The sequence below is a fragment of the Pseudomonas sp. P5_109 genome, from assembly GCF_034009455.1.
Classification (GTDB): domain Bacteria; phylum Pseudomonadota; class Gammaproteobacteria; order Pseudomonadales; family Pseudomonadaceae; genus Aquipseudomonas.
Genome location: NZ_CP125380.1, coordinates 6,816,348 through 6,872,625, shown reverse-complemented (window position 1 = coordinate 6,872,625; position 56,278 = coordinate 6,816,348). Strand labels below are relative to the sequence as shown.

General features: G+C 59.9%; 51 protein-coding genes (2 of these 51 only partly in view). 21 read left to right on the top strand and 30 right to left on the bottom strand.

What is annotated here, in order from left to right; all coding sequences use genetic code 11:
• The 7 genes from QMK54_RS30750 to QMK54_RS30720 form a co-directional block, all read right to left on the bottom strand.
• Positions 1–3,868: the 5' portion of a dermonecrotic toxin domain-containing protein gene (locus QMK54_RS30750; protein WP_320401811.1), read on the bottom strand. Its footprint begins 737 nt before the window's first position; 3,868 of the gene's 4,605 nt are visible here — the first part of the coding sequence; its start codon is at positions 3,866–3,868; its stop codon lies beyond the left edge, outside the window.
• A 162-nt stretch (positions 3,869–4,030) separates the two neighbouring features.
• A complete protein-coding gene (locus tag QMK54_RS30745) occupies positions 4,031–5,131 on the bottom strand; it encodes a polyamine ABC transporter substrate-binding protein (RefSeq protein WP_110658594.1) in 1,101 nt (366 codons plus the stop codon).
• A gap of 15 nt (positions 5,132–5,146) precedes the next feature.
• The gene (locus tag QMK54_RS30740) at positions 5,147–6,175 is read right to left on the bottom strand and encodes a histone deacetylase family protein (RefSeq protein ID WP_320401810.1); all 1,029 of its coding nucleotides are present in this window, start codon (positions 6,173–6,175) and stop codon (positions 5,147–5,149) included.
• Between the two features lie 240 nt (positions 6,176–6,415).
• Positions 6,416–7,414 (bottom strand): AraC family transcriptional regulator, encoded by a 999-nt coding sequence (locus tag QMK54_RS30735; protein ID WP_110658591.1) that lies wholly within the window; start codon positions 7,412–7,414, stop codon positions 6,416–6,418.
• Positions 7,415–7,577: 163 nt separating this feature from the next.
• Positions 7,578–8,582 carry an asparaginase gene (locus QMK54_RS30730; protein WP_110658590.1) on the bottom strand — a complete coding sequence of 335 codons (1,005 nt, stop codon included), beginning with the start codon at positions 8,580–8,582 and terminating at the stop codon, positions 7,578–7,580.
• Positions 8,583–8,682: 100 nt separating this feature from the next.
• Complete coding sequence (locus tag QMK54_RS30725; protein ID WP_110658589.1) at positions 8,683–10,134, bottom strand: alanine/glycine:cation symporter family protein; 1,452 nt, start codon at positions 10,132–10,134, stop codon at positions 8,683–8,685.
• A 531-nt stretch (positions 10,135–10,665) separates the two neighbouring features.
• Positions 10,666–12,090: an aspartate ammonia-lyase gene (locus QMK54_RS30720; protein WP_034152112.1), complete on the bottom strand. Its 1,425-nt coding sequence runs from the start codon at positions 12,088–12,090 to the stop codon at positions 10,666–10,668.
• Between the two features lie 180 nt (positions 12,091–12,270).
• Between QMK54_RS30720 and QMK54_RS30715 the strand changes: the two genes are divergently transcribed.
• The 5 genes from QMK54_RS30715 (at position 12,271) to QMK54_RS30695 (ending at position 16,057) form a co-directional block, all read left to right on the top strand.
• Positions 12,271–13,188 carry a LysR substrate-binding domain-containing protein gene (locus tag QMK54_RS30715; protein ID WP_103395970.1) on the top strand — a complete coding sequence of 306 codons (918 nt, stop codon included), beginning with the start codon at positions 12,271–12,273 and terminating at the stop codon, positions 13,186–13,188.
• Between the two features lie 307 nt (positions 13,189–13,495).
• Entirely contained in the window at positions 13,496–13,987 is a 492-nt protein-coding gene (purE, locus tag QMK54_RS30710) for a 5-(carboxyamino)imidazole ribonucleotide mutase (RefSeq protein ID WP_008030713.1), read from the top strand.
• A gap of 11 nt (positions 13,988–13,998) precedes the next feature.
• Positions 13,999–15,081 carry a 5-(carboxyamino)imidazole ribonucleotide synthase gene (locus tag QMK54_RS30705; RefSeq protein ID WP_223590382.1) on the top strand — a complete coding sequence of 361 codons (1,083 nt, stop codon included), beginning with the start codon at positions 13,999–14,001 and terminating at the stop codon, positions 15,079–15,081.
• A gap of 106 nt (positions 15,082–15,187) precedes the next feature.
• Positions 15,188–15,433: a GlsB/YeaQ/YmgE family stress response membrane protein gene (locus tag QMK54_RS30700; protein ID WP_007928514.1), complete on the top strand. Its 246-nt coding sequence runs from the start codon at positions 15,188–15,190 to the stop codon at positions 15,431–15,433.
• A gap of 87 nt (positions 15,434–15,520) precedes the next feature.
• Positions 15,521–16,057 carry a DUF3299 domain-containing protein gene (locus QMK54_RS30695; RefSeq protein WP_110656996.1) on the top strand — a complete coding sequence of 179 codons (537 nt, stop codon included), beginning with the start codon at positions 15,521–15,523 and terminating at the stop codon, positions 16,055–16,057.
• 117 nt (positions 16,058–16,174) lie between these two features.
• Here QMK54_RS30695 and QMK54_RS30690 read toward each other — a convergent pair whose 3' ends face one another.
• Together QMK54_RS30690 and QMK54_RS30685 are read right to left on the bottom strand one after the other, a co-directional pair.
• Positions 16,175–17,074 carry a D-hexose-6-phosphate mutarotase gene (locus QMK54_RS30690; protein ID WP_110656994.1) on the bottom strand — a complete coding sequence of 300 codons (900 nt, stop codon included), beginning with the start codon at positions 17,072–17,074 and terminating at the stop codon, positions 16,175–16,177.
• A gap of 68 nt (positions 17,075–17,142) precedes the next feature.
• Positions 17,143–17,547 (bottom strand): acyl-CoA thioesterase, encoded by a 405-nt coding sequence (locus QMK54_RS30685; protein ID WP_007942704.1) that lies wholly within the window; start codon positions 17,545–17,547, stop codon positions 17,143–17,145.
• A gap of 363 nt (positions 17,548–17,910) precedes the next feature.
• On the opposite strand from QMK54_RS30685, the gene QMK54_RS30680 reads away from it, so the two are divergent.
• From QMK54_RS30680 to QMK54_RS30645, 8 genes are all read left to right on the top strand, one after another.
• The gene (locus QMK54_RS30680; protein ID WP_223590387.1) at positions 17,911–19,209 is read left to right on the top strand and encodes an MFS transporter; all 1,299 of its coding nucleotides are present in this window, start codon (positions 17,911–17,913) and stop codon (positions 19,207–19,209) included.
• Between the two features lie 234 nt (positions 19,210–19,443).
• Positions 19,444–20,445 (top strand): phosphate ABC transporter substrate-binding protein PstS, encoded by a 1,002-nt coding sequence (locus QMK54_RS30675; protein WP_007992839.1) that lies wholly within the window; start codon positions 19,444–19,446, stop codon positions 20,443–20,445.
• A gap of 217 nt (positions 20,446–20,662) precedes the next feature.
• A complete protein-coding gene (locus QMK54_RS30670; protein ID WP_110656988.1) occupies positions 20,663–22,945 on the top strand; it encodes an ABC transporter permease subunit in 2,283 nt (760 codons plus the stop codon).
• A gap of 15 nt (positions 22,946–22,960) precedes the next feature.
• On the top strand, positions 22,961–24,631 hold the full coding sequence (gene pstA, locus QMK54_RS30665) for a phosphate ABC transporter permease PstA (protein WP_223590391.1): 1,671 nt from the start codon (positions 22,961–22,963) through the stop codon (positions 24,629–24,631).
• 172 nt (positions 24,632–24,803) lie between these two features.
• The gene (gene pstB / locus QMK54_RS30660) at positions 24,804–25,637 is read left to right on the top strand and encodes a phosphate ABC transporter ATP-binding protein PstB (protein WP_007971742.1); all 834 of its coding nucleotides are present in this window, start codon (positions 24,804–24,806) and stop codon (positions 25,635–25,637) included.
• Between the two features lie 71 nt (positions 25,638–25,708).
• Positions 25,709–26,470, top strand: coding sequence for a phosphate signaling complex protein PhoU (phoU, locus tag QMK54_RS30655; protein ID WP_085723630.1), 762 nt, complete (start codon positions 25,709–25,711; stop codon positions 26,468–26,470).
• A gap of 167 nt (positions 26,471–26,637) precedes the next feature.
• Positions 26,638–27,540, top strand: coding sequence for a response regulator (locus tag QMK54_RS30650; RefSeq protein ID WP_223590394.1), 903 nt, complete (start codon positions 26,638–26,640; stop codon positions 27,538–27,540).
• Positions 27,541–27,748: 208 nt separating this feature from the next.
• On the top strand, positions 27,749–28,672 hold the full coding sequence (locus tag QMK54_RS30645) for a peptidoglycan DD-metalloendopeptidase family protein (RefSeq protein ID WP_320401809.1): 924 nt from the start codon (positions 27,749–27,751) through the stop codon (positions 28,670–28,672).
• A gap of 116 nt (positions 28,673–28,788) precedes the next feature.
• On the opposite strand, the gene QMK54_RS30640 is transcribed toward QMK54_RS30645, so the two are convergent.
• The 3 genes from QMK54_RS30640 to phoB form a co-directional block, all read right to left on the bottom strand.
• Positions 28,789–30,129, bottom strand: coding sequence for a hemolysin family protein (locus QMK54_RS30640; RefSeq protein WP_104450297.1), 1,341 nt, complete (start codon positions 30,127–30,129; stop codon positions 28,789–28,791).
• A gap of 124 nt (positions 30,130–30,253) precedes the next feature.
• The gene (phoR, locus tag QMK54_RS30635) at positions 30,254–31,540 is read right to left on the bottom strand and encodes a phosphate regulon sensor histidine kinase PhoR (RefSeq protein WP_320402958.1); all 1,287 of its coding nucleotides are present in this window, start codon (positions 31,538–31,540) and stop codon (positions 30,254–30,256) included.
• Between the two features lie 75 nt (positions 31,541–31,615).
• Positions 31,616–32,305, bottom strand: a complete 690-nt coding sequence (gene phoB / locus QMK54_RS30630; protein ID WP_003229608.1) for a phosphate regulon transcriptional regulator PhoB — start codon at positions 32,303–32,305, stop codon at positions 31,616–31,618.
• Between the two features lie 154 nt (positions 32,306–32,459).
• On the opposite strand from phoB, the gene QMK54_RS30625 reads away from it, so the two are divergent.
• A complete protein-coding gene (locus QMK54_RS30625; RefSeq protein WP_110656978.1) occupies positions 32,460–32,843 on the top strand; it encodes a hypothetical protein in 384 nt (127 codons plus the stop codon).
• A gap of 78 nt (positions 32,844–32,921) precedes the next feature.
• Here the strand turns inward: QMK54_RS30625 and ubiA are convergent, their stop codons facing one another.
• On the bottom strand, positions 32,922–33,812 hold the full coding sequence (ubiA, locus tag QMK54_RS30620; RefSeq protein ID WP_110656976.1) for a 4-hydroxybenzoate octaprenyltransferase: 891 nt from the start codon (positions 33,810–33,812) through the stop codon (positions 32,922–32,924).
• The gene (locus tag QMK54_RS30615; protein ID WP_413787354.1) at positions 33,812–34,351 is read right to left on the bottom strand and encodes a chorismate--pyruvate lyase family protein; all 540 of its coding nucleotides are present in this window, start codon (positions 34,349–34,351) and stop codon (positions 33,812–33,814) included. The genes ubiA and QMK54_RS30615 overlap by 1 nt, the downstream gene beginning before the upstream one ends.
• A gap of 225 nt (positions 34,352–34,576) precedes the next feature.
• On the opposite strand from QMK54_RS30615, the gene QMK54_RS30610 reads away from it, so the two are divergent.
• The 3 genes from QMK54_RS30610 (at position 34,577) to QMK54_RS30600 (ending at position 36,385) form a co-directional block, all read left to right on the top strand.
• A complete protein-coding gene (locus tag QMK54_RS30610; RefSeq protein WP_003177199.1) occupies positions 34,577–34,744 on the top strand; it encodes a rubredoxin in 168 nt (55 codons plus the stop codon).
• A 22-nt stretch (positions 34,745–34,766) separates the two neighbouring features.
• Positions 34,767–35,915, top strand: a complete 1,149-nt coding sequence (locus tag QMK54_RS30605) for an NAD(P)/FAD-dependent oxidoreductase (RefSeq protein ID WP_110656972.1) — start codon at positions 34,767–34,769, stop codon at positions 35,913–35,915.
• 194 nt (positions 35,916–36,109) lie between these two features.
• Positions 36,110–36,385 (top strand): HU family DNA-binding protein, encoded by a 276-nt coding sequence (locus tag QMK54_RS30600; RefSeq protein WP_003195589.1) that lies wholly within the window; start codon positions 36,110–36,112, stop codon positions 36,383–36,385.
• Between the two features lie 123 nt (positions 36,386–36,508).
• On the opposite strand, the gene QMK54_RS30595 is transcribed toward QMK54_RS30600, so the two are convergent.
• The 4 genes from QMK54_RS30595 to QMK54_RS30580 all read right to left on the bottom strand — a co-directional run bounded on the left by QMK54_RS30595 (position 36,509) and on the right by QMK54_RS30580 (position 39,866).
• The gene (locus QMK54_RS30595; RefSeq protein ID WP_110657000.1) at positions 36,509–37,126 is read right to left on the bottom strand and encodes a GAD-like domain-containing protein; all 618 of its coding nucleotides are present in this window, start codon (positions 37,124–37,126) and stop codon (positions 36,509–36,511) included.
• 73 nt (positions 37,127–37,199) lie between these two features.
• Positions 37,200–37,817 carry a GAD-like domain-containing protein gene (locus QMK54_RS30590; protein WP_110656970.1) on the bottom strand — a complete coding sequence of 206 codons (618 nt, stop codon included), beginning with the start codon at positions 37,815–37,817 and terminating at the stop codon, positions 37,200–37,202.
• A gap of 11 nt (positions 37,818–37,828) precedes the next feature.
• Entirely contained in the window at positions 37,829–39,178 is a 1,350-nt protein-coding gene (locus QMK54_RS30585; RefSeq protein ID WP_320401808.1) for a DUF6861 domain-containing protein, read from the bottom strand.
• A gap of 292 nt (positions 39,179–39,470) precedes the next feature.
• Complete coding sequence (locus tag QMK54_RS30580; RefSeq protein ID WP_223590404.1) at positions 39,471–39,866, bottom strand: DUF6124 family protein; 396 nt, start codon at positions 39,864–39,866, stop codon at positions 39,471–39,473.
• A 637-nt stretch (positions 39,867–40,503) separates the two neighbouring features.
• On the opposite strand from QMK54_RS30580, the gene QMK54_RS30575 reads away from it, so the two are divergent.
• Positions 40,504–41,454, top strand: coding sequence for a leucine-rich repeat domain-containing protein (locus QMK54_RS30575; RefSeq protein WP_223590407.1), 951 nt, complete (start codon positions 40,504–40,506; stop codon positions 41,452–41,454).
• Between the two features lie 348 nt (positions 41,455–41,802).
• Positions 41,803–42,174 (top strand): helicase, encoded by a 372-nt coding sequence (locus QMK54_RS30570; protein WP_223590410.1) that lies wholly within the window; start codon positions 41,803–41,805, stop codon positions 42,172–42,174.
• Positions 42,175–42,315: 141 nt separating this feature from the next.
• Here the strand turns inward: QMK54_RS30570 and QMK54_RS30565 are convergent, their stop codons facing one another.
• The 6 genes from QMK54_RS30565 to exbB form a co-directional block, all read right to left on the bottom strand.
• Positions 42,316–43,719, bottom strand: coding sequence for an aminoacyl-tRNA deacylase and HDOD domain-containing protein (locus QMK54_RS30565; RefSeq protein WP_110656960.1), 1,404 nt, complete (start codon positions 43,717–43,719; stop codon positions 42,316–42,318).
• Positions 43,720–43,797: 78 nt separating this feature from the next.
• Positions 43,798–45,873, bottom strand: a complete 2,076-nt coding sequence (recG, locus tag QMK54_RS30560) for an ATP-dependent DNA helicase RecG (RefSeq protein ID WP_320401807.1) — start codon at positions 45,871–45,873, stop codon at positions 43,798–43,800.
• A 9-nt stretch (positions 45,874–45,882) separates the two neighbouring features.
• Entirely contained in the window at positions 45,883–46,812 is a 930-nt protein-coding gene (locus QMK54_RS30555) for a hydrogen peroxide-inducible genes activator (RefSeq protein WP_008047093.1), read from the bottom strand.
• A gap of 253 nt (positions 46,813–47,065) precedes the next feature.
• Positions 47,066–47,815: a TonB family protein gene (locus QMK54_RS30550; RefSeq protein ID WP_110656956.1), complete on the bottom strand. Its 750-nt coding sequence runs from the start codon at positions 47,813–47,815 to the stop codon at positions 47,066–47,068.
• Complete coding sequence (gene exbD / locus QMK54_RS30545; RefSeq protein ID WP_057395886.1) at positions 47,812–48,240, bottom strand: TonB system transport protein ExbD; 429 nt, start codon at positions 48,238–48,240, stop codon at positions 47,812–47,814. Before exbD ends, QMK54_RS30550 begins: the two co-directional genes overlap by 4 nt.
• A gap of 6 nt (positions 48,241–48,246) precedes the next feature.
• The gene (gene exbB, locus QMK54_RS30540) at positions 48,247–49,218 is read right to left on the bottom strand and encodes a tonB-system energizer ExbB (protein WP_223590415.1); all 972 of its coding nucleotides are present in this window, start codon (positions 49,216–49,218) and stop codon (positions 48,247–48,249) included.
• A gap of 188 nt (positions 49,219–49,406) precedes the next feature.
• Here exbB and QMK54_RS30535 point away from each other — a divergent pair, with 188 nt between their 5' ends.
• Positions 49,407–50,264: an SDR family oxidoreductase gene (locus QMK54_RS30535; protein WP_320401806.1), complete on the top strand. Its 858-nt coding sequence runs from the start codon at positions 49,407–49,409 to the stop codon at positions 50,262–50,264.
• A 128-nt stretch (positions 50,265–50,392) separates the two neighbouring features.
• On the opposite strand, the gene QMK54_RS30530 is transcribed toward QMK54_RS30535, so the two are convergent.
• The 6 genes from QMK54_RS30530 to QMK54_RS30505 form a co-directional block, all read right to left on the bottom strand.
• Positions 50,393–51,133: a hypothetical protein gene (locus QMK54_RS30530; protein WP_320401805.1), complete on the bottom strand. Its 741-nt coding sequence runs from the start codon at positions 51,131–51,133 to the stop codon at positions 50,393–50,395.
• Between the two features lie 66 nt (positions 51,134–51,199).
• Entirely contained in the window at positions 51,200–51,580 is a 381-nt protein-coding gene (locus tag QMK54_RS30525) for a RidA family protein (RefSeq protein WP_003229509.1), read from the bottom strand.
• A 24-nt stretch (positions 51,581–51,604) separates the two neighbouring features.
• The gene (gene spoT / locus QMK54_RS30520) at positions 51,605–53,710 is read right to left on the bottom strand and encodes a bifunctional GTP diphosphokinase/guanosine-3',5'-bis pyrophosphate 3'-pyrophosphohydrolase (RefSeq protein WP_110661908.1); all 2,106 of its coding nucleotides are present in this window, start codon (positions 53,708–53,710) and stop codon (positions 51,605–51,607) included.
• A gap of 57 nt (positions 53,711–53,767) precedes the next feature.
• Entirely contained in the window at positions 53,768–54,031 is a 264-nt protein-coding gene (rpoZ, locus tag QMK54_RS30515) for a DNA-directed RNA polymerase subunit omega (RefSeq protein WP_007921129.1), read from the bottom strand.
• Between the two features lie 167 nt (positions 54,032–54,198).
• Positions 54,199–54,819, bottom strand: coding sequence for a guanylate kinase (gene gmk, locus QMK54_RS30510; RefSeq protein ID WP_046038947.1), 621 nt, complete (start codon positions 54,817–54,819; stop codon positions 54,199–54,201).
• A 12-nt stretch (positions 54,820–54,831) separates the two neighbouring features.
• On the bottom strand, positions 54,832–55,695 hold the full coding sequence (locus QMK54_RS30505) for a YicC/YloC family endoribonuclease (RefSeq protein WP_223590421.1): 864 nt from the start codon (positions 55,693–55,695) through the stop codon (positions 54,832–54,834).
• Between the two features lie 268 nt (positions 55,696–55,963).
• Between QMK54_RS30505 and rph the strand changes: the two genes are divergently transcribed.
• Positions 55,964–56,278 carry the beginning of a ribonuclease PH gene (rph, locus tag QMK54_RS30500; RefSeq protein ID WP_056726850.1) on the top strand. The gene runs 408 nt beyond the window's last position, so only the first 315 of its 723 coding nucleotides appear in the window; its start codon is at positions 55,964–55,966; its stop codon lies off the right edge, out of view.

The window sequence follows — 56,278 nt, the reverse complement described above, 5'->3', positions numbered from 1 at the left end:
CCTTGCCGGTCATGGGTGCGCGCACTTCCAGCAGCACGGGCTCTCCTGGCGCTGAAGGACGAACTTCGCCAACGACCGTGCCATTGAATCGCGTCTTGACTACCCGTTTGCGCGACGCTGGCGTTGGCCTCGAAGGCCCGGGGCGAGGCTCTTGGGGCAGTTGCTCGCGCAGCAACTGAGCAAGGTAGGCCTCGGTATCCTGCTGGAACTCGCCGACTCGCGAGCGCAGATGCTTGAACGGTTGCTCCAGCACCGCGTCGTTGTGGTTGACCGTGAAGTCTTCGAAGGACTGATCGATCGTGGCAAATTGTTCGAGCATGCCATTGAGCGCGTCGATACGTTCCTTTGCGATCCACGTGCTGCCTTCCAGCATCAGCTCCTGGGAGGTCTGGATTACCAGGTTGGTTGTATCGAGCAGGCGTGTCAGTTCGTTTCGGGCTTCTGTCAGCGGCAGACTGTCACCTTCCTTGAGGCAGACCTCGCGGGCCAGTGAGATCTGCAGTGCCTTGAGATCGTTGAGGGTAAAGGCAGGCAGTCTTGCCTTGTAGGTGCTGGTCATTTCGGCAGCACCTCTACCCAGTCGGCTCAGCAACTGGAAACGCGATTGTGCAAACTCGATTTTGCCGATTACGCCCTCGGTCAGGTCGACCATTTTTTGATAAGTCGCACGGTCACCGGCCGCACCAGCCGTTTCTTCAGCCTCAAGCAGGGTCAAGGTCTCTTGTAGGGTTTGTCTGAAAGCCGGATTTTTTTCATCGAGCCATACCTGGTTGAAAAACAGCTGAGTGCCCAGCATATCGGCCATTTCGCTGCGGTAATTGGAAACCGTGTCGAGCAGGTTCAACGAATTCAGCTGCTCGATTGGGGCGGCATAGTCGCTGGTGCGCTGGTCGAGTTTTTCGAGAAATGTCTGCTGTAGCCCAGCCTTCGTCTTGTCTGTGGCCGTTTTCAACTGGTTGAAAGCGTCCGTCAGCTCTTTGCCTGCGCTTTCGCTTTGGTCGTTGAAGTCCTTCAACTGCTTCTTGAGCTCGGTGATGCGCTGACGGTTTTGCTTTTTCAGCGCCATGCGCCGACTCGACAAACCACCGCCACGCAAGCGCAAGCGAGTATCGACAAACCACTCGCCGCGCTTATTGCGGATCAGTGAGGGGCCTTTAACGGGGGGGTGAGGTGTTGAATCGATGATCGACACTTCACCGGTTTCCTCGACGGACACTTCAAACCAACGCTCACCGACTTTCGTGTAGGAGCGGTTCTCAAGGCGATAGAGGTATTGATGGGGGCCACCCTCTTTACTGGGGGGAATGAGATTTTCGGGTTGGGTGATCTTGAAGCGATCCAGGGTTTTGGTGAGGCTCAGGGCGGCATCCGTCACCACTGAAAGGTGATGCTCAGCGGAAAGAGGTTCGCCGACGACATCGGGCAATTGGACAAAGGTTACAGGGGGCGCAGCCGGTTTTTTCTCGGGCTCGATCGCGACCGTTGACGTGGGTTTTTCCTCGATTGTGCGGGCGGTCGGATGGCGTGTGGCTGCGTGATGGGCGAGCACCATGGCCAGGGTCAGCAGCAGGTCGGTCATCGCTGTTTTCTGTTGCTGACGGTCGCCGCTTTCACTGGCGTCCACGGTTTGTTGCAGGTCATCCAGTACTTGCCAGATCCAGGCGGAAGTGCCGACGGTGCGACCGAGAAAGGGCAGCGCTGCGTTGAGGATCATCCAGGCGGCATGCTTGAACGTCGCCCAGCGATTTTGTGCATTGGACACCGATTGCCGTTGCGCCAGTTCGACCAGTGCATTGACGTTGGTCTTGTACAAAGTGGCCATGGCTTCGGTGGCCATGGTTGCGGAGCCGAGTAAAACCGGCCCGATCATTTGCGCAGAAGTCAGCGGGTCGGCCAGCAGTTGCGGGAGGGACCAGACCGAAGGCAGGTCGCCGGTGAACACATAGTTGGCGTAATTGGCGCGCTCTGTGTCCGGCAGCCAGGCGAGCACGGACTCGCGCAATGCCGCCGATTGCTTGATGGCGTAAATCAGGTTGGCCGGTGTCGGGTATTGGCTCAAGGGGCGGTCGAGCATTGGCCGGTAGAGCAGGCAAGGCCCCTTGTCCATTTGTTTGGGGCCAATCACGAACATGTTGGTTACTTCGTCCGTAGACGCAATGAGGCGCCGAGCGGGAGTAAAGCCCAACGGGCGAATGACAATCTCCTGCCCATCCACCCAGCGATTGGCATCGAGCAACTGGACGACGGCAGCGACATAGCGGTAACCCAACCCGTCGACCCCGCCCTGTTGACGAATCTTTTGTTGCAAGGCCAGCAGCGGCAGCTCAACCCGCAACTGACGGGTGAACAGGTTCTGCCGGCGCAGGCTTTCAACAGGGTCGTCGAGCAGTTTGCTTTTGATCAGCGTGGGGTAGGTCTGACCGATATTGACACTGACAATCAATGCCTCCAGGTAATCTACCGTCATCCAGTCCGGCAGCGCTGTGGCCTTGGTGCTGCGCACGGACTTGTTGCCCAGCGGCAGGGCAATCAGGTTTTGCAGCGCCAGATCGACCAGGCTCAGGGTGGTGCGCTCGGCCCCGACCGGGGGCAAGAAGCTGCCCCAGACCACGACACTGTCGATGACGATCTCGATGTCCGCCAGATCCAGTTTGTCGGCGTCGGCATGCTCTTTGAGCATGGCATCGCGCAGCTGATCCAGGGCGAACTCGCGGATAGGCTTGATCCCGTCCTGGAAGGACTGTCCGGCGTTCTGATCCTGAACTGTCGCCAGATCCATCAGGTGGCGGCTGTAAGCGGTGAGGTCACTGGGTGAGGCACTGCTCATCCAGTCCGGCAGCGCTTGTTCGACTTGATTGAATCTTGAAGAAGACTGCTTGTTCGTCGGATCGAGTTCGTTGGTTGTGCGACTGATGTGGGGCGCCAGGTCGGGGTTTGGCGCCGAGCTATCGTTCGCCAGGGCGGCAATCGAGTCCGCTTGCAGGGCAATCAGGTTGCACGCCAGATGGTCGAAATAATTGCCTTCGGGCTCGATCAGCCGCCATTGCAGCGTGTTGTCGGGGAGCTGTCCATCGGTGTACGTCAGCAACGATTCGCCCAGTTGCTGGAACGAGTCGTATGTCTGGAAACCACGGGTGATGCTATGGCTGATGATCAGGTTGCGGGTGCCTTGGGTGCCGATCAGCACGGCCATGTCGAGTATGTTGAGGTGGGTCGAGACACCCTTGCTCACGTAGTCGAGGTCGATCAGGCAGGCGCGTGAATGATATCGGTCGTGAGCCTTGCGCGTGCTTTTGTCCGGATACGCAAACAGGTTGCGGGCCATGGCGTAACGGTCATTGTCCCAGTTCGAACTGGTTTCGATGTTCCACAGTTCGCGCAGTGATTTGGACAACCCCTGCCAGCGCGGTGTGGAGGCATGAGTGAACTGGTTCCAGTAGTCGACCTGTTGCTCTTGGAACGCGATAAACAGCAACGGCGCCAGTTCATTGAGCAAGCGTGCGATGGCGTCGATGCGCACGGGCAGTTGCGCCGGTGTCTGCTCCCAGGGTTGCAATGTGAGGTAGTGCTCGCCATCGAGATAGACCACGGGAGTGGCCGCTACGCCGTGGCGTACCAGTGCATCGGTCAGTGATTCAAAGTGGCGCGGCCCGGGCACTATGCGCTGGTTGTGAAGAGTCCAGGCAGGTGTCACCACCATCGCCAGGCGCGGGTCGATGTGCAGGTTTGGGTACAGCGCTTTCAATGCGGGTTGCAGTGCATGTGTAGCGACTTCCCGGATCGAGGGCCCGGCCACCAATTGGGTGAGCAGGGCGTCTTGATCGTCGGAGAGGCCGGAGGCAGAAGCGGGGCTGGAAGTATCTGGCATGGTCACATCCTGTGTGGGCGAAGCCGGCACCGTTGAACGTTCGGTGCGCGAACCACTGCAAGGTAGTGACGGGGAGGTCGGCATTGGCGGTAAATAAATATTGCGGGCAAAAAAAGACCTGCGTAAACGCAGGTCCTGATGACGACGGGAGCGGGGCGGGTGTCAGGTACCGGACTTGATTTTGGTCCAGGCCCGGGTCCGTGCACGCTCGGCATCGCGAGGCAGCGGTTGCAGGGTGTAGAGCGTACTCATCGCCGTGTCGGTCGGGTACAGGTTGGGGTTGTTGCGGATCGCCGGGTCGACCAGTTCCGTGGCGTCCTTGTTCGGGTTCGGGTAACCGACGAAGTCGCTGACCGGCGCAATCACCTGCGGTTGCAGCAGATAGTTGATGAAGGTGTAGGCGTCTTCGGTGTTTTTCGCACCCTTCGGAATCGCCAGCATGTCGAACCAGATCGGCGCGCCTTCTTTCGGCAAACGCATGTCGACGATCACACCGTTCTTGGCTTCCTTGGCGCGGTTGGCGGCTTGCGAGAAGCTGCCGGAATAACCGACCGCGACGCAGATGTCACCGTTGGCGATGTCGGCCATGTACTTCGACGAATGGAAATAGGTCACGTACGGGCGGATCTTCATCAACAACGCTTCAGCCTTGTCGTAGTCCGCAGGCTTCTTGCTGTTGGGGTCCAGGCCGAGGTGTTGCAGGGCCAGCGGCAGGATCTCCGACGGCGAGTCGAGCAGGGCGACGCCGCACTGCTTGAGCTTGCTGATGTTCTCTTCCTTGAAGATCAAGTCCCAACTGTCTACCGGCGCATCGGCACCCAGGGCAGCCTTGACCTTGTCCGGGTTGAAGCCGATCAGGATGGTGCCGTACATGTAGGGCACGGCGAATTTGTTGCCCGGGTCGTTGGCCTCGATCAGCTTCATCAGCTTGGGGTCGAGGTGATTCCAGTTCGGCAACTTGCTGCGATCCAGGGGCTGGAACACCCCGGCTTCGATCTGCTTGGCGAGGAACACGTTGGACGGCACCACGACGTCGTAGCCGGAGTTGCCGGTCAGCAGCTTGGCTTCAAGGGCTTCGTTGGTGTCGAAGATGTCGTAGACCAGTTTGGTCTGGGTGTTCTGCGCCTTGAAGTCTTCCAGGGCTTTGGGGGTGATGTAGTCGAACCAGTTGTAGACGCGCAACGTGCGTTCTTCGGCGTGCACGGCACTGCTGAGCACCGTGGCGCACAGCGCAGGTACGACTAAACGCTTAAGACTTTTCATGTTTCTACTTCCTCGTTAAGCGCTTTCGAAACCTTCGAGAACGTTCACGGCATTGATGCCGATTTCTTCGACTGCGTAGCCGCCTTCCATGACGAACAGTGTCGGCTTGCCAAGACCGGCGATGCGCTTGCCCATGGCCAGGTAATCAGGACTGTCGAGTTTGAATTGCGAGATCGGATCGTCCTTGAAGGTGTCGACGCCCAGGGACACGACGACGATGTCGGCGCCGTAGCTTTCGATCTCTTTGCAGGCCTGTTCCAGCGCTGCACTCCAAGTCTCCCAGCCTGAACCTGCGGCCAAAGGATAGTTGAAATTGAAGCCTTCACCGGCGCCGTCGCCCAGCTCATCTTCGTAGCCGAGGAAGAACGGGAACTCGGCTTCGGGATGACCGTGGATCGAGGTGAACAGCACGTCGCTGCGCTCGTAGAAAATCGATTGGGTACCGTTGCCGTGGTGGTAGTCGACGTCGAGGATCGCGACCTTCTTGTGACCCTGATCGAGGAAGGCCTGGGCGGCGATGGCGGCGTTGTTGAGGTAGCAATAACCGCCCATCAAGTCGCCGGCGGCATGGTGTCCCGGTGGGCGGCACAGGGCAAAGGCACTGCGGGCGCCGCGCTGGATTTCCGCTTGCGCGGTCAACGCCACTTGCGCCGCGCTGTACGCCGCTTGCCAGGTGCCGGCGGTGATCGGCGCGCCGCCGTCGAAACTGTAATAGCCGAGCTGGCCATGCAGGCTGGTGGGTTTGATGCGGCGCAGGGTGCGGGCCGGCCAGGTGTAGGGTAGCAAATCACCATCGGTGTTGAACTCGGTCCAACGGGCCCAGGCGCCTTTGAAGAAGTCGAGATAGTCGCGGCTGTGGATACGCTCGATTGGCCCGAGGCCGAAATCCTTCGGCGCTTCGACGGGACCGAGGTTCTGTTTTTGCACCCGTGAAAGCACGTGGTCGGCACGCGAAGGCATTTCGAAGCAGGGCTTGAGTTGCCCGTCTATCAATTCGCAACGGCCGTGGTGCAGGTGGTGATCGTCAGAGTAGATCGTCAGCATTTGTTGTTCTCCGCAGGGCTGATTCGGTTGCCTCCAGTGTTGCGGTGCACGGCGAATCGGAGAACGGCAGGAAAGGCCAAAAGGGGATCGATATGGCCAAAACATCTGACCGAAATTCGCCCCTTGTTAACGCTGAACAGCCCCTTGTAGGAGCCGGCTTGCTGGCGAAAGCGGTATTTCGACCGAAACAGGTGCATCGGATGTACCGGCCTCATCGCTGGCAAGCCAGCTCCTACAAGGTTATCCGTGGGGCCGGAATTGGCTGGGCGCCACACCACTCCAGCGCACAAACGCATGCCGAAAACTCGCGGTCTCGCTGAAGCCCAACGCTTCGGCAATCTGATAGATCGGCAGTTGATCTTCGCAGAGCATTTGCTTGGCCTGCTCGAAGCGCAGTTCGTCGAGCAGTTCCTGGTAGCTGCAGCCCATGTCCTTGAGATGCCGGCGCAAGGTCCGCGCCGAGCAATTCATCTGTTCGGCCAGGCCCTCCAGCCCAGGCGCGGCATTCAATTGCGCACTGAGCAATTGCCGGATTCGTCCCAGCCAGGCCTGGCGCCCGGTGAACTCAAGGTTCTGCTTGCGGCAACGCTCGGCCATGGCTTGATGGGTAATCGCGTCAGCGAGCGGCAACGGTTGATCGAGCCAGCGCCTGTCGAAGGCGAAGGCATTGTTCGGTGCGCCGAAGTGCAGCGGACAGTCGAAGTGCTGGGCGTAGCTCGCTTCGTAGTCGGGCGCGGCATGTTCGAAGCGTGCGGCAACCAGGGGCAAGGGATGGCCGAGCAGATCGTCACAGGTGACTTTCAGCGACACCAGGCAGAACTCGGCATTGAACACCGCCATGGCCGGGCTCTCGCGGTAGTCGGCGGCAGCGAACCAGACGCGCTCGCCGTCGTCCTCCAGGCTCAGCTCGAAAAGTGTTCCCAGCAGCGCCGGATAACGCATCGCCAGCCGCAAAGCGTCACCGAAGGTGGCACTGGTGAGCAGTGCGTAACCGAGGATGCCGTAGCAGGAAACGTGCATCCGCCGACCCAGCTCCAGGCCGATGTCGCGCTTGAGCGCAACGGCATTGGCGCAGACCTGCATTTCCTGGTTGGTGGTGATGCGCGTGTCGGCGCGGTTCAAATCTGCCGTACTGATGCCGCTGCCAGCCAGGAGCGCTTCGCTCGACAGGCCTTCATCCTTGAAGGCGTTGAGCACCAGGGAGACAGCGTTGAGGGTGGTGAGGTGGGAGTGGAGCATGAGGACTTCCAGCCTTGGGATGGCTGGAGCGCAGCAAGTTACATGCCGGGCGAGGGACCTGTAGGAGCGGGCTTGCCCGCGATAGCGGTTGTTCATTCAACATTTGCGTCGACTGACCTGACGCCTTCGCGAGCAAGCCCGCTCCCACAGGAGGTGTGTGGTGTCAGATGAGTTCGCCGCAGAGATCGAGTTCGATCAGGCGTCGAACCTCCGCGACATCAAGTCCTGCACCCAGCAACCCATGCAATTTGCCGAAAGCCGCTTCACGGGTCATGCCGCCACCGGACAACACGCCCTCACGGCGCAAGCGACTGCCAGCTTCGTAAACGTCCAGTTCAACGCCGCCTTCATGGCATTGCGTGACTGCCACCACCACAACGCCCTTGTCCCGCGCACGCCCGAGGCTGGCGAGAAACGCAGGGTTGTCGCTCGGGCCGGTGCCGCTGCCGTAACACTCCAACACCAGGCCCTGAATGCCACTGTCGAGCAGGCCATCGAGGATCCCGGCGCTGATGCCTGGAAATAGCGGCAGCACGGCGACATTCGCCAGTTGTCTAGGTTGGTTGTAATTCAGTTGCGTTGGAATCGAAGTCGCTTTCACGCCACCGCCCTGACGCTCCAGGCGCTTGAACGGATGCCGACCAAAACTGCGTACCTTCGCGCAACGAGTCGGGTCGAGCAATTCGCCGTGGAAGTACAAATGCACACCCGGCGCCAGTCCTTGTCCCAAGGCAACCAGCGCGCCGCCAAGGTTTTCCCAGGCATCGCTGTCGGTCACGCCGGCCGGCAGCATCGAACCGGTAAAACACACGCGGGCATGCAGCCCCAACAGTTGAAAACTCATGGCCGCGGCGCTGTAGGCCAGGGTGTCGGTGCCGTGCAGGATCAGCACGCTGTCGCAACCTTGCACTTCAATCGCATCAACGACGGCTTCACGCAGCTGCTGCCAGTACGCCGGGGTCATGTTGGCGCTGTCGATCAGCGGCGACATCTCGCGAAAGCGCCACTGCGGCACCACCAGTTCGGGTTGGCTGTGCAGGTATTCGCGCATCCGCGCTTCGAAACCGGATGCCGGGGCCAGGCCATTGGCGCTGGCCTGCATGCCGATGGTGCCGCCGGTGTAGAGCACCATGACGTGCTGGGCGGCAGGGTAGGTCGGGGCATTCATGGGCGGTTCTCCAAAAAACTATGACGGCTTGTGTCCGAGCATGACGCCGGTTGCAAGTTGTGTCACGCCGGGCGCAGGGGATGCGCCCGGTTTTTACCGATCAGCGTTGCGCTGCGGTCACGCCTGCCGGGGCAGCTTCAGCCTTGGCGGCTGGTGCTGGCGGGTTCGCCGGCCAGGCTTTCAGGTCCAGATCAAGATCCGGGAATTTGCTCGAATCGAATACCGGTGTGGTGATGCCAGCGGCACGCTGGTCATCGTAGTCACGCAGGATGCGCATGCCGACCTTGAACAGCAGGAACAGCGCGATCAGGTTGACGAATGCGAGCATGGTCATGGTGATGTCGGCGAAGGCGAACACGGTGCCGAGGTTCTCGATGGCGCCCCAGAAAATCAGCACCAGTACCAGTGCGCGATAGCCCATCAGGGCCTTGCGGTTTTCACCGATCAGAAAGCGCAGGTTGCTCTCGCCCAGGTAGTAGTTGTAGAGGATCGAGGTGAACACGAACAACGCCAGGGCCACGGAGATGAACATCCGCCCCCAGTCACCGACCACGGCGGCCAGCGAGTTCTGGGTCAGGGCAATGCCGTCGCCTTCGAAGCCAGGGGTGTAAAAGCCGGAGAGCAGGATCAGCAACGCGGTGCAGGTGCAGATCACGAAGGTGTCGAGGAACACGCTGAACGCCTGGACCACGCCTTGCGCCACCGGGTGTTCGACCGACGCTACCGCTGCCACGTTCGGCGCACTGCCCAGGCCCGCTTCGTTGGCAAACACGCCACGCTTCACGCCCATGACAATGGCGCTGCCGATCAGGCCACCGAAGGCCTGGTCCAGACCGAAGGCACTCTTGACGATGGTCATCAGCATGCCCGGCACATGGTCGAACTGCAGCACGATCACGTAGAGGGTCACGCCGATGTACACCAGAGTTTTCACCGGCACCAGCAGGTCAGCGACCTTGGCGATGCGCTTGATCCCGCCGATGAATACCAGGCCCAGCAACACGGCCAGACCGATGCCGGTGTAAGTGGTGTCGAGGCCGAACGCGTTGTTCAACGAGTGCGTCACAGCATGGGCTTGCAGGCCGTTGAAGGCGAAGCCGAATGTCACCAACAGAAGGAACGCCATCAGCATGCCCAGCCAGCGTTTTTGCAGGCCGTGCTGGATGTAATAGGACGGGCCGCCACGGAAGGTGCCGTCGGAATCGCAGCGCTTGTAAAGCTGGCCGAGGGAACATTCGAAGAAGCTGCTGGACATGCCGACCAGTGCGGTCACCCACATCCAGAACACTGCACCGGGGCCACCGAGGGTTACGGCAATACCAACGCCGGCAATGTTGCCTGCACCGACGCGGCCAGCGAGGCTGAGCATCAAGGCCTGGAACGAGCTCAGTTGCCCGGCACTGCTTTTGAGGCTGTCGCGGAACACCGCGAACATGTGGAAGAAGTGACGCAGTTGAACGAAACGCGAGCGGATCGTGAAGTAGCTACCGAGCCCGACAATGAGCACGATCAGTACTTTCCCTGAGAGGAAGTCGTTAATGACTTCGAGCATGGATTATTCCTCGCTGTTTTTTTATGTAGGCAAATGCTCGCCGGACAGACACATCGAGTTACACCCGCTGGCGCACGGCACAACAGGCGGATCGAAGTTCGTCCCGGTTTCATATCGCGGGTTTGTTATTAGTTCGGGTTTCGCATGGGTTGTGGTCTCGCTACCGACGACCGCTCACGCGAAGAGGGGCGGCACTATACCGATGACAGTACCGTCCGTCTGCACGATTGTGGTGCGTGCGGTGAAGCGAAGCCTTTGAAACACCTGACATTTTTGCTGTCAGGCTATGTGGGAACTGCTCTTGGTGGGAGCGGGCTTGCTCGCGAAAGCGGTGTATCAGACACATCATTGTTGAATGTGCCGCCGCCTTCGCGAGCAAGCCCGCTCCCACATTGGTCAGTCCCCAGACATACGGTTCTCAGGATCAAACAGTTAAAAAAAAGGGCCTGGAGAGTGATCTCCAAGCCCTCAAAAGGTGAGAGGTGTCTAGTCCCTCGACCTGGTGAGCGGTGCTACAAGTAACGCGTCGGGTTATGCCTTCAGAGGCACCAGGCGCGGAGCAATCATGTTTTCCGGGCGCAGGATGTCGGCGAGCATGGCTTCGTCGAGCAGACCTTCTTCGCGCACCAGTTCCAGCACACCGCGGCCGCTTTCAAGAGCGAGGCCGGCGATGCGGGTGGCGTTTTTGTAGCCGATGTACGGGTTCAGCGCGGTGACCAGGCCGATCGAGTGCTCGACCAGTTCACGGCAGCGTGCTTCGTTGGCAGTGATGCCGACGATGCAGTGCTCGCGCAGCATGTCCATGGCGCGTTGCAGCAGGCGGATCGAGTCGAAGATCTTGAAAGCGATCAGCGGCTCCATCACGTTCAACTGCAGTTGGCCGCCTTCGGCTGCCATGGTCAGCGCCAGGTCGTTACCGATGACCTGGAATGCAACCTGGTTAACAGCTTCCGGGATCACCGGGTTGACCTTGCCTGGCATGATCGAGCTGCCTGGCTGACGCGCCGGCAGGTTGATTTCGTTGATGCCGGTGCGTGGGCCGCTGGACAGCAGGCGCAGGTCGTTGCAGATCTTCGACAGCTTGACCGCGGTGCGCTTGAGCATGCCGGAGAACAGCACGAAGGCGCCCATGTCGGAAGTCGCTTCGATCAGGTCGGCCGCCGGTACCAGCGGTTGACCGCTGATCAGTGCCAGACGCTGTACCGCCAGCGCTTGATAACGCGGGTCGGCGTTGATGCCGGTACCGATCGCGGTGCCACCCAGGTTCACTTCAGTCAGCAGTTCCGGGGCCAGCGTCTTCAGGCGAGCCAGGTCTTCGCCCATGGTGGTGGCGAAGGCACGAAATTCCTGGCCGAGGGTCATCGGCACGGCGTCTTGAAGTTGGGTACGGCCCATTTTCAGGACGTGATCGAATTCTTTGCCCTTGGCCGCGAACGCTTGAATCAGGCTGTCGAGGCTGGCCAGCAGGGTGTCGTGACCGAGCAACAGACCCAGGCGGATCGCCGTCGGGTAGGCGTCGTTGGTCGACTGCGCCATGTTCACGTCGTCGTTCGGGTGCAGGTACTGGTACTCGCCTTTCTGGTGACCCATTGCTTCCAGAGCAACGTTGGCGATCACTTCGTTGGCGTTCATGTTGGTGGAGGTACCGGCGCCGCCTTGAATCATGTCGACCACGAACTCTTCGTGGAAGTCGCCGCGGATCAAACGCGCACAGGCTTCGCTGATGGCAGCGTGCTTGGCTTCGCTCAGGTGACCCAACTCACGGTTGGCGTCAGCGGCGGCCTGTTTAACCATGGCCAGGCCGACAACCAGTTTCGGGTAATGCGAAATCGGAACGCCCGAGAGGCGGAAGTTATTCACCGCTCGCAGGGTCTGGATACCGTAATACGCTTGAGCCGGTACTTCGAGGGCGCCAAGCAGGTCATTTTCTGTGCGGAATGATGCAGCGGAGGACATGATAGAAATCATCTCAATATGGACCCGGTCTGTGCCGGAACGTTGTGAATGCTAGGCTTGTGCGGAATTTTGGGCCAATGCTGTTAAACACTAGGCTATGCACATTCGGCATAATGCCCGTGTGACGCCGGCCTGACGGCGAGCGTGTGACCTAAATTGGTGCGTGTCCGGGAGGACGTGATGAATCTGGAAAGCAAATGGCTCGAGGACTTCAGTGCCCTGGCCGCCACCCGCAGCTTCTCCCAGGCAGCGGAACGACGCTTTGTGACGCAACCGGCGTTCAGCCGGCGAATCCGCAGCCTGGAGGCGGCGCTGGGGCTGACCCTGGTCAATCGCTCGCGCACGCCGATCGAACTGACGGCGGCGGGACAATTGTTTCTGGTCACCGCACGCACCGTGGTCGAGCAGCTCGGCGAAGTGTTACGCCATCTGCATCACCTGGAAGGCGGCCAGGGCGAAGTGATGCAGGTCGCTGCGGCGCACTCCCTGGCGCTGGGTTTCTTTCCGCGCTGGATCGCGCAGTTGCGCAACGAAGGCTTGAACATCGCCACGCGACTGGTGGCGACCAACGTTGGCGACGCCGTGCATGCCTTGCGTGAAGGCGGCTGTGATTTGATGCTCGCGTTCTACGACCCGGACGCGGCGATGCAAATGGACCCGGAAATCTTCCCGTCGCTGCACTTGGGTCACACCGAAATGCTTCCGGTGTGTGCCGCCGATGCCGACGGCAAGCCGTTGTTCGACCTGGAAGGCGAGGCCAGCGTGCCGCTGCTGGCCTACAGTGCCGGCGCGTTTCTCGGCCGTTCGGTGAACATGCTGTTGCGCCAACGGGCACTGCGCTTCACCACCATCTACGAAACCGCCATGGCCGACAGCCTGAAAAGCATGGCCCTGGAGGGGTTGGGCATCGCCTGGGTGCCGCAATTGAGCGTGCGTGCCGAACTGGCGCGTGGTGAGTTGGTGGTCTGCGGCGGCCCGCAATGGCATGTGCCGCTGGAGATTCGCCTGTATCGCTGTGCGTTGGTGCGCAAGGCGAACGTGCGGTTGTTGTGGCGCAAGCTCGAAGGGGGCGCAGCCCAAACGCCTACAGGACTGTAGGCGCCGGCTTGCTGGCTATCCAGACGCCGCCGGTCTGCCTGACACGGCACGTCGCCTGGTTCGCCAGCAAGCCGGCTCCTACGGGGATTTTGGGTGGATTTGATTGACCTTGCGGTCAATAAAACCGGCGCTTTGCGCCGTATGACAGATGGTCGCCACAGGGGCTGTTTATCTGCTTCTTTGAGGTATACTGCGCGGCCTTCGGCCGGTTACGACTGGCCATAATTCGTACAATCAAGCCACGCATCCTGCGTGGCTTGTTGTTTTTTGATGCGCCTGCGGGCGCCCAGAGAGAAGAGGCACGACGATGAGTGCACTGGTTGGCGTGATCATGGGCTCCAAGTCCGATTGGTCCACCCTTAGCCACACCGCCGATATGCTGGAAAAGCTCGGCATCCCCTACGAGGTGAAAGTGGTTTCTGCCCACCGCACCCCGGACCTGCTGTTCCAGTACGCCGAAGAGGCCGAGGCACGAGGCATCGAGGTGATCATCGCCGGTGCCGGTGGCGCGGCTCACCTGCCAGGCATGTGTGCAGCCAAGACCCACCTGCCGGTGCTGGGCGTACCGGTACAGTCGGCAATGCTTTCGGGCGTCGACTCGCTACTGTCTATTGTGCAGATGCCAGCAGGCATTCCGGTCGCCACCCTGGCCATCGGCAAGGCCGGCGCGATCAACGCAGCGCTGCTGTCGGCAAGTATCCTTGGCGCCAAGCACCCGCAGTTCCACGAGGTGCTGAAAACCTTCCGTGCCGAGCAGACAGACAGCGTCCTGGACAATCCAGACCCACGCATCGCCTGAGGTTGTTGACGATGAAAATCGGTGTAATCGGTGGCGGCCAACTGGGTCGCATGTTGGCGCTGGCGGGCACTCCGCTGGGCATGAACTTCGCTTTCCTGGACCCGGCACCGGATGCTTGCGCAGCCGCGTTGGGCGAACACCTGCGCGCCGATTACGGCGATCAGGATCACCTGCGTCAACTGGCCGATGAAGTCGATCTGGTGACCTTCGAGTTCGAAAGCGTTCCGGCGGAAACCGTCGCGTTCCTGTCGCAATTCGTTCCGGTCTACCCGAGCGCCGAAGCGCTGCGCATCGCCCGCGATCGCTGGTTCGAGAAGAGCATGTTCAAGGACCTGGGGATTCCTACCCCGGCGTTCGCGGATATCCAGTCCCAGGCTGACCTGGACGCCGCCGTGGCTTCCATCGGCCTGCCGGCAGTGCTCAAGACCCGTACCCTGGGTTACGACGGCAAGGGCCAGAAAGTCCTGCGCACCCCTGAAGATGTAGTCGGCACCTTCGCCGAGCTGGGCAGCGTGGCTTGCCTGCTGGAAGGCTTCGTGCCGTTCACCGGTGAAGTCTCGCTGATCGCCGTGCGTGCCCGCGACGGTGAAACCCGCTTCTATCCGTTGGTGCACAACACCCACGACAGCGGCATCCTCAAGCTGTCGGTGGCAAGCACCGATCACCCGTTGCAAGCCCTGGCTGAAGACTACTCCAGCCGTGTGCTCAAGCAGCTGGATTACGTCGGTGTGATGGCGTTCGAGTTCTTTGAAGTCGACGGTGGCCTGAAGGCCAACGAAATTGCCCCGCGCGTGCACAACTCCGGTCACTGGACCACTGAAGGCGCCGAGTGCAGCCAGTTCGAAAACCACCTGCGGGCGGTTGCCGGTCTGCCGTTGGGTTCGACGGCCAAGGTTGGTGAAAGCGCGATGCTCAACTTCATCGGCAAAGTGCCAGAGACCGAGAAGGTCCTGAACATCGCCGATTGCCATCTGCATCACTATGGCAAGGCGTTCAAGGTCGGCCGCAAGGTCGGTCACGCCAACCTTCGTTGTGCAGACCGCGAGACCCTGGCGGCCCAGATTCTCAAGGTTGAAGCACTGATCGCCGAATAGTTTTATCCGGCAACGGCGGAACCTTCGGGTTGCGCCGTTCTCTCATGGCAGGTTGCGAAAGTCTGACTAGGCTTTCAAATAGCTATTTCATTGAGAGGGGAATGCCATGGGAATTATCGGAACCATCTTTATTGGCTTGATCGTCGGCCTGCTGGCGCGGTTCCTGAAACCGGGCGATGACAGCATGGGCTGGATCATGACGATCCTGCTCGGTATCGGCGGTTCGCTGGCGGCCACTTACGGCGGTCAAGCCCTGGGCATCTACCAGGCTGGTCAAGGTGCTGGCTTCATCGGTGCGCTGGTAGGCGCGGTGGTGCTGCTGGTGATCTACGGCCTCGTCAAAAAGAACTGATTGAAGCGACAAAACCCTCTCTGCGCGGCGCGCGGGGAGGGCTAGAATGCTCGGCGTTTCCTGTTCTTCCCTTTACCGAGCACCTTCATGCGCCGTCTTTTGTTGACTCTTGTTTTACTGGGTACAGGCTTTGCCCATGCCGGCGAACTGCCGGAAACCGACTGGCTCGAATTGATGCCCAAGTCGGACCAGAAGGCCCTTGAGGCCATGCCTGAAATCGACCACAACTCCCCTGAGGCCAATGGCACTTTCACCGACAAAGGTGGGATGAAGCAGGCCAAAGGCTTGCCGGCGGTGATGTATTCGACCAAGACCGTTGCGTCGATGAACGACAGGAACATCCGCATTGGCGGTTACCCGGTGCCGCTGGAGTCCGACGCCAAGGGCCGCAGTACCTTGTTCTTCCTGGTGCCGTACCCGGGTGCCTGCATCCATGTGCCACCGCCGCCGCCTAACCAGCTGGTTCTGGTGCGCTATCCAAAGGGCCTGAAACTGAACGATATCTACACGCCGCTGTGGGTCACCGGCACGCTGAAAGTCGAGAAGGTCAGCAACGACCTGGCCGATGCGGCGTATGCACTGGATGCGCAGCAGGTGCGGGTGGTGAAAGAGTCAGACTTGTAGAGATGCAAATGTGGGAGCGGGCTTGCTCGCGAAGGCGGTGTAACAGCCAACGATGATGTTGAATGTTATGGCCCCTTCGCGAGCAAGCCCGCTCCCACATTGGTTTTGTGGCATTGATTAGAGCGGTTTGCTACCGACGCTCACGCTCAACGTATGGTTGGCACCTGGTTTCAGGTTCACCACATCGCCCATCACGTTCGCCGTCTCGATGCACAGCATGCGCTGCCAACCGTCGTCCGCCATGTCGCTGAACGCGGCGGCGCGGTCGGTCCATGGGTTCCAGATAACCGCCGTACGCGAACCACTGCTGGTCAGTACGATGCGCCGTTCCCAAGCCGGATCGACGATGCTCAGTTGCGACGGGGCATCGAGGTAGATGCGGTCGGTCTCGCCGGTAAAACGCAGGTCACCGGTCTGGGTGACGGTTTTCCAGTTGTCCAGGGTTTCGATGTAGTTGAGACCGTCCACGCCTTCGACGTGCACATCGCGCACATCGCTGACGGCAAAATAACTGTGCAGCGCCTGGCTGATGCTGACGGCTTCAGCGCCCCGGTTGTGGCTGGTCAGGTGGATATGCAATTGCTCGTCGAGGCGAATGCTCAGCTTCAAATCCACCTGGTGCGGCCAGCCGGGAAAGCCGCCTTCGGGGTAGGGCAGGAGGAATTCGACCTTCAGGCTTTCGCCCTCGGCTTCGATGCCGCCCAGTTCCCAATCCATCGCTCGCACAAAACCGTGGGCCGACGGCGCTTCATTGCTGACGCGCATCGCCTGAACGCTTTGCGGATTGCGCTCAAACACGCCGAACCACGGCCAGCACACCGGCACGCCGGCACGGATGCTCTTGCCGGTCTTGAATACAGCCTCGTCGTTGAGCCAGATCAGCGGCGGCTGGCCTGCCAATTGATAGCTGAGGATGTGCGCACCTTGCTGGGCCACCAGTAATTCGGCCTGACCGTGGCGGATACGCCAGCAGTTCAGTTCATCCAGTTTTACGGCTTCAACATTGGGCGTGCTCATGGGACAGCTCTCGATCAGTAACGTGGACGACTATCGACCACAAAACGGCTACCAGGTTTAAAAGCTCTTTATCGAGCCCGGGGCGGAACCGAGCGGGTGCGGCCACTGCCGTCGATGGCAACGAACACAAAGACCGCTTCGGTTACTTTACGCCACTCGCTGGACAGTGGATCGTCGCTCCAGACCTCGACCATCATCTTGATCGAGCTGCGGCCGATTTCCAGGGCCTGGGTATAAAAGGAAAGCTGAGCGCCCACCGCCACCGGAACCAGAAACGCCATGCGGTCGATCGCAACGGTGGCAACACGCCCACCGGCGACCTTGCTGGCCATCGCGGTGCCTGCCAAATCCATCTGCGCCACCAGCCAGCCGCCGAAAATATCGCCAAAGCCGTTGGTTTCGCGAGGGAGCGCGGTGATTTGCAGGGCCAGGTCGCCTTGCGGGATCGGATCTTCTTGTTCGAGCTCTATCATGCCGGGGGTGCCTCTGACCCGTGACTCTTCGTTGGTATTGCTGGTGGTAGCCGTCTTCGGGAAAAACGATTCAGCACCGAACATACTACGTTCGTCACGTTTTCCATCAGGCGCCTAAAGGGAAACTCTGCGAAATCGCCTATGAACCTGACAGGCGCTTTCGCACAGCAACCCCTCAAAAACCGGAGCAAGGTTTGAGTATATCGGTCGGTAGACTCCGCGACGACCGTCCGGTTCTCATTTTGACCGTCAAAAACGCACCTCTATGTGCTTTTTCGAACAATTTGCTATCGTGCCGGACCTGCCCAAACCTCCGCCAGCGTTGTTGAGGTTGCAGATCCGACTATAAGAGAAGCCCTTGCCATGACCACAGCGCCCTCGAGCATCGCGCAGCCAGACCAACCCGCACGTCCGCTGACCCGCAACGACTACAAGACTCTTTCGCTGTCTGCCCTGGGCGGCGCGCTGGAGTTCTACGACTTCATTATCTTCGTGTTCTTCGCCACGGTGGTGGGCAAGCTGTTCTTCCCGGCGGACATGCCCGAGTGGCTACGCCTGATGCAGACATTCGGCATCTTCGCTGCCGGCTACCTGGCGCGGCCGCTGGGGGGCATCGTAATGGCGCACTTCGGCGACCTGCTGGGCCGCAAGAAAATGTTCACCCTGAGCATTTTCATGATGGCGGTGCCGACCCTGATCATGGGCTTGCTGCCGACTTATGCGCAGATCGGCATGTGGGCCCCCATCCTGTTGCTGTTGATGCGGGTGATCCAGGGCGCCGCCATTGGGGGTGAAGTGCCGGGGGCGTGGGTCTTTGTTTCCGAACACGTGCCGCAGCGGCATGTCGGCTACGCCTGCGGCACCCTGACCAGCGGTCTGACGGCGGGTATCTTGCTCGGCTCTCTGGTCGCCACGGCGATCAACAGCCTCTATACCCCGGTGGAAGTAGCGGATTACGCCTGGCGGATTCCGTTCCTGCTGGGTGGCGTATTCGGTCTGTTCTCGGTGTACTTGCGTCGCTGGCTGCACGAAACCCCTGTGTTCGCCGAACTGCAACAGCGCAAGGCCCTGGCCGAAGAAGTGCCGCTGCGCGCGGTACTGCGTGACCATCGTGGTGCCATCGCCATTTCGATGCTGCTGACCTGGCTTCTGTCGGCCGCCATCGTGGTGCTGATCCTGATGACCCCGACCGTGTTGCAGACGGTCTATCACTTTTCGCCAACCACGGCCCTGCAGGCGAACAGCGTGGCGATTGTATTCCTGAGTTTTGGTTGCATCATTGCCGGCGCACTGGCCGATCGCTTCGGTGCGGGACGCGTCTTCGTGATCGGCTGTACCGCGTTGCTGGCCAGTTCCTGGACCTTCTATCACAGCCTGGCTGACCATCCTGACTGGCTGTTCCCGATGTATGCCCTGACCGGTCTGCTGGTCGGCACCATCGGCGCGGTGCCCTATGTGATGGTCAAGGCTTTCCCGCCGGTGGTGCGTTTCAGCGGGCTGTCGTTCTCCTACAACGTCGCCTACGCGATTTTCGGCGGCCTGACGCCGATGATCGTCAGCCTGTTGCTCAAGGAAAGTCCGATGGGGCCTGCCTATTATGTGGCGGTGCTGTGTGGAGTCGGGATTCTGGTGGGGGCTTATCTCTGGAAGAAGGGCCGTTGATCGAGTCCTGAGTCGATCGTACTGACGCTATCGCGAGCAAGCCCGCTCCCACATTCGACCGCAATCCAGCTTGAGTGTGGGAGCGGGCTTGCTCGCGAAGGACGCGCCGCGAAACATCTTGTAGAACGCGAATACTGGCCTTTCATCCAATTGTCATATTTCAGCCATAGAGTGTTCACACGGCCTGCTGATACTTGGCCCCGAATAACACACCCTATCTGCTAGGAGTAAGGCATGAAACTGAAGCGTTTGATGGCGGCAATGACTTTTGTCGCTGCTGGCGTTGCGACTGCCAACGCGGTTGCCGCTGTTGACCCTGCTATCCCGAGCTACACCAAGACCACTGGTGTGTCGGGCAACCTGTCCAGCGTTGGTTCCGACACCCTGGCCAACCTCATGACCCTCTGGGCCGAGAATTACAAGAAAGAATACCCGAACGTAAACATCCAGATTCAGGCCGCTGGCTCCGCCACCGCGCCACCTGCGCTGACTGAAGGCACCTCCAACCTGGGCCCGATGAGCCGCAAGATGAAGGACACCGAACTGGCTGCCTTCGAGCAGAAGTACGGATACAAGCCAACCGCTATCCCGGTTGCCGTGGACGCCCTGGCCGTATTCGTACACAAGGACAACCCGATCCAGCACCTGACCATGGAACAGGTCGACGCGATCTTCTCGTCCACTCGTCTGTGCGGCGCTAAAACCGAAGTCAAAACCTGGGGTGACCTGGGCGTGACCGGTGACCTGGCCAACAAGCCGGTGCAACTGTTCGGTCGTAACTCGGTATCCGGCACCTACGGCTACTTCAAGGAAGAAGCCCTGTGCAAAGGCGACTACAAGCCAAACGTCAACGAACAACCAGGTTCGGCTTCGGTCGTGCAGTCGATCAGCTCCTCGCTGAACGGTATCGGTTACTCGGGCATCGGCTACAAGACCGCTAGCGTGAAAACCGTTGCTCTGTCGAAGAAAGGCAGCACCGAGTTCATCGAAGACACCGAAGAAAACGCCCTGAACGGCAAGTACCCGCTGTCCCGTTTCCTCTACGTTTACGTCAACAAAGCCCCGAACAAGCCTCTGGCCCCGCTGGAAGCCGAGTTCGTGAAGCTGGTTCTGTCGAAACAGGGTCAGGAAGTTGTAGTGAAAGACGGTTACATCCCACTGCCAGCCAAGGTTGCAGCAAAAGCACTGGCTGACCTGGGTCTGGCGGAAGGCGGCGCTGAAGTCGCAAAAAAGTAACAAATTGAGTCCGGGTTAATCCCGGACTCTGTAGGAGCCGGCTTGCCGGCGATGGCATCACCGCGGTGAACCTGTCGGACCGAGTCGACAGAATCGCCAGCAAGCCGGCTCCTACGCCCCCCAAATTTTCGCTCCGCTGCCGGTTCCACCGGGCGGCGGATTTGTTGCGTCACTGCACTGTCATCTTTCTGTCATACAGGATCGCTAGGGTGTGCGAATGAATGATCTGGCCAATTCCACAATGACTACTAATCCCCCCAAGCGAATTGACTTCAATACGCCTGAGCTACAACGCAAGCGTCGCATTCGCGCGCTCAAGGATCGCTTCACCCGCTGGTACGTCCTCATCGGCGGCCTGGCGGTGCTGGCAGCCATCACACTGATCTTTTTCTTCCTCGCCTACGTGGTTGCGCCGTTGTTCCAGGGTGCCAGCCTGACTGCGAAAGATGCGATCACTCCAGCCTGGATGCAGGATTCCGGCAAGCCGCTGATGATCTCCCTGGAAGAGCAAAACCAGGTGGCGATGCGGGTTTCCGACAAGGGCCAGGCCCTGTTCTTCGATATCGACAGTGGCGCCGAACTCAAGCGCGTCGATTTGCCTGTTCCGGCCGGCACCACCGTCACTTCCATCGGCGAAGACCAGCCAGGTCACCCGCTGGTGGCCGTGGGCCTGTCCAACGGTCAGGCGCTGGTGTTCCGTCACACCTATAAAGTCAGCTACCCGGAAGGCAAGAAAACCATCACCCCGGCCGTCGAGTACCCGTACGGCGAAGCGCCAATAGCGGTGAACGAAGCCGGTGGTGCGCTGGAGCACGTCAGCCTCAACGCCAACGATTCGACCTTGATGCTGGTCGGCTCCACCGGTTCGCAACTCAATGTTCTGTCGCTGACCAGCGAAGAGAACATGATGACCGGCGAAGTCACCAATGAGCAGAAACGCATCGACCTGCCGCAAATGACCGAGCCGGTGAAGAACATCTTCGTCGACCCGCGCCAGCAGTGGCTGTATGTGGTCAACGGGCGTGCCCAGGCGGACGTGTTCAGCCTGCGCGACAAGAGCCTCAACGGTCGCTACAAATTGCTTGAAGACGGTGAAGCGCAAGTCACCGCCAGCACCCAACTGGTGGGCGGTATCTCGCTGATCATCGGCGACTCCAAAGGTGGTCTGGCCCAGTGGTTCATGGCTCGCGACCCCGATGGCGAGCAACGCCTGAAGCAGATCCGCACCTTCCAGATGGGCACCACGCCGATCGTTGAAATCACTGCCGAAGAACGCCGCAAGGGCTTCGTGGCCCTGGACGCTTCCGGCAAGCTTGGCGTGTTCCACAGCACTGCCCACCGCACCTTGCTGGTGGAGCCGGTTGCTGAAGGCCAAGGCGTTTTCGGTCTGTCGCCTCGCGCCAACCGCGTGATCGTGGAAGCCGGCGGCAAGCTGCACCCGCTGCTGCTCGACAACCCGCACCCGGAAGTTTCGTGGAGCGCGCTGTGGAGCAAGGTCTGGTACGAGAACTACGACGAGCCTAAATACGTCTGGCAATCGACCGCCGCCAACACCGACTTCGAACCCAAGCTGAGCCTGTCGCCGCTGACCTTCGGTACCCTGAAAGCCGCGTTCTACGCCATGCTGCTGGCCGCTCCACTGGCCGTTGCCGCGGCGATCTACACCGCGTACTTCATGGCCCCGGGCATGCGCCGCAAGGTCAAGCCGGTGATCGAGTTGATGGAAGCGATGCCAACGGTGATCCTCGGCTTCTTCGCCGGTCTGTTCCTTGCGCCGTATGTGGAAGGGCATTTGCCGGGCATCTTCAGCCTGTTGATGCTGCTGCCGATCGGCATTCTGGTGGCGGGTTTCGCCTTCAGTCGCCTGCCTGAATCGATCCGCCTGCGAGTGCCGGATGGCTGGGAAAGTGCGCTGCTGATTCCGGTGATCCTGTTCGTGGGCTGGCTGTCGCTGTACATGAGTCCGTTCATGGAGAACTGGTTCTTCGGCGGCGACATGCGCATGTGGATCTCCCACGACCTGGGCATCACCTACGACCAGCGCAACGCATTGGTAGTGGGTTTGGCCATGGGCTTCGCGGTCATCCCGAACATCTACTCCATCGCCGAAGACGCCGTGTTCAGCGTGCCACGCGGCCTGACCCTGGGCTCCCTGGCCCTCGGTGCCACGCCGTGGCAGACCATGACCCGCGTGGTGATCCTCACCGCCAGCCCGGGTATCTTCTCGGCGCTGATGATCGGCATGGGCCGTGCGGTCGGTGAAACCATGATCGTGTTGATGGCCACCGGTAACACCCCGGTCATGGAAATGAACCTGTTCGAAGGCCTGCGCACCTTGGCCGCCAACGTCGCGGTGGAAATGCCGGAGTCGGAAGTCGGCGGCAGCCACTACCGCGTGCTGTTCCTCTCGGCGCTGGTGCTGCTGCTGTTCACCTTCGTCATGAACACCCTCGCGGAACTGATTCGTCAGCGTCTGCGCAAGAAATACTCGTCGCTTTAAGAAAGGTAGAAGTCTGTGAAACAGAACTCCCTGAAAGGATGGTTCAAGAGCGGCGCCCCCGGCGTCTGGATCAGCGGTGGCGCGGTGTCCATCGCGGTCATCATGACCATTGGCCTGCTGGCAGTGATTGCCGTGCGCGGCCTGGGTCACTTCTGGCCGGCGGATCTGATCCACGCCAGCTACGACGTGCCGGGCCAGGCCAATCACCTGGTCATCGGCGAAGTGGTACAGAAAGAAGAAGTACCCCGTGCACGCTTGAAGAGTGCCGGCTTGCCGGTACCTGAGCAGGGTCCGGAGTTCATGACCCGCGAGCTGATCAAGGTCGGCAACCGTGACCTGAACGGTAACGACTTCACCTGGATCGTCGGCGAGTGGCTGACCAACCAGACCACGCCGCCGGAGCTGATGGCCATCGAGCGTCGCGAGTGGGGCAACTTCTACGGCTACCTGGTCAACGTCAAACAGGACGGCAAGGTCATCGCCGAGGGCGAGGCTGCCTGGCCTGAGCTACAAGCGCGGATCAACCGTGTGAGCGGGCTCGCCGCCCAGCTCAAGTCGCTGGAAAAGACTGACATCGGTGCGATCAACGCCGGTCTGGAACGCATCCGCCTGCACGGTCGCAAACTGGAACTGGAAGGCAAGCTCGACGCCACCGCACAAGCGGACATGGAGTCCGAGCGCGCCGAACTCAATGCCCGTTATCAGGACGTCGAAGCGCGTCTGAGCGATCTGCATGCGCAGTTCAATCGCGATGCGCTGACTGCCCGCGACGCCAACGGCAAAGAGATTGAAATCGGTCTGGGCAAAGTGGTTCACGCCTACCAGCCGAACGCGATGAGCACTTTCACCAAAGTCGGTTTCTACTTCAGCAAGATCTGGGAATTCCTGTCGGACGACCCGCGTGAAGCGAACACCGAAGGCGGGATTTTCCCGGCGATCTTCGGCACCGTGATGATGACCCTGATCATGGCGATGATCGTCACCCCGTTCGGCGTGCTGGCAGCGGTGTACCTGCGTGAATACGCCAAGCAGAACACCCTGACGCGGATCATCCGTATCGCGGTGAACAACCTGGCGGGCGTTCCGGCGATTGTTTACGGCGTGTTCGGCCTGGGCTTCTTCGTCTACGTACTGGGTGGTTCGGTCGACCGCTTGTTCTTCCCGGAAGCGCTGCCCGCACCGACCTTCGGTACACCCGGTCTGCTCTGGGCCTCGCTGACTCTGGCGCTGCTGGCGGTGCCGGTGGTGATCGTGGCTACCGAAGAAGGCCTGGCGCGTATCCCGCGCACCGTACGTGAAGGTTCGTTGGCCCTCGGCGCGACCAAGGCTGAAACCTTGTGGAAGATCGTCATCCCGATGGCCAGCCCGGCGATGATGACCGGCATGATCCTCGCCGTGGCCCGCGCCGCTGGCGAAGTGGCGCCGCTGATGCTGGTGGGTGTGGTGAAACTGGCGCCGTCGCTGCCGGTGGACGGTAACTACCCGTACCTGCACCTGGACCAGAAGATCATGCACCTGGGCTTCCACATCTATGACGTCGGCTTCCAGAGCCCGAACGTCGAGGCCGCACGGCCGCTGGTGTACGCCACGGCGCTGCTGCTGGTGCTGGTGATCGCGACATTGAACCTGTCGGCGGTGTACATCCGTAACCACCTGCGCGAGAAGTACAAGGCGCTGGACAGCTGATCAACACCGAACTGTAGGAGCCGGCTTGCTGGCGAAGGCATCACCACGGTGAACCTGCGGGACCGAGTGGCCTGCATCGCCAGCAAGCCGGCTCCTACAAGGAAAGAATTGTGTAACCCGCAGGCTCGGCCTGTGGCAACCGAACCGAATTTGTTAGCACAGGGAGCCTCCCATGCAGCACGAAGCACATACCCACGGCATCAACATGTCCGCCCTGGGTCGCGACAAACAGAGCCTGAACCTCGAGCAGGAAACCGTGGCAATCGAAGTGCCGGGCCTGAGCCTGTTCTACGGCGAAAAACAAGCGCTGTACGACGTCAGCATGAACATCCCGAAACAGCGCGTGACGGCCTTCATCGGCCCGTCCGGCTGTGGCAAGTCGACGCTGCTGCGTACCTTCAACCGCATGAACGACCTGGTGGATGGCTGCCGTGTCGAAGGCGAGATCAACCTGTACGGCAACAACATCTACCGCAAGGGCGAGGATGTGGCCGAGCTGCGTCGTCGCGTCGGCATGGTTTTCCAGAAGCCGAACCCGTTCCCCAAGACCATCTACGAAAACGTGGTCTACGGTCTGCGTATCCAGGGCATCAACAAGAAGCGCGTCCTCGACGAAGCTGTCGAGTGGGCACTCAAAGGCGCGGCGCTGTGGGACGAGGTCAAGGACCGTCTGCACGAGTCGGCACTGGGCCTGTCCGGTGGTCAGCAGCAGCGTCTGGTGATCGCCCGCACCATCGCCGTCGAGCCGGAAGTGCTACTGCTCGACGAACCGTGCTCGGCACTCGACCCGATCTCCACGCTGAAAGTCGAAGAGTTGATCTACGAACTGAAATCGAAGTTCACCATCGTCATCGTGACCCACAACATGCAACAAGCCGCGCGGGTTTCCGACTACACGGCGTTCATGTACATGGGCAAACTGGTGGAGTTCGGCGACACCGATACCCTGTTCACCAATCCGGCGAAGAAGCAGACCGAAGACTACATCACTGGTCGCTACGGCTAGGAAGCTGTTGTTGCTCACTCAACTGACGCTGCGGTCCACCGCACCTTACCGGACGCTCCAAGGACGCCAACATGATTAGTAAAGAAGGCCTTACCCACCACATCTCCGCGCAGTTCAACGCTGAGCTCGAGGAAGTGCGCAGCCACCTCCTGGCCATGGGCGGGTTGGTCGAGAAGCAGGTCAACGACGCGGTGACCGCGCTGATCGAGGCCGACTCCGGCCTGGCCCAGCAGGTACGCGAGATCGACGACCAGATCAACCAGATGGAACGCAACATCGACGAAGAATGCCTGCGCATTCTGGCCCGTCGTCAGCCGGCAGCATCCGACCTGCGGCTGATCATCAGCATTTCCAAATCGGTGATCGATCTGGAGCGCATCGGCGACGAAGCGACCAAGATCGCCCGTCGCGCCATCCAGCTGTGCGAGGAAGGCGAAGCGCCGCGTGGTTACGTCGAAGTGCGCCATATCGGTGACCAGGTGCGCAACATGGTCCGCGATGCACTGGACGCCTTTGCCCGTTTCGACGCCGAGCTGGCGTTGTCGGTGGCGCAGTACGACAAGATCATCGACCGCGAATACAAGACCGCCCTGCGTGAGCTGGCCACCTACATGATGGAAGATCCGCGTTCCATTTCGCGGGTTCTGAGCATTATCTGGGTACTGCGTTCGCTGGAGCGTATCGGCGACCACGCTCGCAACATTTCGGAGCTGGTGATTTATCTGGTACGCGGCACGGACGTGCGGCACCTGGGTCTCAAGCGCATGAAGGAAGAAGTTGAAGGAACCAGTGGCGAAACCGCTAATGTTCCGGGCAAAACTGACGATAAGTAAGGTTGCCCAAGTAAAGCGCCCGGCCTATTGGCCGGGCGTTTTTGTTTGCGGCAGACGAATTCGAAAAGCAGCACCCGTGAACGAAAAGTCCGGCGTGACTGAAGGTTTTTGGCAATGTGCCATCAGCAAGGCGGTATGCTGGCCGGGATTTTTTAAAGGGGTGGTGGATGAGTAAGGTCAGTGTGTTGGTCGTGGACGACGCGTCGTTCATCCGTGACTTGGTGAAAAAGTGCCTGCGCAATTATTTCCCGGGCATGCGGATCGAAGATGCGATAAACGGCAAAAAGGCTCAGGCCATGCTGGCCAAGGAAGCCTTCGACCTGGTCCTGTGCGACTGGGAAATGCCGGAAATGTCCGGCCTGGAACTGCTGACCTGGTGTCGTGAGCAAGACAACCTCAAGGCCATGCCTTTTGTGATGGTGACCAGCCGTGGCGACAAGGAGAACGTCGTCCAGGCGATACAGGCCGGAGTATCCGGCTATGTCAGCAAGCCGTTCACCAACGAGCAACTGATCACCAAGGTCAAGCAGGCGCTGCACAAGGTCGGCAAACTCGACGCCTTGATCAGCGTAGCCGCGACCAAGACCCCCCCTGCATTCGCCAACGACTCCCTCGCCGCCTTGACCGCTGGCAAGGCGCCCGTTGCCACGCCAACGGCCGCACCCGCACCGTCCAAGGGCTTGCTCAACAGCCCTCCGGTCAAGGCGCCTGCAGCCTCTTCGAATCCCGCCAGCGGCCGTGGTCAGGGTCAACTGCGTTTGCCGAACGGCATCCAGCAATGCGTGATCAAGGCCTTGAGCCTCAAGGAAGCCCTGTTGGTGGTCAAGCGTACCGAGACCCTGCCGCAGATCCTCGACAGCGCCGTGCTGGACCTGGAGCAGGGCGACAATGCCGAAATCGCCCGTCTCAATGGTTACCTGCACGCCGTCGTGGCCCACGAGCCGAAGCCCGACAGCGACTGGCTGCAATTGACCTTCCGCTTTGTCGACCAGGATGCACAGAAGCTCGATTACATCTCGCGCCTGATTGCGCGGGGGACGGCGCAGAAGCACTTTATTCCTGGCGCGTAATCCAGCGTCGTCTGCGAGTTCGCCTTCGCGAGCAAGCCCGCTCCCACATTTGAAATGCATTCCAATGTGGGAGCGGGCTTGCTCGCGAAAGGGCCCTCCTTGTGACCGCACATCTGCTGAACACCTTTTCTGAAACATCTGTCGACTACCCGGGTCCATTGCAGCTGCTAGGCTCCATCTCAAGTTTCACTCGACAGAATTCATCCCCATGTTCACGCGAATGCTACTTTTTTGTGGTCTGTGCATGGCCGCCGCTTCGGCGACGGCCATGACGATCTACAAGTCCACCGATGCCAATGGCGTGGTCTCCTACAGCGACTTCCCCACCAGCAAAAACTCCAAGCTGTTTATTTTTCGCGATGGCATGGTCGAGCACCTTGAGCGCCAGGTGCGCCTGGTCATCATGAAGAAGAACGGCGTGGACAGCGTGTACGTGCGCAATGACCTGTATGCGCCGGTCGAGGTCGAACTGAGTTTCGCCGGGGTGAAGAACGCCAGCGGGGTGCCGGGGCGTACGATTCGGCGCGTGATACCGCAACGCACCAGCGTTCGCCTGGCGCAGCTCACGGCGAAAAACGCCGGAACGCCACTCGCCTACGTTCCGAAGTTCAATTACTCCCTGGGTGACCCCTCAGGGGTCGCCGTGGGCTATCGCTACCCCTTGCCCTGGCGTGGCGGGCCGTTCCGGATCAGTCAGGGCGCCAACGGGCCTTACAGCCACTTTGGGCCCAAGAGCCGTTACGCCATCGACATTGCGATGCCTGAGGGCACACCGATCATTGCCGCGCGAGGCGGTGTGGTGGTGAAAACGGAAAATCGCCAGAGCGGGCGCGGCACCGATGCATCCGGCAATTTCGTGCGGGTGCTGCACGATGACGGGACCATGGGTGTTTATCTGCACCTGAAGAAAGGCTCGGTCTGCGTTCGGGAAGGTCAGCGGGTAACGGTGGGCAGTGCGTTGGCGTTGTCCGGTAACACCGGCAACAGCACCGGGCCGCATTTGCACTTCGTGGTGCAGCGCAATACCGGGCTGGGGCTGGTGTCGATTCCGTACCAGTTCAACCAGCCAGTCAGCGCACTGCCCAACTTTGCGTTGGGCAGTAGGAGCCGGCTTGCTGGCGATGAACGATAACGCGGTATCACAGAGTTACCGCAACCCCGTTTATTCACACATACCAGCTTACGACTGCTGCGCAGCCGAGCGGGGGCAAGCCCCCTCGCCACAAGAGCTCGCCACCACAACCGCAATCAATCGAGCATCAACACCTTGGCCAGGACAATCTTCGGCCCTTTCATCTTCTTGATGATGATTCGCAGGCCTTCGACTTCCAGCACTTCTTCCTCTTCGGGTACGCGCTTGAGGCTCTCGTAGACCAGTCCGGCCAGGGTTTCGGCTTCGACATGGTCGAGGTCGATGCCCAGCAGTCGCTCAACCTTGAACAGCGGCGTATCGCCCCGCACCAGCAGCTTGCCCGGCTGATACGCGAGGATCCCGCGTTCGGCCTTGCGGTGTTCGTCCTGGATGTCGCCTACCAGCACTTCCAGCACGTCTTCCATGGTCAGGTAGCCGATGATGTTGCCGTCGGCCTCTTCGACCACGGCGAAGTGCGAGCCGCCCTTGCGGAACTGCTCCAGCAATTGCGACAGCGGCATGTGCCGGGATACGCGCTCCAGCGGGCGGGTCAGTTCGGCCAGGTTGAACGACTCGGGAATGTGGTCCAGCGCCGCCAGCTCCAGCAGCAGGTCCTTGATGTGCAGCAGGCCGACGAACTCCTGGCGCTCGCTGTCGTATACCGGATAGCGGCTGAACTTGTGGCGACGGAACATCGCCAGGATCTGCTTGAGCGGTGCGTTGAACTCCAGGGTTACCAGGTCTTCGCGGGAATTGGCCCAGTCGACCACTTCCAGCTCACCCATTTCCACCGCCGAGGCCAATACACGCATGCCTTGGTCGCTCGGGTCCTGGCCACGGCTGGAGTGCAGGATCAGTTTCAGCTCTTCACGGCTGTAGTGATGCTCGTGGTGCGGGCCAGGTTCACCTTGGCCGGCAATGCGCAGGATGGTGTTGGCGCTGGCGTTGAGCAGGTAGATGGCCGGGTACATGGCCCAGTAGAACAGGTACAGCGGCACGGCGGTCCACAGCGACAGCAATTCGGGTTTGCGGATCGCCCAGGATTTCGGGGCCAGTTCGCCGACCACGATGTGCAGGTACGAAATGATGAAGAACGCGGTGAAAAACGAGATGCCCTTGACCACTTCGGCCGACTCGACGCCGACCGCGCTCAACAGCGGCTCAAGAATATGGGCAAACGCGGGTTCACCGACCCAGCCCAGGCCCAGGGAGGCGAGGGTGATACCCAGTTGGCAGGCCGACAGGTACGCATCGAGCTGACTGTGCACGGTGCGCAGGATGTGTCCGCGCCAGCCGTTTTTGTCAGCGATGGCCTCGACCCGGGTCGAGCGCAGTTTGACCATGGCAAATTCCGCCGCAACGAAAAATCCGTTGAGCAAAACCAGGATCAGAGCAAAAAGAATCATGCCGAAGTCGGCGAAAATTGTAGCGAGGGTCAAGCCAGGGGAAGGGTCCATGATGGAGTTTTGCGGGTTCCGTGTATTCGAAAGGGAAGTAGTAACCGCGCCTGAAAAGGCAGGCACAAGTCAGCCAATGTAGCGGCTGACTGAGTGATTGCCTAGTGGCGCATGCTGGCCGGTATCAATCAGTGGTGCTGATAACCCGGGATTTGGTGACCTGAGCCGGGGCAAAGTGGCAGGTAAAGGTACTGCCGTGGCCCGGTACGCTGCTGATTTCCATCCGTGCCCGATGTCGTAACAAAACGTGTTTGACGATCGCCAGCCCCAGGCCGGTGCCGCCGGTGTTGGAGTTGCGGCTGGAGTCGACGCGGTAGAAGCGTTCGGTCAGGCGGGGCAGGTGTTTGTTATCGATGCCGATCCCGGAATCCTGCACGCTCAGGTGCGCTCCCTGGTCATCGCCCCACCAGCGAATGCGGATGTTGCCTTCGGCCGGGGTGTATTTCACCGCGTTGAACACCAGGTTGGAAAACGCGCTGCGCAACTCCGCCTCGCTGCCCTTGAGCAGAATCGTCGGGTCGGCTTCCAGGGTGATTTTCTGGTTTTTCTGGCCGGACAACTGCTGCGCGTCGCTCCTGATCGATTGCAGCAAGCCGTCGATCGGTACCGGCTGGTTGTCCGACGGATAATCGGTGGCTTCCAGCTTGGCCAGCAGCAACAGGTCGTTGAGCAAGGTTTGCATGCGCCCACCTTGTTGCTGCATCTGCTGCAAGGCCCGGATCCAGCGCGGGTTCACCTCGTCGACGTTATCGAGCAGGGTTTCCAGGTAGCCGCAGATCACCGTCAGCGGAGTGCGCAGTTCATGGGAGACGTTGGCGATGAAGTCTTTGCGCATTTGTTCCAGCTGATGGATGCGCGTCACATCGCGCACCAGCATCAAGTGTTCGTTGTTGCCATAACGGGTGATGTACAGCTGGATGCGCACGCGGTCGTTGGTCGGCGAGGGGATTTCCAGCGGCTCGGCGTAACTGTCTTGCTCGAAGTATTCCTTGAAGCGCGGATGGCGCACCAGATTGGTCACCGGTTGGCCGCTGTCCTGTGGCGTCTTGAGGCCCAGCAGGGTTTCGGCGGCACGGTTCCACCATTCCAGGTTGCCGTCGCTGTCGAGCATGATCACTGCGTCTTTCAGCGCGGCGGTGGATTCCTGAACCCGGTCGATCACCGCTTGCAGGCGCCCGCGTACCCGTTGGTCGCGGCGTTGCAGGTGGTAGATGCTGTCGAAGACCTCGCCCCACAGGCCGTAGCCGTCGGGTGGCGCTTCATCGGGTTTGTGCAGGCGCAGCCACTCGTGCAGACGCAGCAATTGCTTGAGGGTCCAGGCCAGGTAGAGACCCAGGCCTGCGGCGAGGCTCCAGCCGTAGTAGCCGGTGATCAGGCCGATCACCAGGCAGGCGGTGACCAGCAGCAGCATGTGGCGAATCAGGGTGCCATGCCAGTTTTGGTTCACGAAAAAAATACGTCCTTGAGAGTGGAACCACTGCGATCATCAGGCCTTGGTTGAGAACCGGTAGCCGGTGCCGCGCACGGTTTGTACCAGATTTTCGTATGCATCGCCGAGGGCTTTGCGCAGGCGTCGAATGTGTACGTCAACGGTGCGCTCTTCGACGTAGACGTTGCCGCCCCAGACCTGATCCAGCAACTGCCCACGGGTGTAGGCGCGTTCCTGGTGGGTCATGAAGAATTGCAGCAAGCGGTATTCGGTCGGGCCCATCTCGGCAGGTCGGCCGTCGATGGTCACGCGGTGGCTGATCGGGTCCAGCAACAGGCCGCCGACTTCGATTGGCGCTTCGCCATCGGTCGGACCGGCGCGGCGCAGCACGGCTTTCAGGCGCGCTACCAGCTCACGTGGGGAAAACGGTTTGGTGATGTAGTCGTCGGCGCCGACTTCCAGGCCCTGGATCTTGTTGTCCTCTTCACCTTTGGCGGTGAGCATGATGATCGGGATGTCCCCGGTCAGTTCATCGCGCTTGAGACGACGGGCCAGTTCGATGCCGGACGTGCCGGGCAGCATCCAGTCGAGCAGGATCAGGTCCGGTTTGCGGTCGACGATAATGGCATGGGCCTGCTGGGAGTTTTCAGCCTCCAGGCAGTCATAGCCGGCCATTTCCAATGCTACGGCGATCATTTCGCGAATAGGCGCTTCGTCGTCGACGATCAGAATGCTCCTGCCAACCATGCCTTTAATCCTCTTGTCATTTAACTGTCTTGCGCCGCATTAGATAACGGAATTATTGCAGTCGTGTGACAGTATTTTAGTCGGCCGGCGATTGACTGGATCCTGGGCTAAGCTCTAAGTCCGAATCCTGACAACCACAAAAGGAAGGTTTCAAATGACTCTACACTCGCAATCCTTCAAGGCTCTGCTGTTGGCCGCTGCCCTGGCATTGCCTTCGATGGCCTTCGCCGCCGAACCGGGCATGATGAAAGACGGCATGATGACCGACCACAAAGGGATGACCCTGTACACCTTCGACAAGGACGCGGGCGGCAAGTCGATGTGCAACGGCGACTGCGCCAAGTACTGGCCGCCAATGATGGCGCCGGCGGGTGCCAAGGCCGAAGGTAAATGGACAGTCGTCAAGCGTGACGATGGCTCGATGCAATGGGCCTATGGCGGCAAGCCGCTGTACTACTACGAGGACGACAAAAAACCCGGAGACATGACGGGTGACAAGAAAAAAGACGTCTGGCACGTCGTTCACGAGCATATGTAACGGTTGTAGCCTGCCGCACCAGATCGCTGCCTTCGTTGCTCTGCAGGAGCTGCTGAAGGCGGCGAACTTTTTGATGCTTCAACGCAACGCGTAATCCAGCACAATCCCGACGAAAATCGCCAAACCCGCCCAGTGATTGTGCAAAAACGCCTTGAAGCAGCGCATGCGGTCCTTGCCGCGGGTGTACCAGAACTCCCACGCAAAGCAGCCCGCCGCCACTAGTAATCCGAGGTGGAACCAGCCACCCAGGTCGAACTTCGAACCCGCCAGCAACAGGCAACCCAGCGCCAGCCCTTGCAGAGTCAGGATGATCACCCGGTCTGCATCGCCAAACAGAATTGCCGTGGATTTCACCCCGATCTTCAGGTCGTCATCGCGGTCAGTCATCGCGTAATACGTGTCGTAACCCACGGTCCACATCAGGTTGGCGATCCACAGCAGCCACGCGACTGCTGGCAGTTCACCGGTTTCTGCGGTGAACGCCATCGGCATGCCCCACGAAAACGCCATGCCCAGAACCACTTGCGGGTAATAGGTGTAGCGCTTCATGAACGGATACGTAAACGCCAGCGCCAAGCCGCCGAATGACAGCCAAATGGTCGCGGCGTTGGTGCACAGCACCAACAGGAAGCTCACGCCCATCAGCAGCGCGAAGAACACCAACGCCTCTTTCGAGCTGATTTTACCGGCGGCCAAGGGCCGTTGCGCAGTGCGTTTGACGTGGCCATCGACCTTGCGGTCCGCCCAGTCATTGATCACGCAACCGCCAGCGCGGGTCAGCACCACGCCGAGGACGAAAATCACGATATTGGCCAGGGACGGTGAACCCTTCCCGGCAATCCACAGCGCCCACAGCGTCGGCCACAGCAGCAAGTAAATGCCGATCGGCTTGTCCATGCGGGTCAACTGAATGAAGTCCCAGGCCCGAGGGTTCAAGCGGTTCAAAGACTTGAGCAGGCTTTGGTACATCAACGGTTCTCCGATTGGGCGCGGACAGCGTTCCACAGGGTCGGCAGGAAAATTTCGGCCACCAGCACGCTCAGTGCGCCACGGTCAAAGCGTGAACGGCGACCCCATAACTCCGGCGCCTGCACCTCGCCCGGCAGCCACGCTTGAGGGTAATGACACACCTCGATGGCCCGGCGCTGAAAGGCCTGATCGCAAAACAGCAGTTCTCCCAACGAGCGGCTACCCAATTCGTCCATGTGCAAGCCATCACCCTGCAATGCACTGCGTGCCGCAACGCTGCGGGCAAACACCAAGGCTTCACCATGACCGCGCAAATATACCTCGCGGACCCAGCCCTCGCTGCCTTCGGCCAGGTCCAGCGCTGCACATTCGTCGGCGCGCAACGGCTGCCAGCCTTCGAACAACGGCGTGACGCTGAAGGCATCATTCGTCAGGTGAATAAGGCGCCTGGTCAGCGAGCCATTATCGAACAGCCAGTCGAGGATAGACGTGTCGGGGAGGGGCGTCAGCTGGCTTTGAGGGAGCCAGAGCGGGGGCATGGAGGGGGATTCTGTGTGTTGCACAATGAGTCATTATTGGCAGCAAAGGAGGCGGCGAGCTTAACATGTCAGCCGCTGATTTTGATTGAAATGGCCCGCCGTTGCGCCGAACAGACTTGCATCTGCCCGGCCCCATCAGTACAAAACGCCCTGAGCCGGACGGCAGCGCTGCAACCATCGACCGTTCGCGCCGGCAAAACGCCTGAACCCTGAGGAAGTACCTGAATGAAAAAGTGGCAATGTATCGTCTGCGGCCTGATCTACAACGAAGCCGACGGTTGGCCGGATGACGGCATTGCGCCGGGAACTCGCTGGGAAGATGTCCCGGCAGACTGGCTGTGCCCGGACTGTGGTGTGGGCAAAATGGATTTCGAAATGATCGAAATCAACTAATCCAGAACAAGAGGAGTAAGGAATGAACGCACCTGTGGTCATCGTGGGGACCGGGCTGGCCGGCTACAACGTCGCCCGTGAGTTTCGCAAGCTGGACAGCGAAACCCCGCTGCTGCTGATTACCGCCGATGACGGGCGCTCCTACTCCAAGCCGATGCTCTCCACCGGTTTCGGTAAAAACAAGGATGCCGACGGCCTGAGCATGGCCGAACCCGGCGCCATGGCCGAACAACTCAAGGCGGAAATACGCACCCACACGCGCATCAGCGGCATCGATCCGGGTCACAAACGCCTGTGGATCGGCGAAGAAGCGGTGGCCTATCGCGACCTGATCCTGGCCTGGGGCGCCGAAACCGTGCGCGTGCCCATTGAAGGTGACGCGGCAGACTGCGTCTTCCCGATCAACGACTTGGAAGACTACGCACGCTTTCGCGCAGCCGCCGCCGGCAAGCGTCGCGTGTTGTTGCTCGGCGCCGGCCTGATCGGCTGCGAGTTCGCCAACGACCTGACCCTGGGCGGCTACGAAGTGCAACTGGTTGCACCGTGCGAACAAGTCATGCCGACCCTGTTGCACCCGGCGGCAGCGGCGGCGGTGCAGGCTGGCCTGGAAAGCCTTGGTGCGCGCTTCCACCTCGGGCCGGTGCTCAATCGCCTGCAGCGCGTGGCGGACGGCCTCGAAGCGCACCTATCCGATGGCCAGGTGATCCCTTGCGACGTGGTGGTCTCGGCCATTGGCCTGCGTCCACGCGTTGACCTCGCGGCTGCGGCCGGTCTGCAGATCAACCGCGGCATCGTGGTCGACCGGCACCTGAAAACCTCCCACGCCAACATCTACGCCCTTGGCGACTGTGCCGAGGTCGACGGGCTGAATCTGTTGTATGTCATGCCCCTGATGAGCTGTGCGCGAGCGCTGGCGCAAACCCTGGCTGGCAACCCGACCGCCGTCACCTATGGCCCGATGCCGATCACCGTCAAAACCCCGGTCTGCCCGTTGGTGGTGTCCCCGCCGCCACGAGGCGCAGAGGGCATCTGGACCGTCGAAGGGCAGGGCGCCGACATCAAGGTTCTATGCCGTGATGCCGCGGGCAAGCTGCTCGGTTACGCACTCACGGGTGCCGCCGTAATGGAAAAACTGGCCCTGAACAAAGAGCTTCCGGCCCTGCTGGCATAAATACCGGTCGTTCTGTCGGAATCACCCCTCTTTTGCCCCAACAAAGGCCGCGCCGATACTGGCGCGGCTCGTCACTGCGTGCCATCCTCACTCCCGTCTGCCGCAGAGTAGAGCACCTGCGGCGCTTTTGGCGCTGCTCCGCAGAGAGCAGCACGGACATAACAACAACAAACCGTCAAAGGGGCTTCACTCATATGCGTAAACCAGACCTCGCTGCAGCCATTGCTGAAAAAGCAGACCTCACCAAAGAACAAGCCAACCGCGTTCTCAACGCCGTACTTGAAGAAATCACCGGTGCCCTGCACCGCAAAGACAGCGTGACGCTGGTAGGCTTCGGCACCTTCCTGCAACGCCATCGCGGTGCCCGCACCGGCAAAAACCCGCAAACCGGCGAGCCCGTCAAAATCAAGGCCAGCAACACCGTTGCGTTCAAGCCAGGCAAATCGTTGAAAGACAGCGTTAATCCGTAATACGTATTCACCTCCCGCGTAGCGGGGGAGTGGAATAAAAAATGGGCACGCCAACCAGGGTTGGGTGCCCATTTTTTGTGGGGTTAACAGAATTCGTTGAAATCCGCCTCCCTGAAATCTGGCTTAAAGGTCTGAAAAACTGTAGGGCTTAAGTTCGGTAATTTGAGACAGCAGGAGCAGATGCTCCACCGCCTTCACCTTCTCTAGATGATCGAGGGTGTCCGGGCCGCCGAACATCAGCGCTGGAACAAAGCCGTACATTTCGTCGTGGCGTAGGGTGCCAAGCTTTTTCTTTGCGGGTTTGAACAGGTCGCCATAGTCGTTGGAGTCGACATTCCTGGAAAGCAGAAAACCTTGTAGTTCTCTGTCCATCTCTTCACTCGTAATTTCGAAATTACTAAAAACACATCGAGAAAGCACGCTAGTTATTTTAAGAGAGGCTCCCGTTTTTTCACCCCAGAGGTACAAGTCGCCAAATGCGCTACGAGCAATCAAGTGGTAAGCATCACGCTCTTCATATTTCGTGCCTACAAGCCAAGACGCAACTACCCCATCGTATTCCTGGGGGTTCACTATCCAAAAAATGCCGTCACCGTAACCGCACCAGCCGTGTTCGGCCCAGTATTCCAATAACTGATTGGGTAGCTTGCCTCTATAGCGCTCGATACTTGACGCTGGGACTTCCTGTCGATCAACAGGTCCGCCAAATTTCTCTAAAAACCGGGCAAATATTTTGTCCACGCGAAACCTTCTCTTTTTAAGCATCAGCTCACTGATCGGTAATTTCATTGAGATCTGCTTCCTGATACCAGCCTTAAAGGTCTGAGAAACTATAGGGCTGAAGCTCGGTGATCTGAGACAGCAGGATCAGATGCTCCACCGCCTTCACCTTCTCCAGATGATCGAGAGTATCCGGGCCGCCGAACATCAGCGCTGGAACAAAACCGTACATTTCGTCGTGACGCAGGGTGCCGAGCTTTTTCTTCGCGGGTTTGAACAGATCGCCATAATCGTTGGAGTCCACTTCGATCGACAACAGGAAGGCCTGAAGCCCCTTACCCATTTGCTCTCCTGTGTATATAGACGTGTGTGTGGCGTAACGAGAAAGGTGGCTTGTTATATCGAGGGAGGCTCCCGTTTTTTCACCCCAGAGGTACAAATCGCCAAAGGCGCTGCGAGCAATCAGGTGGTAGGTATCAATGGCTTCAAACTTCGTCCCCTCAAGCCAGGACGCTACGACCCCTTCGTATTCCTGAGGATTCACTATCCAAAAAATCCCATTGCCGTAACCACACCAGCCGTGCTCGGCCCAGTACTCCAGCAATTGATTGGGCAGCTTGCCCCTGTAGCGTTCGATACTTGAAACCGGTACTTCTTGACGATCAATGGGCCTGCCAAGCGTCTCCAAAAAAACGGAAAATGTCTCATCCATTCTTTTTCTCCTTAACATTTATGAAGATTGACATTGAGATATGTTTGCCCACGTAAAGGCGTTGGTACTGCTTCCGCAGCATTTTTTAAACTTGCAACTTTTGGTCTCCACTGAGGGCCAATACTGGAGTTGACTTGTCGATCACCGAAGTCCGCAATGATATCTTTGCCGCCGGCACTCAAATCAGGATTATGCAGCCCCGCAAGGTTTGACATTGTTTCCTTGACTTTTTTTATACTCTCTGCTTTCGCCGCTTTGGCACCCATCGTTTGCAAAAATTCTTCGTTGAACCGTCTTTGCAGGTTGGTTTGTAAAGTGTTGCGAGCCTGCTTGGCAGCCGCTCGGCTACGCTTCACCGGATTGGCAATATTCTCCAGATACTCATCCACCGTCAGCCGATTCAGCCCGTCCTCTTGCCCCTTCAACTGCCGCTCGAACTCTCCGATTTTAGACGCCGGCATCTTGTCCGCTTTAAAACATTCGACTTTATGAAGCGGCATGGCGTTCGGTTTGTCACGAGGCGCATCTTTGTCTTTTCCAGATGGACGATGTGCTGGCGGCGCAGGCTCCTGCGGGCTGAGTGCACCTCTGCGCGGCCCTGCGGTTTGCAGGTCTGGTCGTTTTTTCAGTGCATCTTCATGTTTGAGCATCCATTCGCCCAGCCGTGCCCCTTTGGGGCTTGCTCGCATTTCCTGGGCAAGGACGTTTGCATTGCCTCGACCGCGGGTGATGTAAGCAACGATGGCGCCCAGCAGCAGGACGACAACTTCCACATGACCCAGGGCGATGTGATGGGCAGCCCTGCCTTCGGCAAAAGGATCGTCCTGGCTGAACGGGTTCAACCCTTCCTCGCCACGTGGGCCTTTCCACGCGATGTTGATGCCCGTCAGGTAATACTCGCCAATGCGCGGCAAACCCTCGACGAAAAACTCAGCGACGGACGTCAGACCAAGTATCCCTAATATCCAGGTGCTGACTTGCAATCCCATTGCGGCGCCAGCGGCACCCATGGGAATGGCACCTGCCCCTCCGAGGAATGCGCCTACTCCCGCACCAATTGCTCCTCCGGTCAGCACACTGCCGGCGACGATCATTGCCATTTGTGTAACGACATCGATCAGCTCGTTGAGGATGCTGGAGATGTCGATGTCAGAGAAGCGTTGCCTCAACAAGCGACCTGCTTCCCACTCGGCGTGGATGAACGCAGTCCTGACGCTTTTGATTCGGCGGATGTTGAGAGAGAGGGAGGGGGCGGGCTCGTTGAAATGCGTGCGAAAGCTGGCTCCTCCTTGGTAACCCATTTCATGGGTTATACGGTTTTCAATGTCGTGCCACGTGGGCACGAAGCGCCATAAAAGCATTCGATTGTCTCCCTGACAATTCGCCCGTTAGTGGACCAGTAACTCCGGTGTCCATGACCGAAATACGCTAACAAGAAATTGGAGGGGGTGATGTAGGAAGACTCTCCTGCAACGGTCAGAAACTTCCTGCATTTCAGAATGTTGCATGTCCAAAAGAGGGAGCCAAGCTGGCACTTGGGTGTTTTCCCAGAGTCGTGGCACGTGGGATTTGATGTCGATCAATGTGATGCGCAGTCAAAGAAAACCCCGATTGCTGGTGACATCAAACGGGTTTGTTTTTCTGCTTTGCGAGTCAGATGATTCTGCTTTTTTGCTGGGTGAGAATCGCCGCCATTTCCGGTTCGTCCAGATGATCCAGTGCTTGCTCTACCAGTAAATGCGCGCCGTCAGCCATGCGACTGATCGCCAGGGCAACCGAACGGCATGAGCCGTCTACATCATCGGCCAGGTCAGCGGCGATGACGCTGATGGAGAGCAGATCTTCTGAGGCGTTGGCCAGAAGTGCTTCAGTGTTGATGTGAGGACAGACGCTGAAGAGTTGGCCGTTGCGTTTCGGTTGTTTCTGTTTGGCTTGGGGGGTGTGGTGGTTGAAGGTGCATTCGACCGCTTCATTGGTCACTTTGGAATTGGGAGATTCGCAGGGGGATGTGGCTTCGTTGTCAGGGGGGTTGGGTGTTGGTTTGAACATGGATGTCGCTTCCTGGAATTAAGAGGCTGGCACCGTTTCGCTTTGCACTTCGAAAGAGGTGGCAGCTGTGCGTTGGTGTGCAAGACCGGTCCAGGTGCCCGGCAGACCCGAAGGTCTCCGACGCACAGCCGCCATGACGATCCGCGAGCATAGGAAAACGCTCGGTGAATTGCCATCAACGATGTGCACCTGAATCGGACTTGCACGTCCGAATCACCGATTTTGCGGTGACTTAAAGAGGTTATCGGTACCGTTCAAAATCGCCTAGTTCACGCATGCCCCGGCGTTGCGAAGGAAATGTCCGAGAAGTCTGCGAGGTGCAAGATCAAAAGATCGCAGCCTTCGGCAGCTCCTACAGGAATGTGTTTCTACAGGTGTAGGAGCGCCACGGGATGCATTCCCACGCATGAGCACAGGCGCATCTTGGGATTGATGAGCGTTACTTATTAGCAGATTGCCCGATGAAAAATCCGACATTGCTGGCAGTGTTCAGGTTTGTTTTTGTTCGGTACTGAGCCAGCCAGCGGCGCTTGTATTTTAGTGGACACCGCATGCCGTTCACTTTGCCGCCCGACTCCGGATTATTCTAAATGGGTCTTACCAACTGACAGTTATGACAGTTAAAAGGGGTCGGCCGATGTTTTATAAAAGAGTCTCTTTAAACATTGGCAAGGTGACCGAAATGATCTCGAACGCTGCAACTGCAAAGGCTTTGATCCCTCTGACAATCCCGGCGCCAATCAAAACTCTCTTTGACGACATTTCATTTGCGCGTGTGGCGGCCGTGCATATTTCAGCGGCCACGGGCACGCCGGTGACGATCGAGGACACGGTAACGCAGGACATGTTGGATAAAGTGACGGTGTTGCGAGTGATGAGCGGGGACCCGATAAAAATCACCAGCCTGCGAGGTATTGGGCATCTGCGCAACTTGCAGGACGTGATGATAGAAAAACAATTTGTCACTCGTCTGCCTGAAGACTTCGGGACATTGGCAAAGTTGACGTCAGCGTACTTCGTCAACAGCGCACTCAAATCAATTCCAGACTGGGTCGGAAATCTCACAAGCCTGATCAACCTGAACCTGAGTTCTCAATCGCCGCTGGGCATTATGAGAGGTGGTATTCCAGAGTCGATCGGTAACCTGACAAAACTGGAACGCTTCGACGTGGGCAATAACAATAACCTGTGCGGCAAACTGCCGGATTCCTTTGCCAGGTTGACCTCCCTCAAAGACCTGTTGGTTCAGAGCAACGGGTTTGAAGACCTGACCGTCTTGAATGCCATGCCTTCGACCACCACCCTCAATGTCCGCAATCAAGCCTTGGGCACTTTTGAGTTGGGCAATGTGGCGCAAAACAGTTTGCTGCCCATCAGGCTGCCGGAAATATTTGTGCAGGCCCAGACGCCGGGTGACGTCCTGTATCAGCAGGGCGGTGTCGATATCGTGGGTAGTCCAGGTGCGTATCTGGATGAAAACCGGCGCTATGTGCATTTGCCGACCAACACTCTTGGCGCGTCCGAGGTGATGCTGGCTATTCATGGGCGGCTGACCAATGTGAGTTATCGCTACATGGTGACCGCGTAACGGCCAACCGGCCTTCTGGCTATGCGAATGAAGTGACCTGACATAAGCCGTGCGCAGGAACGCGACAGAGCCTTCCGCGCACGGATCTTTAACCTGGCAGGGGCGTCGGAGAGTGTCATGGTGAGTGAATTTGTCGGGTTCTTGATGGGGTCGACGCTCCTGATAATGTGTAAGCGCCTGGAAAAACACAGCCTTCGGAAGTCTCGCGTGCAGAAGCTTCGTCAATGACTTGGTAGTCATCAGCGTCAAAAATTGCAGCATCTTCTCCGAAATAAAGCAGATGGTGGCGTTCTATGTTTTAGCCGTTACACTGCCCTCGCCGTTTATTTTTCTTTCGAGGCTGTGCGCATGAAATTTCGTTTTCTGCTGTGGATGCTGGGTTTGTTGATGGGTAAGGCCAGCCGGACCAATCCGGCGTTTCAGCAGCAGTTGGGCGACAAGGACCTGGTGTTTCAGCTGCAAACCCTGGACGGGAAGGTGGCTCGGCATTTCGGCGTGAAGGACCAGCGCATCACCAGTCACTCGGGTGTGCATGCCGAGCCTGCGTTTGCGATTGCCTTCAAAGACGCGGCTTATGGCTTTGCCACGATGCAGGCGAAGAACAAGCAATTGGCATTCATGACGGGGATTCAGGATAAGTCGATCCAGATCAAGGGCAACCCGGCGCTGGTGATCTGGTTCCAGGGGCTGACCAAGTATTTGAAGCCGAAGAAGGCGTAGGAGCGAGCTTGCTCGCGAGAAACTCAAGTACCCCGCGTTTATCCAGGATGCACGCGTCATTGTTGACGACCTTCGCGGGCAAGCCCGCTCCTACAGCATTCATGTGATCCCTGTAGGAGCGTGTCTTGCCCGCGGTGCTTTTCAGCCTTGAGTGAATTGCGAGGCCAGTTCGCGCAGCAGCACTTCGGCTTCCAGAACCTTGCTGACCACGTCGTTGGCTTTTTCACGGCTCAGGCCGAGGCGTTCCAACAGTACGTCCGGGATGTCTTCGTCCGGGCCGGAGCCGATGCCGCGGCTGCGCAGCAGGCGTACCGACAGGCACACCAGGTTCGGGTACTCAGCGAAGTCGCCGTCGTAGTGTGGATCGTGCTGGAAGCGCAGGGCGGTGGCCAGTTCTTCGGGCATGTCCCAGTAACGCATCAGCCACGAGCCGATCTGTTCCCGGCTGATGCCCAGCAGGTGTTGTTCCACAAAGCTGTGGCACAGGTGCGGGTTGACCTCCAAGTGGCGGCAGATCAGCGAGAAGTGCGGCGGGAACACGTGGGCCAGCAGCAGGTAGCCGAAGTTGTGCAGCAGGCCGGCCAGATAGGTCAGGCCGGCTTCCGGTCGCTGGGCGCGAGGCATGGCGCGGGTCAGGCCTTCGATGACAGCTGCGGTATAGATCGATTGCTGCCAGTACGGCGTGGAGTGTTGCGGGTGGTCCTTGGGCAGGCTCAGGGTTTTACCCAGGGCCAGGCCCAGCGCCAGGTTGATCACCAGGTCGAAGCCCAGCACGCGGACGATGGCGTCTTCCACTGAGCGGATCTTGCCCGGCGAGGCGTAGTACGGAGATGCCGCCCAGCTCACCACTTGTGCAGCCAGCGCCGGGTCGGTTTCGACCACGCCGGTGATGTCGTCGATGGTGGCGTTGGGGTCGACACGCAGCTTGATGATTTTCTGTGCGGTTTCAGCCAGCGGCGGAATTTCGATGGTCGCTTCCAGTCGTTGCTGGATGCGTCGTGCGGTGAATGCTTGAACGGCCTGGGTGATTTCCTGGCGGTCATCATCGGGGCGATCAAGGTTCGGGCGAATGCTGCTCAGGTTTTCGCCAAAATTGGCGGCACTGGCCTTGGTCAGCATGGTCGTCTTGAAGTCTTCGCTGGAGATTTCCAGCAGCACGCCCGGCTCACCGGAGTTGATCAGCAACTTCGGCTCGCGCAGCAGGCTTTCGTCGTACAGGCACGGTGAACTGGTCAGCGCGGGCAGGCCTGGCAGCAAGCTGAGATTGTGCTTGCCGAGCATTTTCGTCAGGCGTTCGGTCGGTACGGCGGTGAGGCGGCGACCGGTGAGTTCAGTGAGACGATTGAGGTCCAGCAATTGGCTCTGCGGGAACAGCACCATCAGTGCGCCTACGCTGTCATCGAGTAGAACGGCCTGCACTTTGCGCGCGGCATTGAGGCCGTGATGGTCCAGCACTTCTTCGTAGGCGATGCCCAACTTGCCCAGCATCAGCCGAATAACCGACGGAGCGTGCGGGGTGTCGGGTGCGAAGGCAACTTCGGTCATGGTCTGTATCCGTACTTAAACAATTGCAGGAGTATAACCAGCTTGCTTGGGGCCACGCCTCAGAAACTGTGACGGTTGTCACACTTGACCGTATTGTTGGCCATGACGCAGCCAGCGGTCGAGTAGCGGGCTGACATGAGTCGGCCAGCGCTCGAGCAATGCCTGGGCGGCATCCCGTACGGCGGGCAGCAGATCGGCATCGCGCATCAGGTCGGCGACCTTGAACTGAAGCAGACCGGTTTGCCGGGTACCAAGCATTTCGCCGGGACCGCGCAATTCCAGGTCTTTTTCGGCGATGACGAAACCATCGTTGGTTTCACGCATGATGCCCAGGCGCTGGCGGCCGATCTGCGACAGCGGCGGATGGTAGAGCAGCACGCAATGGCTGACGGCGCTGCCCCGGCCGACGCGGCCGCGCAACTGGTGCAGTTGCGCCAGACCCAGGCGTTCGGGGTTCTCGATGATCATCAGGCTGGCGTTGGGCACGTCCACGCCGACTTCGATCACCGTGGTCGCGACCAGCAGTTGCAGGTTGCCGGCCTTGAATTCGGCCATCACCGCGGCTTTTTCCGCAGGTTTCATGCGGCCGTGGATCAGTCCGACCTTCAACTCGCCGAGGGCGGCGGTGAGGTCTTCGTAGGTGGTTTCGGCGGCCTGGCAGGTCAGCTCCTCCGACTCTTCGATCAGCGTGCACACCCAATAGGCCTGGCGCCCTTCGGCGCAGGCGCTGCGCACCCGCTCGATGACTTCAACCCGTCGGGTGTCGGTGATCAGCACGGTGTTGACCGGAGTTCGGCCGGGGGGCAGTTCGTCGAGGATCGAGGTGTCGAGGTCGGCGTAGGCGCTCATGGCCAGCGTGCGCGGAATCGGCGTGGCGGTCATGATCAACTGGTGCGGACACATGCGCCCGCCGACACCCTTCTGCCGCAAAGCCAGGCGCTGCTGCACGCCGAAACGGTGTTGCTCGTCGATGATCACCAGCGCCAGGTTCTTGAATTGCACTTCCTCCTGGAACAGCGCGTGGGTGCCGACGACCATCGGCGTGCCGCTGGCGATTTGCTCCAGAGCGGCGACGCGGTTCTTGCCCTTGAGCTTGCCGGCCAGCCACGCGACTTCAATGCCCAGTGGTTCGAGCCAGCGCTTGAAGGTGATGAAGTGCTGCTCGGCGAGAATCTCGGTGGGCGCCATCAGGGCCACCTGATAACCGGCTTCCAACGCTTGCAGTGCAGCGAGCGCGGCGACCACGGTTTTACCGGCGCCAACGTCACCCTGGATCAGTCGCAGCATCGGCTCGTGCTGGCTGAGGTCATAAGCGATTTCATTGCCGACCCGTTGCTGGGCACCGGTCGGGTTGAAGCCGAGATTGGCCAGGTACTTGGCTGGCAGTTGCGTGGCCTTGGGCATCGCTGGCGCGCGCAGAGAGCGCATGCTTTCGCGCAGGCGCTGTTGTGACAGTTGATGGGTCAGCAGTTCTTCGAAGGCCAGACGGTGCTGCGCCCAATGGTGACCGAGGGCCAGTTCATCGACGTCGGCATCGGCGGGCGGGTTGTGCAAATAGCGGATCGCATCGGCCAGCGGCGCCAGTTGGTAGTCCCGGGCCAGTTCGTTCGGCAGCCAATCGGGCAGGCTGCTGGGACCGAGGAGGGTGAGGGTCTGCATGCACAACTGGCGCAAGCGCTGTTGGGTCAGGCCTTCGGTGAGCGGGTAGACCGGGGTCAGGGTTTCATCCACCGGCGGCGGTTCGTCGCCAGTGATTGCGCGGTATTCCGGGTGGTAGATCTCAAGCCCCGAAGCACCAGGCCGTGCCTCGCCGTAGCAGCGAATCCGCGTGCCGCGCTTGAGGCCTTCTTTCTGCGCGTTGCTGAAATGGTAGAAGCGCAAGCTGAGCCCGCCGGTACCGTCCTGCAAACGCACCACGAGGCTGCGCCGACGACCCATGACCACATCGGCACCGCTGACGGTGCCTTCGATGACCGCATCCTGACCGGGTCGCAATGCGCCAATCGGGACAACACGGGTGCGGTCCTGGTAACGCAGCGGCAGGTGAAACAACACGTCCTGGAGGTTCTCCAGGCCGACCTTGGCCAGTTTCTCGGCCATGGCTTCACCGACACCCTTGAGTGCCGTCACCGACACTTGCGACAACTCGCTCATGACTGTTGCTTAGCCCGCAGCGACTTGCGCCGCTGGCTTGGCCACCGAGCAAAGACGAATGGAGTCAGCGAGGATTTCAATCGCTTTCGGGCGCGGGAAGCTGGCGCGCCAGGCAATGGCCACGGTGCGGAAAGGCACCGGAGCCGAGAGTGGGCGCACTTCGATTACGCCGGGAGCGTAGTGATGGCTGTCGACCGCCGACAACGGCAGGATAGAAATACCCAGACCAGAGGCGACCATGTGGCGGATGGTTTCCAGGGAGCTGGATTCCACCGTGGTGTGCTTGGCACCATCGTTGCCTTTGGTCAGGGTCGGGCAGGCCTCCAGTACCTGGTCGCGAAAGCAGTGGCCTTCGCCGAGCAGCAGCAGGCTCTTGTCGTTGAGCAGGCTGGCGTCGATGGACTCTTTTTGTGTCCACGGGTGCTGGGCCGGCATCAGCACGTAGAACGGCTCGTCGTAGAGTTGCAGGGTCAGCACGTCGGCTTCATTGAACGGCAGGGCGATGATGATCGCGTCGAGTTCGCCGTTGCGCAGTTTGTCGCGCAGCACGTGGGTGAAGTTTTCTTCGATGTACAACGGCATCTGCGGGGCGACCCGGTGCAGTTGTGGGATCAGGTGCGGGAACAGGTAGGGTCCGACGGTGTAGATTGCGCCGACTTTCAGCGGGGCGGTCAGCTGGTTCTTGCCGGCCTGGGCCAGTTCGCGGATGCCCTGGGCTTGTTCCAATACCTTTTGCGCCTGGGCGACGATGCCTTCGCCGACCGGAGTCAGGCGCACGGCGCTTTTGCTGCGCTCGAAAATCAGCACACCGAGTTCGTCTTCAAGCTTTTTCACGCCCACCGACAGGGTCGGCTGACTGACGTGGCAACGCTCGGCCGCATGGCCGAAGTGCTGCTCTTGGGCGAGGGTAACGATGTAGCGTAATTCTGTGAGGGTCATAGCAAGCGTCCATGAAGTTGCGGGCCAAGCATACCGGCTGCAATCGATAGACGCACGTTATCAGACTGGGTACGTCGAGTGACACCGGGCAATGCCGGTTTGCCGCTGGTAGATAAGCAAAAGGCACCTTTCGGTGCCTTTTTGGCTTGGCGCACAACCCTGTGGGAGCGGGCTTGCTCGCGAAAGCGGTGCTTCAGGCAACATCAATGTCGAATGATTTACCGTCTTCGCGAGCAAGCCCGCTCCCACATTTTTAGCGTCTGCGCTTTTCCAGCGAATACACAAACGGTGCAACGATTTCGATGGAGCCATTGGTCAGCATGTCGGCCGGTGGCTTGGGCAGCGGTTGGGCGCGGCGGATCATTTCCAGGGTGGCCCGGTCCAGATCGGCAGTACCCGAGGCGCCTACCAGCTCAAACGACAGCACATTGCCTTCGGCGTCCACGACGAAACGCAGACGGTTCATGCCTTCCTTGCCCCGCGCCTGTGCACTGGCCGGGTACTTTTTGTACTTCTGCAGGTGCGCCAGCAACGTGCCTTGCCAGCTGGCCTTGGCCGCCAGTTGAGCTGGCGAAGGGCCGGGCGCAGGCTGGGCGGATTTCTGCGTTGGCGCCTGAGTCTGCTGCGTTTCGGCAGGTTTCTCTTCGGCCGGTTTTTCCTTCGGCGGATCAGGTTTCTTCTCTACCGGTTTGGGCGGCTGCGGCTTCGGCTTGGGTTTGACCGGCTTTGGCACGGCAATTTCAGCTTTCGGCGCTTCAGCGAGCTTGGGTATCGGCAGTTCTTCAACCGGGGCCGGTGGCTGCGGCGGGGTGACGACCTTCGGCGGAGCAGGCGGTGGCGGGGCTGGAACCGGTGCCAGTTCGACCAGCATTGCCTGGGGAGGCAATTCGATGGGTGGACGGGCGGACCAGTTCAGCGCCAGCGCAATGGCCAGCGCGTGAACGCCCAGCACCACGGCCAGGCTACCGCTGTAACGCGTCAGCTTATGGCGCGTCGTGATCATTTCTTGACTGCCGACTCGAGACCGACCAGACCCACTTTCAGGTAGCCGGCAGAGCGCAGGTTATCCATCACGCTCATCAGGTCACCGTAATCCACACCTTTGTCGGCCTGGAAGAAGATCGTCGTGTCTTTCTTGCCCTGGGTCCTGGCGTCGAGCGTGGCGCCAAGTGCTTCAGCCTTCACTTCGTCTTCGCCGAGGAACAGGCGCTGGTCAGCCTTGACGCTGAGGAACACCGGTTTCTCTGGCCGCGGCGCCGGTTTGGCGGTCGAGGCAGGCAGGTCGACCTTGATGTCCACGGTGGCCAGCGGAGCGGCCACCATGAAGATGATCAACAGCACCAGCATCACGTCGATGAACGGCGTGACGTTGATTTCGTGGTTCTCGGCCAGATCGTCGTCTGCGCCTTCTTTCAAATGCAGGCCCATGGCCGATTACCCCACTTTCACCATGTGCGGTTGCGAGCTGCGCTCAGGCTGGTGGTCGAGGTCGCGGCTGACCAGCAGCAGGACCTGTGCCGACGCGTCGGACACCTGGGCTTTGTAACCGGCGATGGAGCGGGCGAAGACGTTGTAGATCACGACCGCAGGAATCGCGGCAACCAGGCCCAGAGCGGTGGCCAGCAGGGCTTCGGCGATGCCGGGAGCGACGACGGCGAGGTTGGTGGTCTGGGTTTTGGCGATGCCGATGAAGCTGTTCATGATGCCCCACACGGTGCCGAACAGGCCGACGAACGGCGCGGTGGAACCGATGGTAGCCAGCACGCCGGTGCCACTGCTCATGTTGCGGCCACAAGCGGCGACCAAGCGCTCCAGACGGAAGCTGACGCGTTCCTTGATGCCTTCTTTCTCGCGGCTGTTAACCGACAGGCGCATCTCTTCGAGAGCGTCGTGTACCAGCAGGTTGGCGAGGGTGCCTTCCTTCGCCGCCGTGGCGCTGGCTTCCTTAAGGGAAGCGGATTTTTTCAGTTGGGCGATTTCACCACGCAGGCGACGCTTGGCGCCCATCAGCTCAAGGCCCTTGGCGATCCAGATGGTCCAGGTGATGATTGAGGCGATGGCCAGGCCGATCATCACGATTTTCACGATGATATCGGCATTCTGGTACATGCCCCACGGCGACAGGTCATGGGCCATGCCCAGGGTGTTGTCGGCTTCGAGGACTTCAGGAACGTCTTCACCCAGGGTTTCTGCCGGTGCTGCCTGGGCAGGGTCGGTCGCGGCCGGAGCAACGGCCGGGGCGGCGTGGTCGGCCGGGGCAGGTGCTGCGGCGGCTGGAGTCGCTGGCGCCTGGGCGTCGGCGAAAGCGGCGACTGGCGCGAGCATCAGGCTGAGGAGCAGGGCGGCCACTGCGCTCCAGGCGCGAGGTCGTTTGGTTGGCGAAGCGGGGAAATGATTGCGTGTCATGCTGGCCGGACCTGAGAGAATAAACGGGTGATGTTCTTCCAGGCCTCGAAGGGCCGAGAACAAAAGTGGCGCGTATTATTGCAAGTAATTCTTGTTAACAGAAGTAATAGAGTCTCTTTTTTTCCTGCATTGCTAGCCGCCTGTCTATTGCCGGCGCTAGTCTCTGCCTTTGCGATGGGAGTTTTCTGATGTCTGCGCCTACTGTTTTGATCGCCGGCTGCGGTGATGTCGGCAGCCGCCTGGCCACACAACTGCTGGCGGCAGGGTGGGAGGTTCATGGTCTGCGACGCGATGTTTCACGCCTGCCCGAGGGCGTCATCGGCGTTGCCGGTGATTTGTTCAACAAGGACTGCCCGGCCACCTGGCCGATCGGCGCCGTGGATTACCTGGTGTATTGCGCGGCGGCCACCGATCACGACGAGGCCGGTTACCAGGCTGCCTATGTCCAGGGACTGGAGCATGTGCTGGAGTGGCTGAACGACTACGGGCAGGTGCCCAATCGCCTGCTATTCGTGTCCAGCAGCAGTGTTTATGGGCAGCAGGAAGGCGAATGGGTCGACGAAGCTTCGCCGGCGGTGGCGGGGGGTTATTCCGGACGTGTGATGCTCGAAGCCGAGCAACTCGCGCTCAAGAGCGGTATCCCGGCCAGTGTTGTGCGTTTGACCGGCATTTACGGCCCCGGCCGCGAATGGCTCCTGACCCAGGTGCGCCGGGGTTATCGCGTAGCGGTCGAGCCACCGTTGTATGCCAACCGGATTCATGCGGACGATGCCGCAGGGTTGATGGCTTGCCTGCTTGAGGCGGATCGACGTGGCGTGGCGATGGATGATGTCTACATCGGCGTCGATGACGAGCCGGCAGCGCTGGCGGATGTGGTGGGCTGGTTGCGCGGGTATCTGGGTGTGACCGAATGGGACGACGAAGCCACTGTGCGTCGTACGGGTAGCAAGCGTTGCAGCAATGCGCGGGCGAAGGCCTTGGGCTGGACGCCGAAGTACCCGAGTTTTCGCGAGGGGTATGCGGCGATTCTTGAGGGGCGCTGCTGACGTTCAGGCACTCGGAAGCAACTGTGGGAGCGGGCTTGCTCGCGAAGGGGGCGCAACATTCAACATCTCTGTTGGCTGTTACACCGCTTTCGCGAGCAAGCCCGCTCCCACAGGAGGTTGTGCGTTGCTTACTGCTTCTCAAGCAACCACTTGCGCTCACCCGGGATGAACGAGGGCATCTCGTCTGCCTGTGCCGTGTTCACGGCCTGGAAAATCTCCAGCTCCTTGCCCTTGCGCGCAAAGATCCAGGCGTTGCCCTGGCCATTGAGTTGCAGCCACATGTTGTCATTGCCGCCACTCATGGATGCGCAATCGCCTGCCAGGCACAGCGCATAGCGATCGCTACCCGGCAAGCCGGTCACCTGGCCGTCGGCCTGGAATTGAACCGTGCTGCCTTCGCCGGGGCCGCTGGCGATAGTCCAGCCGCCGCCCAGGTAGGCTGAATACAGTGCGCGTTCGAAACTGGCACCGATCGGAGCGCCCTCGGGCGCCGGGATCTGAGTGCGGTCGAAGACCTGTTCGGGCTCGTTGTCGCTGGCGGCCTGGCTCAATTGCTTGCCGTCACGCTTGAGCTCGCTGGCCGAGCTGCCATAAAAGTCGACTTTCCAGGCGCCGGATTCTTCACCCGAAAGCTTGCCGTCGACGTTTTCAAACCCGTTGGTGTAGCGGGCCTGACCGGCCTTGGTGTTGATGTCCCATTCCAGGTTCGGGCCATAGGCCTGGAGCGCTTCGCGCAGGGGGACGCCCTTGGCGGCAGCATCGATCGCCACCTGGTTGATCCAGGTGCCGCTGATATCACGGTCCGCAGGGTTGCTGGCACATCCGCCCAGGAGCAGGGCGAGCAGCGAGAGAGCAAGCGCGTTGCGCATGGTGGAATCCTTTCAAGCTTCTTTACAGCAGAGCAGTCGGCGCAGCCCCGGGCTGCGCCGTACGCATTACTCGATGACCAGGATGGCATCCATTTCAACCTGCGAACCCTTAGGCAGGGCTGCTACGCCGATGGCGGCGCGGGCAGGGTAAGGCTGGTCGAAGTACTTGCCCATGATCTCGTTGACCTTGGCGAAGTGGCTCAGGTCGGTGAGGAAGATGTTCAGCTTGACGATGTCCTTGAACGAACCGCCGGCGGCTTCAGCCACGGCCTTGAGGTTCTCGAACACCTGGACGGTCTGGGCTTCGAAGCCTTCAACCAGTTCCATGGTTTTTGGGTCCAGGGGAATCTGACCCGACATGTAAACGGTGTTGCCAGCCTTGATCGCCTGGGAGTAAGTACCGATGGCGGCCGGGGCCTTGTCGCTGGTGATAACAGTCTTGGTCATGTAGGACTCCTTGTAAGGTCGGGATTAGGCGCGCATGCGGGTGATGCGAGTCACCCCGGTCAGGGCGCGCAGTTTCTTGATCACGCGGGCCAGGTGCACGCGATCGTGCACGCTGACCACCAACTGGACCACGCTGATGCGACCATCGCGTTCGTCCATGCTGATTTTCTCGATGTTGCCGTCGGCGGCGTTGACGCTGCTGGCCAGCAGGGCGATCAGGCCGCGCTGGTGTTCCAGCTCGACGCGCAGCTCGACGTTGAATTCGCCGGTGACATCCTTGGCCCACGAGAGCTGGATGCATTTTTCCGGGTTGTGACGGATTTCGCTGATGTTGCGGCAGTTGTCCAGGTGCACGACCATGCCTTTGCCCGCGGACAAGTGGCCGACAATCGGGTCGCCCGGGATCGGCGTGCAGCACTTGGCATAGCTGAGCACCAGGCCTTCGGTACCGCGAATCGCCAGCGGGCCTTCCGGGCTCGGCAGTTGTTCGCCTTCGCCGAGCAGTCGGCGAGCCACCACGTAGGCCATGCGATTGCCCAGGCCGATGTCTTCGAGCAAATCTTCGATCAGTTCGAGGCGGTACTCGACGAGCATCGCCTTGACGCGCTCGGCCGGGATTTTCTCCAGCGCGCTGTCGAAACCGTTGAGAACCTTGTTCAGCAGGCGTTCGCCGAGGTTGATGGACTCGGAGCGGCGTTGCAGTTTCAGCGCATGGCGGATGTGCGTACGTGCCTTGCCGGTGACCACGAAGTTGAGCCAGGCCGGGTTCGGCCGCGCGCCGGGGGCGCTGACGATCTCGACCGTGGAGCCGCTCTGCAGCGGTTCGGACAGCGGTGCGAGACGACGATTGATCCGGCAGGCGATGCAGCTGTTGCCGACGTCGGTGTGCACCGCGTAGGCGAAATCGACCGCCGTGGAGCCCTTGGGCAGCTCCATGATCCGGCCTTTTGGCGTGAACACATAGACCTCGTCCGGGAACAGGTCGATCTTCACGCTCTCGATGAATTCCAGCGAGTTGCCGGCGCGTTGCTGCATTTCCAGCACGCCCTTGACCCACTGGCGGGCGCGGGCGTGAGTGCCTTTCGGCTGCTCGTCGCCGCTGGATTTGTACAGCCAATGGGCGGCGATGCCGTTGTTGGCCATCTCTTCCATTTCACGGGTGCGGATCTGGATTTCGATCGGAACGCCATGCATGCCGAACAGCGTGGTGTGCAGCGACTGATAGCCGTTGGCCTTGGGGATCGCGATGTAATCCTTGAAGCGCCCTGGCAGTGGTTTATATAAGTTATGTACAGCACCGAGTACGCGGTAGCAGGTATCGACCTTGTCGACGATGATCCGGAACGCATAGACGTCCATGATTTCGTTGAAGGCCCGGCGCTTGCCGCGCATTTTCTTGTAGATGCCGTAGAGGTGTTTCTGGCGACCGCTGACCTCGCCCTGGATGCCGTCGATGGCCAGGCAGTGGCTCAAGGACTCTTCGATCTTGTTGACGATTTCCTTGCGGTTGCCCCGGGCGCGTTTGACCGCCTGGTAGATCCGCGCGGAACGCATCGGGTGCATGGCCTTGAAGCCGAGGTCTTCGAACTCTATGCGGATGGCGTGCATGCCCAGCCGGTTGGCGATGGGCGCATAGATTTCCAGGGTTTCTTTGGCGATGCGGCGGCGTTTTTCGCCGGACAGCACTTCCAGCGTGCGCATGTTGTGCAGGCGGTCGGCCAGCTTGACCAGGATCACGCGAATGTCGCGGGCCATGGCCATGGCCATTTTCTGGAAGTTTTCGGCCTGGGCTTCGGCCTTGGTCTCGAAGTTCATCTGGGTCAGTTTGCTGACCCCGTCGACCAGTTCGGCCACGGTTTCGCCGAACTGCGCTTGCAGCGCTTCCTTGGCAATCCCGGTGTCTTCGATCACGTCATGCAGCATGGCCGCCATCAGGCTCTGATGGTCCATATGCATGTCGGCAAGAATATTGGCCACGGCAAGAGGATGCGTGACGTACGCCTCACCGCTACGGCGGCGTTGGCCGTCGTGCGCTTGTTCGGCGTAGAAATACGCTCGGCGGACCAGGTTGACCTGGTCATTGCCGAGGTAGGTCGATAAGCGATCGGCGAGGGCGTCTATGCTCGGCATGATGTCTCCTGCCGTAAGCTTTTATCCCGCGCCGTGCTACGTCGACCAGGCATAGGCTTAGACGGCCTCGTTGGACTCGTCCTCGAAAGCAGCAAAAAGCGGTTCATCTTCAACGATTTCGGCTTCGGCGATAGCTGCGTAGTCGATCAGGCCTTCAGCGATTTCGCGCAGGGCGACAACGGTAGGCTTGTCGTTTTCCCATGCTACTTTCGGCTCTTTGCCGCCGGTGGCCAGTTGACGGGCACGCTTGGTAGAGAGCATGACCAGCTCAAAGCGGTTATCCACGTGTTCTAGGCAGTCTTCAACGGTTACGCGGGCCATGGTCTTCCTCGTAGCAAATGCAATATGCGCGCTGCCCGGATGGGCGAGCGGACTCAACAGTTTAAAAAATCACCAGCGATTAGGGAAGCGCTGATTTTTTGACCAAGCCCTTCAACGCGCTGCAAGTGCCAATGTAAAGCCCTTGCAGCTGTTTTGGGAAGAGCTGATTAACCGAGCAATTCAGCCAGCAATTTGCCGTGACGCTGCTGCTGACGCTTCTGGATCAGCTGATTGGCGCGGAAAATCGCCTTCAGATCGTGCAGCGCGTGGGCGAAATCGTCGTTGATGATCAGGTAGTCGTAGTCGACGTAGTGGCTCATTTCGCTGACGGCTTCGCGCATCCGGCCGTCAATGACTTCGTCACTGTCCTGGCCGCGGTTGGTCAGGCGCTGGTGCAGGGCCTGCAATGACGGCGGCAGAATGAAGATCGAGCGGGCCTGGGGCATGAGCTTGCGTACTTGCTCGGCGCCTTGCCAGTCGATTTCCAGAATAAGGTCGTGGCCTTCGTCCAGGGTCTGCTGCAGGTGGCTTTGCGAGGTGCCGTAGAGGTTGCCGAACACTTCGGCGCGCTCGAGGAAGTCCCCGTGCTCGATCATCTTCACGAACTCGCTGCGGTCGACGAAGTGATAGTTCACGCCATTCACTTCACCGGGGCGCATGGCGCGGGTGGTGTGGGAGACCGAGACGCGGATCTCCGGATTGGCGTCGGTCAGGGCCTTGACCAGGCTGCTCTTGCCCGCGCCCGAAGGGGCGGAAATGATGTACAGGGTGCCAGTGCTGTGGGTCATGTCGGGGTTGCCTTACTCAATATTCTGCACTTGTTCGCGCATCTGCTCGATCAACACCTTGAGGTTGACCGCAGCCTGGGTGCTGCGCGGGTCGAAGGCTTTGGAGCCCAGTGTATTGGCTTCGCGGTTGAGTTCCTGCATCAGGAAGTCCAGACGCCGACCGGCAGCGCCGCCGGATTTGAGCACCCGGCGAACTTCGATGATGTGAGTGCTCAGGCGATCCAGTTCTTCGGCGACGTCGCTTTTTTGCGCGAGCATGACCATTTCCTGCTCCAGGCGCTGCGGGTCCATCTCGGCCTTCATGTCGGCGAAACGGTCGAGGACTTTCTGGCGCTGGGTGGCGAGCATCTGCGGGACCAGTTCGCGCAGGGTCACCACGTCCTCTTCGATGGAGCTCAGGCGCTCGTTGATCAGCCGCGCCAGCTCTGCGCCTTCGCGCTCGCGGCCGGCCTTCAGCTCTTTGAGGCCTTGATTGAACAGTGCCAGCGCTTCGGCGTTCAAGGCTTGCGGGTCGCTGGCGTCGCCTACCAGTACGCCGGGCCAGGCCAGGACTTCCAGAGGGTTCAGCGCTGCCGGGCTTTTGATCAGGCTGGCGATGGTCTCGGCGGCGGCGACCAGTTGCGCGGCGCGCTCCTGATCGATTTGCAGCGCCTTGCCGGTGTTTTCTTCGGTGAAACGCAGGGTGCATTCGAGCTTGCCCCGCGATACGCCCTGGCGCAGGGCTTCACGAACAGCCCCCTCGAGGTCGCGAAAGGACTCCGGCAGGCGCAAGTGGGGTTCCAGGTAGCGGCTGTTGACCGAGCGCAGTTCCCAGCTCAGGGTGCCCTGGACGCCGGCGTTTTCGACGCGGGCGAAGGCGGTCATGCTGTGCACCATGGCGGTACCTCGCAAGGCAGATCGGCACAGAACCGTGGTTCCGGGAATCCGATATCAATGAATTAAAGCCGACTGGCAGCAAAGGCGCAGGATTGTAGCGCAGTGGCGCGGGTGCGCCCAAACACACGGTGTGACAAAGAGCGGCAAGCCCGCGCTGGCGTGCGGTGCAGAGCCTTCGGTCGTCGGCGGAATTTTTTAGAAGTGCCCAGTGACGGCCGTCGGCTCTATAATGCTCCGCAGTTTTCCGTCCCCAGTACAGGTACTCCCTATGATACGTCCAAGTGGTCGCGCTGCCGATCAGCTCCGCTCGATCCGCATCACCCGCAACTACACCAAACACGCCGAGGGTTCTGTGCTGGTCGAGTTTGGTGATACCAAGGTCATCTGCACCGTCAGCGTTGAACCGGGCGTACCGCGTTTCCTGAAGGGCCAGGGCCAGGGTTGGTTGACGGCCGAGTACGGCATGCTGCCGCGCGCTACCGGCGAGCGTAACCAGCGTGAAGCCAGTCGTGGCAAGCAAGGCGGCCGCACCCTGGAAATCCAGCGCCTGATCGGTCGCTCCCTGCGCGCTGCGCTGGACATG

What these genes read in the sequence shown, in the direction of transcription:
- QMK54_RS30685 (WP_007942704.1), bottom strand. Translation starts at nt 17,547, where the DNA reads ATGATAGAGCTCGAACAAGAAGATCCGATCCCGCAAGGCGACCTGGCC.
- QMK54_RS30605 (WP_110656972.1), top strand. Translation starts at nt 34,767, where the DNA reads ATGAACGCACCTGTGGTCATCGTGGGGACCGGGCTGGCCGGCTACAAC.
- phoU (WP_085723630.1), top strand. Translation starts at nt 25,709, where the DNA reads ATGATTAGTAAAGAAGGCCTTACCCACCACATCTCCGCGCAGTTCAAC.
- QMK54_RS30555 (WP_008047093.1), bottom strand. Translation starts at nt 46,812, where the DNA reads ATGACCCTCACAGAATTACGCTACATCGTTACCCTCGCCCAAGAGCAG.
- QMK54_RS30720 (WP_034152112.1), bottom strand. Translation starts at nt 12,090, where the DNA reads ATGTCCTCCGCTGCATCATTCCGCACAGAAAATGACCTGCTTGGCGCC.
- purE (WP_008030713.1), top strand. Translation starts at nt 13,496, where the DNA reads ATGAGTGCACTGGTTGGCGTGATCATGGGCTCCAAGTCCGATTGGTCC.
- exbB (WP_223590415.1), bottom strand. Translation starts at nt 49,218, where the DNA reads ATGACACGCAATCATTTCCCCGCTTCGCCAACCAAACGACCTCGCGCC.
- QMK54_RS30695 (WP_110656996.1), top strand. Translation starts at nt 15,521, where the DNA reads ATGCGCCGTCTTTTGTTGACTCTTGTTTTACTGGGTACAGGCTTTGCC.
- spoT (WP_110661908.1), bottom strand. Translation starts at nt 53,710, where the DNA reads ATGCCGAGCATAGACGCCCTCGCCGATCGCTTATCGACCTACCTCGGC.
- QMK54_RS30640 (WP_104450297.1), bottom strand. Translation starts at nt 30,129, where the DNA reads ATGGACCCTTCCCCTGGCTTGACCCTCGCTACAATTTTCGCCGACTTC.
- QMK54_RS30700 (WP_007928514.1), top strand. Translation starts at nt 15,188, where the DNA reads ATGGGAATTATCGGAACCATCTTTATTGGCTTGATCGTCGGCCTGCTG.
- QMK54_RS30505 (WP_223590421.1), bottom strand. Translation starts at nt 55,695, where the DNA reads ATGGTGCACAGCATGACCGCCTTCGCCCGCGTCGAAAACGCCGGCGTC.
- QMK54_RS30590 (WP_110656970.1), bottom strand. Translation starts at nt 37,817, where the DNA reads ATGGATGAGACATTTTCCGTTTTTTTGGAGACGCTTGGCAGGCCCATT.
- QMK54_RS30680 (WP_223590387.1), top strand. Translation starts at nt 17,911, where the DNA reads ATGACCACAGCGCCCTCGAGCATCGCGCAGCCAGACCAACCCGCACGT.
- gmk (WP_046038947.1), bottom strand. Translation starts at nt 54,819, where the DNA reads ATGACCCACAGCACTGGCACCCTGTACATCATTTCCGCCCCTTCGGGC.
- QMK54_RS30745 (WP_110658594.1), bottom strand. Translation starts at nt 5,131, where the DNA reads ATGAAAAGTCTTAAGCGTTTAGTCGTACCTGCGCTGTGCGCCACGGTG.
- QMK54_RS30580 (WP_223590404.1), bottom strand. Translation starts at nt 39,866, where the DNA reads ATGTTCAAACCAACACCCAACCCCCCTGACAACGAAGCCACATCCCCC.
- QMK54_RS30565 (WP_110656960.1), bottom strand. Translation starts at nt 43,719, where the DNA reads ATGACCGAAGTTGCCTTCGCACCCGACACCCCGCACGCTCCGTCGGTT.
- QMK54_RS30730 (WP_110658590.1), bottom strand. Translation starts at nt 8,582, where the DNA reads ATGAATGCCCCGACCTACCCTGCCGCCCAGCACGTCATGGTGCTCTAC.
- rpoZ (WP_007921129.1), bottom strand. Translation starts at nt 54,031, where the DNA reads ATGGCCCGCGTAACCGTTGAAGACTGCCTAGAACACGTGGATAACCGC.
- phoB (WP_003229608.1), bottom strand. Translation starts at nt 32,305, where the DNA reads ATGGTTGGCAGGAGCATTCTGATCGTCGACGACGAAGCGCCTATTCGC.
- QMK54_RS30675 (WP_007992839.1), top strand. Translation starts at nt 19,444, where the DNA reads ATGAAACTGAAGCGTTTGATGGCGGCAATGACTTTTGTCGCTGCTGGC.
- QMK54_RS30645 (WP_320401809.1), top strand. Translation starts at nt 27,749, where the DNA reads ATGTTCACGCGAATGCTACTTTTTTGTGGTCTGTGCATGGCCGCCGCT.
- QMK54_RS30585 (WP_320401808.1), bottom strand. Translation starts at nt 39,178, where the DNA reads ATGCTTTTATGGCGCTTCGTGCCCACGTGGCACGACATTGAAAACCGT.
- QMK54_RS30715 (WP_103395970.1), top strand. Translation starts at nt 12,271, where the DNA reads ATGAATCTGGAAAGCAAATGGCTCGAGGACTTCAGTGCCCTGGCCGCC.
- QMK54_RS30650 (WP_223590394.1), top strand. Translation starts at nt 26,638, where the DNA reads ATGAGTAAGGTCAGTGTGTTGGTCGTGGACGACGCGTCGTTCATCCGT.
- QMK54_RS30610 (WP_003177199.1), top strand. Translation starts at nt 34,577, where the DNA reads ATGAAAAAGTGGCAATGTATCGTCTGCGGCCTGATCTACAACGAAGCC.
- QMK54_RS30705 (WP_223590382.1), top strand. Translation starts at nt 13,999, where the DNA reads ATGAAAATCGGTGTAATCGGTGGCGGCCAACTGGGTCGCATGTTGGCG.
- QMK54_RS30525 (WP_003229509.1), bottom strand. Translation starts at nt 51,580, where the DNA reads ATGACCAAGACTGTTATCACCAGCGACAAGGCCCCGGCCGCCATCGGT.
- QMK54_RS30670 (WP_110656988.1), top strand. Translation starts at nt 20,663, where the DNA reads ATGAATGATCTGGCCAATTCCACAATGACTACTAATCCCCCCAAGCGA.
- QMK54_RS30735 (WP_110658591.1), bottom strand. Translation starts at nt 7,414, where the DNA reads ATGCTCCACTCCCACCTCACCACCCTCAACGCTGTCTCCCTGGTGCTC.
- QMK54_RS30570 (WP_223590410.1), top strand. Translation starts at nt 41,803, where the DNA reads ATGAAATTTCGTTTTCTGCTGTGGATGCTGGGTTTGTTGATGGGTAAG.
- recG (WP_320401807.1), bottom strand. Translation starts at nt 45,873, where the DNA reads ATGAGCGAGTTGTCGCAAGTGTCGGTGACGGCACTCAAGGGTGTCGGT.
- phoR (WP_320402958.1), bottom strand. Translation starts at nt 31,540, where the DNA reads ATGCTGCTGCTGGTCACCGCCTGCCTGGTGATCGGCCTGATCACCGGC.
- ubiA (WP_110656976.1), bottom strand. Translation starts at nt 33,812, where the DNA reads ATGTACCAAAGCCTGCTCAAGTCTTTGAACCGCTTGAACCCTCGGGCC.
- QMK54_RS30725 (WP_110658589.1), bottom strand. Translation starts at nt 10,134, where the DNA reads ATGCTCGAAGTCATTAACGACTTCCTCTCAGGGAAAGTACTGATCGTG.
- QMK54_RS30690 (WP_110656994.1), bottom strand. Translation starts at nt 17,074, where the DNA reads ATGAGCACGCCCAATGTTGAAGCCGTAAAACTGGATGAACTGAACTGC.
- QMK54_RS30600 (WP_003195589.1), top strand. Translation starts at nt 36,110, where the DNA reads ATGCGTAAACCAGACCTCGCTGCAGCCATTGCTGAAAAAGCAGACCTC.
- QMK54_RS30625 (WP_110656978.1), top strand. Translation starts at nt 32,460, where the DNA reads ATGACTCTACACTCGCAATCCTTCAAGGCTCTGCTGTTGGCCGCTGCC.
- QMK54_RS30550 (WP_110656956.1), bottom strand. Translation starts at nt 47,815, where the DNA reads ATGATCACGACGCGCCATAAGCTGACGCGTTACAGCGGTAGCCTGGCC.
- pstB (WP_007971742.1), top strand. Translation starts at nt 24,804, where the DNA reads ATGCAGCACGAAGCACATACCCACGGCATCAACATGTCCGCCCTGGGT.
- exbD (WP_057395886.1), bottom strand. Translation starts at nt 48,240, where the DNA reads ATGGGCCTGCATTTGAAAGAAGGCGCAGACGACGATCTGGCCGAGAAC.
- QMK54_RS30535 (WP_320401806.1), top strand. Translation starts at nt 49,407, where the DNA reads ATGTCTGCGCCTACTGTTTTGATCGCCGGCTGCGGTGATGTCGGCAGC.
- QMK54_RS30615 (WP_413787354.1), bottom strand. Translation starts at nt 34,351, where the DNA reads ATGCCCCCGCTCTGGCTCCCTCAAAGCCAGCTGACGCCCCTCCCCGAC.
- QMK54_RS30740 (WP_320401810.1), bottom strand. Translation starts at nt 6,175, where the DNA reads ATGCTGACGATCTACTCTGACGATCACCACCTGCACCACGGCCGTTGC.
- QMK54_RS30575 (WP_223590407.1), top strand. Translation starts at nt 40,504, where the DNA reads ATGTTTTATAAAAGAGTCTCTTTAAACATTGGCAAGGTGACCGAAATG.
- QMK54_RS30530 (WP_320401805.1), bottom strand. Translation starts at nt 51,133, where the DNA reads ATGCGCAACGCGCTTGCTCTCTCGCTGCTCGCCCTGCTCCTGGGCGGA.